The sequence below is a fragment of the Sphingomonas vulcanisoli genome, from assembly GCF_011761305.1.
GTDB classification, from domain to species: Bacteria; Pseudomonadota; Alphaproteobacteria; order Sphingomonadales; family Sphingomonadaceae; genus Sphingomonas_I; species Sphingomonas_I vulcanisoli.
In genome coordinates, this window is the sequence record NZ_JAAOZC010000001.1 from 736,796 (window position 1) to 792,423 (window position 55,628).

At 64.0% G+C, this 55,628-nt stretch carries 61 protein-coding genes (2 of these 61 running past the window's edge); 15 read left to right on the forward strand and 46 right to left on the reverse strand.

Annotated features, from left to right (window positions below; genetic code table 11):
- The 19 genes from FHS31_RS03505 to FHS31_RS03595 form a co-directional block, all read right to left on the reverse strand.
- Nucleotides 1–540: the start of an NADH-quinone oxidoreductase subunit M gene (locus FHS31_RS03505; RefSeq protein ID WP_167071917.1), read on the reverse strand. 999 nt of this gene lie to the left of the window's left edge; the window shows 540 of its 1,539 coding nt (coding positions 1–540); the start codon lies at nt 538–540; its stop codon lies off the left edge, out of view.
- Nucleotide 541: 1 nt separating this feature from the next.
- Nucleotides 542–2,620, reverse strand: a complete 2,079-nt coding sequence (nuoL, locus tag FHS31_RS03510; RefSeq protein ID WP_167071918.1) for an NADH-quinone oxidoreductase subunit L — start codon at nt 2,618–2,620, stop codon at nt 542–544.
- A 417-nt stretch (nt 2,621–3,037) separates the two neighbouring features.
- The gene (nuoK, locus tag FHS31_RS03515) at nt 3,038–3,343 is read right to left on the reverse strand and encodes an NADH-quinone oxidoreductase subunit NuoK (RefSeq protein WP_167071919.1); all 306 of its coding nucleotides are present in this window, start codon (nt 3,341–3,343) and stop codon (nt 3,038–3,040) included.
- A 109-nt stretch (nt 3,344–3,452) separates the two neighbouring features.
- The gene (locus FHS31_RS03520; protein WP_167071920.1) at nt 3,453–4,061 is read right to left on the reverse strand and encodes an NADH-quinone oxidoreductase subunit J; all 609 of its coding nucleotides are present in this window, start codon (nt 4,059–4,061) and stop codon (nt 3,453–3,455) included.
- A 9-nt stretch (nt 4,062–4,070) separates the two neighbouring features.
- Nucleotides 4,071–4,556, reverse strand: a complete 486-nt coding sequence (gene nuoI / locus FHS31_RS03525; protein WP_167071921.1) for an NADH-quinone oxidoreductase subunit NuoI — start codon at nt 4,554–4,556, stop codon at nt 4,071–4,073.
- Nucleotides 4,553–5,602, reverse strand: coding sequence for an NADH-quinone oxidoreductase subunit NuoH (nuoH, locus tag FHS31_RS03530; protein WP_167071922.1), 1,050 nt, complete (start codon nt 5,600–5,602; stop codon nt 4,553–4,555). The genes nuoI and nuoH overlap by 4 nt, the downstream gene beginning before the upstream one ends.
- 148 nt (nt 5,603–5,750) lie before the next feature.
- Nucleotides 5,751–7,754: an NADH-quinone oxidoreductase subunit NuoG gene (gene nuoG, locus FHS31_RS03535; protein WP_167071923.1), complete on the reverse strand. Its 2,004-nt coding sequence runs from the start codon at nt 7,752–7,754 to the stop codon at nt 5,751–5,753.
- A gap of 4 nt (nt 7,755–7,758) precedes the next feature.
- Nucleotides 7,759–9,063, reverse strand: coding sequence for an NADH-quinone oxidoreductase subunit NuoF (nuoF, locus tag FHS31_RS03540; RefSeq protein WP_167071924.1), 1,305 nt, complete (start codon nt 9,061–9,063; stop codon nt 7,759–7,761).
- Nucleotides 9,064–9,256: 193 nt separating this feature from the next.
- On the reverse strand, nt 9,257–9,895 hold the full coding sequence (locus tag FHS31_RS03545) for a complex I 24 kDa subunit family protein (RefSeq protein ID WP_167071925.1): 639 nt from the start codon (nt 9,893–9,895) through the stop codon (nt 9,257–9,259).
- Nucleotides 9,895–10,122, reverse strand: a complete 228-nt coding sequence (locus FHS31_RS03550; protein ID WP_167071926.1) for a hypothetical protein — start codon at nt 10,120–10,122, stop codon at nt 9,895–9,897. The genes FHS31_RS03545 and FHS31_RS03550 overlap by 1 nt, the downstream gene beginning before the upstream one ends.
- A complete protein-coding gene (locus tag FHS31_RS03555) occupies nt 10,119–11,348 on the reverse strand; it encodes an NADH-quinone oxidoreductase subunit D (RefSeq protein WP_243843213.1) in 1,230 nt (409 codons plus the stop codon). Before FHS31_RS03555 ends, FHS31_RS03550 begins: the two co-directional genes overlap by 4 nt.
- Before the next feature lie 169 nt (nt 11,349–11,517).
- Nucleotides 11,518–12,177, reverse strand: coding sequence for an NADH-quinone oxidoreductase subunit C (locus tag FHS31_RS03560; protein WP_167071927.1), 660 nt, complete (start codon nt 12,175–12,177; stop codon nt 11,518–11,520).
- A gap of 100 nt (nt 12,178–12,277) precedes the next feature.
- Nucleotides 12,278–12,829, reverse strand: a complete 552-nt coding sequence (locus FHS31_RS03565; protein ID WP_167071928.1) for a NuoB/complex I 20 kDa subunit family protein — start codon at nt 12,827–12,829, stop codon at nt 12,278–12,280.
- Nucleotides 12,820–13,197, reverse strand: a complete 378-nt coding sequence (gene ndhC, locus FHS31_RS03570; RefSeq protein ID WP_167071929.1) for an NADH-quinone oxidoreductase subunit A — start codon at nt 13,195–13,197, stop codon at nt 12,820–12,822. Before ndhC ends, FHS31_RS03565 begins: the two co-directional genes overlap by 10 nt.
- Nucleotides 13,198–13,348: 151 nt before the next feature.
- Nucleotides 13,349–14,164: an inositol monophosphatase family protein gene (locus FHS31_RS03575; RefSeq protein ID WP_167071930.1), complete on the reverse strand. Its 816-nt coding sequence runs from the start codon at nt 14,162–14,164 to the stop codon at nt 13,349–13,351.
- A 228-nt stretch (nt 14,165–14,392) separates the two neighbouring features.
- Nucleotides 14,393–14,956, reverse strand: a complete 564-nt coding sequence (gene efp, locus FHS31_RS03580) for an elongation factor P (protein WP_167071931.1) — start codon at nt 14,954–14,956, stop codon at nt 14,393–14,395.
- Between the two features lie 55 nt (nt 14,957–15,011).
- On the reverse strand, nt 15,012–15,629 hold the full coding sequence (locus tag FHS31_RS03585) for a hypothetical protein (protein ID WP_167071932.1): 618 nt from the start codon (nt 15,627–15,629) through the stop codon (nt 15,012–15,014).
- 40 nt (nt 15,630–15,669) lie between these two features.
- Complete coding sequence (locus tag FHS31_RS03590; RefSeq protein WP_167071933.1) at nt 15,670–16,266, reverse strand: M23 family metallopeptidase; 597 nt, start codon at nt 16,264–16,266, stop codon at nt 15,670–15,672.
- Nucleotides 16,263–17,198 (reverse strand): L,D-transpeptidase family protein, encoded by a 936-nt coding sequence (locus tag FHS31_RS03595; RefSeq protein ID WP_341786277.1) that lies wholly within the window; start codon nt 17,196–17,198, stop codon nt 16,263–16,265. The genes FHS31_RS03590 and FHS31_RS03595 overlap by 4 nt, the downstream gene beginning before the upstream one ends.
- A gap of 142 nt (nt 17,199–17,340) precedes the next feature.
- On the opposite strand from FHS31_RS03595, the gene FHS31_RS03600 reads away from it, so the two are divergent.
- Together FHS31_RS03600 and FHS31_RS03605 are read left to right on the forward strand one after the other, a co-directional pair.
- Nucleotides 17,341–17,901: a YcbK family protein gene (locus tag FHS31_RS03600; RefSeq protein ID WP_208408501.1), complete on the forward strand. Its 561-nt coding sequence runs from the start codon at nt 17,341–17,343 to the stop codon at nt 17,899–17,901.
- 62 nt (nt 17,902–17,963) lie between these two features.
- Nucleotides 17,964–18,329, forward strand: a complete 366-nt coding sequence (locus FHS31_RS03605) for a hypothetical protein (protein WP_167071934.1) — start codon at nt 17,964–17,966, stop codon at nt 18,327–18,329.
- A gap of 100 nt (nt 18,330–18,429) precedes the next feature.
- Here the strand turns inward: FHS31_RS03605 and thiE are convergent, their stop codons facing one another.
- Genes thiE through FHS31_RS03620 form a run of 3 tightly spaced genes read right to left on the reverse strand, consistent with a single transcriptional unit; the run spans nt 18,430 to nt 20,064 of the window.
- The gene (thiE, locus tag FHS31_RS03610; protein ID WP_167071935.1) at nt 18,430–19,119 is read right to left on the reverse strand and encodes a thiamine phosphate synthase; all 690 of its coding nucleotides are present in this window, start codon (nt 19,117–19,119) and stop codon (nt 18,430–18,432) included.
- Nucleotides 19,116–19,463 (reverse strand): DUF2834 domain-containing protein, encoded by a 348-nt coding sequence (locus FHS31_RS03615; protein ID WP_167071936.1) that lies wholly within the window; start codon nt 19,461–19,463, stop codon nt 19,116–19,118. The genes thiE and FHS31_RS03615 overlap by 4 nt, the downstream gene beginning before the upstream one ends.
- 13 nt (nt 19,464–19,476) lie before the next feature.
- On the reverse strand, nt 19,477–20,064 hold the full coding sequence (locus tag FHS31_RS03620; RefSeq protein ID WP_167071937.1) for a hypothetical protein: 588 nt from the start codon (nt 20,062–20,064) through the stop codon (nt 19,477–19,479).
- 355 nt (nt 20,065–20,419) lie between these two features.
- On the opposite strand from FHS31_RS03620, the gene FHS31_RS03625 reads away from it, so the two are divergent.
- Entirely contained in the window at nt 20,420–20,848 is a 429-nt protein-coding gene (locus tag FHS31_RS03625; RefSeq protein WP_167071938.1) for a DUF4112 domain-containing protein, read from the forward strand.
- 161 nt (nt 20,849–21,009) lie between these two features.
- Here the strand turns inward: FHS31_RS03625 and FHS31_RS03630 are convergent, their stop codons facing one another.
- The 13 genes from FHS31_RS03630 to FHS31_RS03690 form a co-directional block, all read right to left on the reverse strand.
- Entirely contained in the window at nt 21,010–21,822 is an 813-nt protein-coding gene (locus FHS31_RS03630; RefSeq protein WP_243843268.1) for a ribonuclease T2 family protein, read from the reverse strand.
- Between the two features lie 76 nt (nt 21,823–21,898).
- Complete coding sequence (nadC, locus tag FHS31_RS03635) at nt 21,899–22,747, reverse strand: carboxylating nicotinate-nucleotide diphosphorylase (RefSeq protein WP_167071940.1); 849 nt, start codon at nt 22,745–22,747, stop codon at nt 21,899–21,901.
- Nucleotides 22,748–22,750: 3 nt separating this feature from the next.
- Nucleotides 22,751–23,272: a DUF1993 domain-containing protein gene (locus FHS31_RS03640; protein ID WP_167071941.1), complete on the reverse strand. Its 522-nt coding sequence runs from the start codon at nt 23,270–23,272 to the stop codon at nt 22,751–22,753.
- A 19-nt stretch (nt 23,273–23,291) separates the two neighbouring features.
- Entirely contained in the window at nt 23,292–24,287 is a 996-nt protein-coding gene (nadA, locus tag FHS31_RS03645) for a quinolinate synthase NadA (RefSeq protein ID WP_167071942.1), read from the reverse strand.
- 79 nt (nt 24,288–24,366) lie between these two features.
- Nucleotides 24,367–24,570, reverse strand: coding sequence for a hypothetical protein (locus tag FHS31_RS16245; protein ID WP_208408502.1), 204 nt, complete (start codon nt 24,568–24,570; stop codon nt 24,367–24,369).
- Nucleotides 24,571–24,658: 88 nt separating this feature from the next.
- Nucleotides 24,659–24,880 carry a hypothetical protein gene (locus tag FHS31_RS03655; RefSeq protein ID WP_167071943.1) on the reverse strand — a complete coding sequence of 74 codons (222 nt, stop codon included), beginning with the start codon at nt 24,878–24,880 and terminating at the stop codon, nt 24,659–24,661.
- 18 nt (nt 24,881–24,898) lie between these two features.
- Entirely contained in the window at nt 24,899–25,090 is a 192-nt protein-coding gene (locus FHS31_RS03660; protein ID WP_167071944.1) for a helix-turn-helix transcriptional regulator, read from the reverse strand.
- The gene (locus FHS31_RS03665) at nt 25,087–25,485 is read right to left on the reverse strand and encodes a hypothetical protein (protein WP_167071945.1); all 399 of its coding nucleotides are present in this window, start codon (nt 25,483–25,485) and stop codon (nt 25,087–25,089) included. Before FHS31_RS03665 ends, FHS31_RS03660 begins: the two co-directional genes overlap by 4 nt.
- Before the next feature lie 2 nt (nt 25,486–25,487).
- Nucleotides 25,488–26,165 carry a VC0807 family protein gene (locus tag FHS31_RS03670; RefSeq protein WP_167071946.1) on the reverse strand — a complete coding sequence of 226 codons (678 nt, stop codon included), beginning with the start codon at nt 26,163–26,165 and terminating at the stop codon, nt 25,488–25,490.
- 157 nt (nt 26,166–26,322) lie between these two features.
- A complete protein-coding gene (locus FHS31_RS03675; protein ID WP_167071947.1) occupies nt 26,323–26,790 on the reverse strand; it encodes a GNAT family N-acetyltransferase in 468 nt (155 codons plus the stop codon).
- A gap of 100 nt (nt 26,791–26,890) precedes the next feature.
- Nucleotides 26,891–29,578, reverse strand: coding sequence for a pyruvate, phosphate dikinase (gene ppdK, locus FHS31_RS03680; protein WP_167071948.1), 2,688 nt, complete (start codon nt 29,576–29,578; stop codon nt 26,891–26,893).
- Nucleotides 29,579–29,639: 61 nt separating this feature from the next.
- The gene (gene glyS / locus FHS31_RS03685; RefSeq protein ID WP_167071949.1) at nt 29,640–31,919 is read right to left on the reverse strand and encodes a glycine--tRNA ligase subunit beta; all 2,280 of its coding nucleotides are present in this window, start codon (nt 31,917–31,919) and stop codon (nt 29,640–29,642) included.
- 166 nt (nt 31,920–32,085) lie between these two features.
- Complete coding sequence (locus FHS31_RS03690) at nt 32,086–32,970, reverse strand: glycine--tRNA ligase subunit alpha (protein ID WP_167071950.1); 885 nt, start codon at nt 32,968–32,970, stop codon at nt 32,086–32,088.
- Nucleotides 32,971–33,171: 201 nt separating this feature from the next.
- Here FHS31_RS03690 and FHS31_RS03695 point away from each other — a divergent pair, with 201 nt between their 5' ends.
- The 3 genes from FHS31_RS03695 (at nt 33,172) to pth (ending at nt 35,581) form a co-directional block, all read left to right on the forward strand.
- Nucleotides 33,172–34,044, forward strand: coding sequence for a TraB/GumN family protein (locus FHS31_RS03695; RefSeq protein WP_167071951.1), 873 nt, complete (start codon nt 33,172–33,174; stop codon nt 34,042–34,044).
- Between the two features lie 199 nt (nt 34,045–34,243).
- Nucleotides 34,244–34,882, forward strand: a complete 639-nt coding sequence (locus tag FHS31_RS03700; protein ID WP_167071952.1) for a 50S ribosomal protein L25/general stress protein Ctc — start codon at nt 34,244–34,246, stop codon at nt 34,880–34,882.
- Nucleotides 34,883–35,014: 132 nt separating this feature from the next.
- Nucleotides 35,015–35,581, forward strand: a complete 567-nt coding sequence (pth, locus tag FHS31_RS03705) for an aminoacyl-tRNA hydrolase (protein WP_167071953.1) — start codon at nt 35,015–35,017, stop codon at nt 35,579–35,581.
- 204 nt (nt 35,582–35,785) lie between these two features.
- Here pth and FHS31_RS03710 read toward each other — a convergent pair whose 3' ends face one another.
- From FHS31_RS03710 to FHS31_RS03720, 3 genes are read right to left on the reverse strand one after another with little or no spacing between them, the layout of a single operon-like run.
- A complete protein-coding gene (locus FHS31_RS03710) occupies nt 35,786–35,992 on the reverse strand; it encodes a hypothetical protein (protein WP_167071954.1) in 207 nt (68 codons plus the stop codon).
- 58 nt (nt 35,993–36,050) lie between these two features.
- On the reverse strand, nt 36,051–36,983 hold the full coding sequence (locus tag FHS31_RS03715; protein ID WP_167071955.1) for a tyrosine-type recombinase/integrase: 933 nt from the start codon (nt 36,981–36,983) through the stop codon (nt 36,051–36,053).
- Complete coding sequence (locus tag FHS31_RS03720; protein ID WP_167071956.1) at nt 36,962–37,486, reverse strand: DUF484 domain-containing protein; 525 nt, start codon at nt 37,484–37,486, stop codon at nt 36,962–36,964. The genes FHS31_RS03715 and FHS31_RS03720 overlap by 22 nt, the downstream gene beginning before the upstream one ends.
- 89 nt (nt 37,487–37,575) lie before the next feature.
- Here FHS31_RS03720 and FHS31_RS03725 point away from each other — a divergent pair, with 89 nt between their 5' ends.
- The 4 genes from FHS31_RS03725 to FHS31_RS03740 all read left to right on the forward strand — a co-directional run bounded on the left by FHS31_RS03725 (nt 37,576) and on the right by FHS31_RS03740 (nt 41,565).
- On the forward strand, nt 37,576–38,355 hold the full coding sequence (locus FHS31_RS03725; RefSeq protein WP_167071957.1) for an acid phosphatase: 780 nt from the start codon (nt 37,576–37,578) through the stop codon (nt 38,353–38,355).
- A gap of 188 nt (nt 38,356–38,543) precedes the next feature.
- Nucleotides 38,544–39,830, forward strand: a complete 1,287-nt coding sequence (locus FHS31_RS03730) for an adenylosuccinate synthase (protein ID WP_167071958.1) — start codon at nt 38,544–38,546, stop codon at nt 39,828–39,830.
- Nucleotides 39,831–39,934: 104 nt separating this feature from the next.
- Nucleotides 39,935–41,146 (forward strand): FAD-dependent oxidoreductase, encoded by a 1,212-nt coding sequence (locus tag FHS31_RS03735; protein WP_208408503.1) that lies wholly within the window; start codon nt 39,935–39,937, stop codon nt 41,144–41,146.
- A gap of 2 nt (nt 41,147–41,148) precedes the next feature.
- Nucleotides 41,149–41,565, forward strand: coding sequence for a c-type cytochrome (locus FHS31_RS03740; protein ID WP_167071960.1), 417 nt, complete (start codon nt 41,149–41,151; stop codon nt 41,563–41,565).
- On the opposite strand, the gene phhA is transcribed toward FHS31_RS03740, so the two are convergent.
- Entirely contained in the window at nt 41,555–42,418 is an 864-nt protein-coding gene (phhA, locus tag FHS31_RS03745; RefSeq protein WP_167072061.1) for a phenylalanine 4-monooxygenase, read from the reverse strand. The two genes, FHS31_RS03740 and phhA, sit on opposite strands and share 11 nt — an antisense overlap.
- 247 nt (nt 42,419–42,665) lie before the next feature.
- On the opposite strand from phhA, the gene FHS31_RS03750 reads away from it, so the two are divergent.
- The 4 genes from FHS31_RS03750 (at nt 42,666) to FHS31_RS03765 (ending at nt 49,614) form a co-directional block, all read left to right on the forward strand.
- Nucleotides 42,666–43,217, forward strand: a complete 552-nt coding sequence (locus FHS31_RS03750) for a GNAT family N-acetyltransferase (RefSeq protein ID WP_341786278.1) — start codon at nt 42,666–42,668, stop codon at nt 43,215–43,217.
- Between the two features lie 240 nt (nt 43,218–43,457).
- Nucleotides 43,458–45,971: a TonB-dependent receptor plug domain-containing protein gene (locus tag FHS31_RS03755; protein ID WP_243843214.1), complete on the forward strand. Its 2,514-nt coding sequence runs from the start codon at nt 43,458–43,460 to the stop codon at nt 45,969–45,971.
- Nucleotides 45,972–46,231: 260 nt separating this feature from the next.
- Nucleotides 46,232–48,949, forward strand: coding sequence for a TonB-dependent receptor plug domain-containing protein (locus FHS31_RS03760; RefSeq protein ID WP_167071963.1), 2,718 nt, complete (start codon nt 46,232–46,234; stop codon nt 48,947–48,949).
- Between the two features lie 155 nt (nt 48,950–49,104).
- Nucleotides 49,105–49,614: a Rid family hydrolase gene (locus FHS31_RS03765; RefSeq protein WP_167071964.1), complete on the forward strand. Its 510-nt coding sequence runs from the start codon at nt 49,105–49,107 to the stop codon at nt 49,612–49,614.
- A 36-nt stretch (nt 49,615–49,650) separates the two neighbouring features.
- Here the strand turns inward: FHS31_RS03765 and FHS31_RS03770 are convergent, their stop codons facing one another.
- The 5 genes from FHS31_RS03770 to FHS31_RS03790 all read right to left on the reverse strand — a co-directional run bounded on the left by FHS31_RS03770 (nt 49,651) and on the right by FHS31_RS03790 (nt 54,135).
- Nucleotides 49,651–49,809 (reverse strand): hypothetical protein, encoded by a 159-nt coding sequence (locus FHS31_RS03770; RefSeq protein ID WP_167071965.1) that lies wholly within the window; start codon nt 49,807–49,809, stop codon nt 49,651–49,653.
- Between the two features lie 109 nt (nt 49,810–49,918).
- The gene (murA, locus tag FHS31_RS03775; protein WP_167071966.1) at nt 49,919–51,205 is read right to left on the reverse strand and encodes a UDP-N-acetylglucosamine 1-carboxyvinyltransferase; all 1,287 of its coding nucleotides are present in this window, start codon (nt 51,203–51,205) and stop codon (nt 49,919–49,921) included.
- A 71-nt stretch (nt 51,206–51,276) separates the two neighbouring features.
- Entirely contained in the window at nt 51,277–52,593 is a 1,317-nt protein-coding gene (locus tag FHS31_RS03780; protein WP_167071967.1) for an alginate export family protein, read from the reverse strand.
- 152 nt (nt 52,594–52,745) lie between these two features.
- Nucleotides 52,746–53,075 carry an ATP-dependent Clp protease adapter ClpS gene (clpS, locus tag FHS31_RS03785; RefSeq protein WP_167072062.1) on the reverse strand — a complete coding sequence of 110 codons (330 nt, stop codon included), beginning with the start codon at nt 53,073–53,075 and terminating at the stop codon, nt 52,746–52,748.
- 190 nt (nt 53,076–53,265) lie between these two features.
- Nucleotides 53,266–54,135, reverse strand: coding sequence for a phasin family protein (locus tag FHS31_RS03790; protein ID WP_243843271.1), 870 nt, complete (start codon nt 54,133–54,135; stop codon nt 53,266–53,268).
- Here FHS31_RS03790 and FHS31_RS16345 point away from each other — a divergent pair.
- Complete coding sequence (locus FHS31_RS16345; RefSeq protein ID WP_167071968.1) at nt 54,031–54,252, forward strand: DUF5818 domain-containing protein; 222 nt, start codon at nt 54,031–54,033, stop codon at nt 54,250–54,252. The genes FHS31_RS03790 and FHS31_RS16345 overlap by 105 nt on opposite strands.
- Before the next feature lie 11 nt (nt 54,253–54,263).
- Here FHS31_RS16345 and FHS31_RS03800 read toward each other — a convergent pair whose 3' ends face one another.
- Together FHS31_RS03800 and glmU are read right to left on the reverse strand one after the other, a co-directional pair.
- Nucleotides 54,264–54,728 carry an NUDIX domain-containing protein gene (locus FHS31_RS03800; protein ID WP_167071969.1) on the reverse strand — a complete coding sequence of 155 codons (465 nt, stop codon included), beginning with the start codon at nt 54,726–54,728 and terminating at the stop codon, nt 54,264–54,266.
- Between the two features lie 6 nt (nt 54,729–54,734).
- On the reverse strand, nt 54,735–55,628 hold the 3' portion of the coding sequence (gene glmU, locus FHS31_RS03805) for a bifunctional UDP-N-acetylglucosamine diphosphorylase/glucosamine-1-phosphate N-acetyltransferase GlmU (RefSeq protein WP_167071970.1). The gene runs 450 nt beyond the window's last position; only the last 894 of its 1,344 coding nucleotides appear in the window; the start codon falls outside the window, past its right edge; its stop codon occupies nt 54,735–54,737.

Consider the following 55,628-nt stretch of genomic DNA (forward strand, 5'->3'; position numbering starts at 1 on the left):
CAGCATCGCGATCAGCATCACGATCGAGCCGAGCAAAGTGTAGAGGAAGAATTTGTAGCTGGCGTAGATGCGCTCGGCGCCGCCCCAGATGCCGATGATCAAATACATCGGGATCAGGCCGGCTTCGAAGAAGATGTAGAACAGGAACAGATCCTGCGCCTCGAACACGCCGAGCATCAGCGTTTCCATGAACAGGAACGCCGCCATATATTCGGGCACGCGCTTCTCGATCGCCTGCCAACTGGCGAGGATGCAGATCGGCATCAGGAACACCGAAAGCTCGATCAGCATCAGCGCGATACCATCGATGCCCAGGCTCCAGCCGAAGCTGCCGAACAGGCCGATATGCTCCTGAAACTGCCACTGCGGGCCACCGATCTGATAGCCGGCCCACAGCACGATGCCGATCGCGAAGTTGACCAGCGTGGCGATCAGCGCAACCCAGCGCGCCGCTTTGGCATCGGCGAACAGGCAGGCAATCGCGCCCAGCATCGGCACGAGCAAGGTCAGCGTAAGAATGGGAAATCCGAGCTGGTTCATATCAGATCGCCATCGCCCAGGTCGCGGCGGCGACAAGGCCGAGCAGCATCACCAGCGCATAGGTATAGACATAGCCCGACTGCAGCTTGCGGCTGGCAACCGATCCCATCTGCACCAGCGCGGCCATGCCGTTTGGCCCGAAGCGATCGATCGTGCCTTGATCCCCGCGCTTCCGCAGGAAGCGACCGAGCGCGAAGGCGGGACGGACAAAGATAAGGTCGTACAATTCGTCAAAATACCATTTGTGCAGCAGGAACTGGTAGAGACCGTTGAAGGTCGCGACGAAGCGGCGCGGCACGCTGGTATCCAGGATGTAGGCCCATAGCGCGATCACGAAGCCGGTGATCATCACGATCGAGGCCGAGAGCTTCACCCACATCGGCACATGCTCGACCGCTTCCATGAATTCATGATCGAAGGCGAGGCTGTGGTGCCAGAAAGCGCTGCCACCGGCGCCGATGAACGGCGTTGCGAAGATGAAACCCGCAAAGATTGCGCCGATCGTAAGCACGATCAGCGGGATCAGCATCGTCAGCGGGCTTTCGTGCGGATGATAGCCGAGCGTGCCATGCTTGACCTCATCGACACCGTGCGCATCGTGCGAAGGCTCCGAGCCTGCACCTTCGGCGGCAACATCATGGTGGTCATGCGCGTGATCGTCGTGCCCGTGGCCGTGCGCATCATGCACCGCATGCTGAATATGCTCCGAGCCCGCCCAGCGCGGTTTGCCGAAGAAGGTCAAGAAGATCAGCCGCCACGAATAGAAGCTGGTCAGCAGTGCCGCCGTCACACCCACCGCGAAGGCGATACCGCCCGCCGTCGTGCCGCGCGCATAGGCCGCCTCAATGATCGCATCCTTTGAATAGAAGCCCGCGAAGCCGAACAGATCCTCGATGCCGACACCGGTGATCGCCAGCGTGCCCGCCATCATCGCCCAGAAGGTCAGCGGGATGGATTTCCGCAAGCCTCCATAGAAGCGCATGTCCTGTTCGTGGTGCATCGCATGGATCACCGATCCGGCACCAAGGAACAGCAGGGCCTTGAAGAAAGCGTGCGTGAACAGGTGGAACATCGCGGCGCCATAGGCACCCACGCCCGCTGCGAAGAACATGTAGCCGAGCTGTGAGCAGGTTGAATAAGCGATCACGCGCTTGATGTCGGTCTGCACGGTGCCGACCGTCGCGGCGAACAGGCAGGTCGCGGCGCCCACGTACGTAACTACGGTCAGCGCGGTCGGACTCACCTGGAACATCGGCGAAAGGCGGCAGACCATGAAGACGCCCGCCGTCACCATCGTCGCGGCGTGGATCAGTGCGGAGACGGGCGTCGGGCCCTCCATCGCGTCCGGCAGCCAGGTGTGCAGGCCGAGCTGCGCAGACTTGCCCATCGCGCCGATGAACAGCAGCAGGCAGAGCAAGGTCATCGTATCGACGCGGCCGCCGAGGAAGCCGATCGTGCTCCCCGCCATGCCCGGGGCTGCGGCGAGGATCGCGGGGATCGAGACGGTGTGGAACACCAAAAAGGTGCCGAAGATGCCGAGCGAGAAGCCGAAATCGCCGACGCGGTTGACGACGAACGCCTTGATCGCCGCCGCCTGCGCGCTGGGCTTCTCATACCAGAAACCGATCAGCAGATAGGAAGCCAGGCCGACGCCTTCCCAGCCAAAGAACATCTGAATGAGGTTGTCGCTGGTGACGAGCATCAGCATCGCGAAGGTGAACAGCGAAAGGTAGCTGAAGAAGCGCGGCTGCGAGGGATCCTCGGCCATATAGCCCCAGCTATACAGGTGGACGAGCGCCGAGACGCTGGTGATCACTACCAGCATCACCGCCGTCAGCGCATCGACACGTAGCGCCCAATCGACCTGCAGATCGCCCGAGGTAATGAAGCTCAGCACCTTGATGACATGCGCTTCGCTGTCCCCGGTCAGGAAGCCGACGAAGATCGGCCACGCCAGCGCGCACGATGCGAACAGGCAGGCGGTCGTCACCAGCTTCGCCGGCACATTGCCGATCGCGCGATTGCCCAACCCCGCGATGGCGGCGGCAAGCAACGGCAGGAAAACGAGAAGCGTGATCACCTAAAGCCCTCTCCCTTGAGGGAGAGGGTTGGGTGAGGGTGAACCGCCGTCGATAGGGTCAGCTCGGGCTTCGCCCTCGCCGCCCCCCCCCCCCCCCCCCCCCCCCCCGCCGGGGGGGGGGGGGGGGGGGGGGGGGGGCAGACCAGCAAAGAGGGGGGAGCCCCCCCCCCCCCCCCACGCGAAAAAACACACCCCCCCCCCCCGCCCCCGCGCGGGCTCCCCCCCCCCGCCGGGGGGGGGGCCCCACCCCCCGCTTTAAACCCCCCCCCCCCAACCCCCCCCCCCCCCCCCCCGGGGGGGTGGGGGTGGGGGGGGGGCCCACCGCCGTCGATAGGGTCAGCTCGGGCTTCGCCCTCGCCCCCTCACCCCAACCCTCTCCCCAGCGGGGAGAGGGAGTGTAGGTCGCTTGCAGCACCATCACCCCTTCATCCGATTGACGTCATCCACGGCGATCGTGCCGCGGCTGCGGAAATAGATCACCAGGATCGCGAGCCCGATCGCCGCCTCGCCCGCCGCCACGGTCAACACGAACATCGCGAACACCTGTCCCACCAGATCATGCAGATAGGCGGAGAAAGCGACGAGATTGATGTTCACGCTGAGCAGGATCAGCTCGATCGCCATCAGGATGATGATCAGATTCTTACGATTGAGGAAGATGCCGAACACCCCCGTGCCGAACAGGATCGCCGAGACGGTCAGATAATGCGTAAGCCCGATCACAGGGTCCGGCCTTTTCCGTTTGTGTCGAGCGAAGTCGAGACACGTTTGTCCTCGCCGCCCGTGACACGTCCCTCGACGTCGCTCGGGACGAACGGGTTAGGAAGGCCAATCACAGCTCGACTCCCTGGCCGACGGGCGGCTGCGTGTTGCGCGTCGCATCCTGCGGGCGGCGCATATTCTGGTGCGAGACGTTCTGGCTGCGCACATCGCCGCGCTTGCGATGCGTCAGCACGATCGCCCCGATCAGGGCAACGAGCAGCACCAGCCCCGCGCCCTCAAAGATGTAGAGGTAGCGCGTGTAGATCAGGATGCCGAGCGCCTGGATATTGGGGACGGTCTCAGGCGTGGGCGCGGTGCCGGAAAGCGAAAGGCCGCCCGCATTCCAAGCGCTTTCGGCAAAGATGATCTCCGCCGCCAGCAGCGCAACCAAGGCGATGCCGAGCGGCAAATAGCGCGCAAAGCCCGTGCGCAATTCAGCAAAATCGATGTCGAGCATCATCACGACGAACAGGAACAACACCGCGACCGCGCCAACATAGACGATCACCAGCAGCATCGCGATGAACTCGGCACCGACCAGCACCATCAGCCCCGCCGCGTTGAAAAAGGCGAGGATCAACCACAGCACGCTGTGTACCGGATTGCGCGCGGTGACGCACAGCACGCCGGACACGCACGTGACGATCGCGAACAAGTAGAAAGCGAGAATCTGGACCACCGGGCGCGCCTATCGATACGGCGCATCGGCGGCAAGATTGGCCGCGATCGCCCGCTCCCAGCGATCGCCGTTCGCGATCAGCTTGGCTTTGTCGTAGATCAATTCCTCGCGCGTCTCGGTCGAATATTCGAAGTTCGGCCCCTCGACGATCGCATCCACCGGGCACGCTTCCTGGCAGAAGCCGCAATAGATGCACTTGGTCATATCGATATCGTAGCGCGTCGTGCGGCGGCTGCCGTCGGCGCGCGGCTCGGCCTCGATCGTGATCGCCTGCGCGGGGCAGATCGCCTCGCACAGCTTGCACGCGATGCAGCGCTCCTCGCCGTTGGGATAACGGCGCAGCGCATGCTCGCCGCGAAAGCGTGGGCTCAGCGGGTTCTTCTCGAACGGATAATTGATCGTCGCCTTCGCCTTGAAGAAGTAGCGCAGCGTCTTGGCGTGCGCCTTGACGAACTCCCAGAGGGTGAACGATTTAACGTAATAAGCGAGGCTCATGGGTGCATCCCATAGCGAGTAAGCATCAGATAGCCCGATACGAGGAAGACCCAGATCAGCGACAGCGGCAGGAAGATCTTCCAGCCGAGCCGCATCAGCTGATCATAGCGATAGCGCGGCACCGTCGCCTTGACCCAGCTGAAGATGAAGAAGCAGAACAGAATCTTGGCGAACAGCCAGAGGATGCCCGGAATATAATAAAGCGGCGCCCAATCGACTGGCGGCAACCATCCGCCCCAGAACAACGTGGCGTTCAGCGCGCACATCAGCAGCACGTTGCCATATTCGCCCAGCCAGAAGAGCGCGAAGCTCATCGACGAATATTCGGTCTGATAGCCGGCGACGATTTCGCTCTCCGCCTCGGTCAGATCGAACGGCGCGCGCTGCGTCTCGGCCATCGAGGAGATCAGGAACACCACCGCCATCGGGAACAGCAAAGGATTGAGCGCGTAGAAGTTGATGAAGCCGAAGATATGCCCGCGCTGCGCCTCGACGATGGCGTTCAGGTTGAAGCTCCCCGTCCACAGCACGACCGTGACCAGCACGAAGCCGATCGAGACTTCGTAGCTCACCATCTGCGCGGCGGCGCGGATCGCGGAATAGAAGGGATATTTGGAGTTGGAAGCCCAGCCCGAAAGGATGATCCCGTAAACGCCGAGTGAGCTGACCGCGAGAATGTAGAGCAGGCCGACGTTGATGTTGGCCAGCACCGCTTTCGGCCCGAACGGGATCACCGCCCAGGCGGCGAGCGCCACCGTAAAGGTGATGATCGGCGCGATAAGGAACAGCCCGCGATTGGCCGCGGACGGGATGATCGTCTCCTGCAGGAAGACTTTGAGGCCATCCGCGAAGCTCTGCAGCAGCCCGAACGGGCCGACGACATTGGGCCCGCGCCGCAGCGCCATCGCCGCCCAGATCTTGCGATCGGCATAGATGATCATCGCCACCGCCAGCATCAGCGGCAGCGCGATCACCAGGATATCGATGATCGTCGCGACGAAATAGGCGCCGCCATAGGGCAGGACGCCGGTAAACCAGGAGATCATAGTATGATCCTCCCCGGCACGGGGAGGGGGACCGTGCGCAGCATGGTGGAGGGGGCGTGAGGTAAGGCGGAGCGCTCGTCGAGAGCCCCCTCCGTCAGGCCTGCAGCCTGCCACCTCCCCGTCCCGGGGAGGATCTTACAGCAGCCCATCACTCTGCCGCCTCCGCAAAGGCTTCGCCGTGGATCAGTTCGGCCGAACAGCGCTGCATCGTCTCGCTGGCGCGGGCAATGGCGTTGGTCAGGTAGAAGTCCTTCATCGGATAGCTGACCGGGCCGCTGGCGGCGGCATCCAGCTTCGGCGGCGCCCATTCGTAACCGGCGAGTTCACCGATACGCCCAAGCGCCGGCACCTCTTCGGCCATCTTCGCCCGCAGCCCATCAAGCGTATCGAACGGCAGCGTGTGGCCCAGCACTTCGGACAGCGCCCGGAAGATCGCCCAATCCTCGCGCGCGTCGCCCGGCGGGAAGACGGCGCGATCGCCGCGCTGGACGCGGCCCTCAAGGTTCACCCAGGTGCCGCTCTTCTCGGAATAGGCCGCGCCCGGCAGGATCACATCCGCCATCGCCGCGCCCTTGTCGCCATGATGGCCGACATAGACCTTGAAGCTGCCATCGAGCACGCCGGGCTGCACGTCCTCGGCGCCAAGCAGGAAGACGAGCTTCGGCGCCGCCTTGGCGACATCGGCCATGCCGTTCGGCTGCGCATAGCCAAGCATCAGCCCGCCCATCCGCGCGGCAGAGAAATGCAGCGCATTATAACCGTTCCAGCCATCCTGAATCAGGCCAAGCGTTTCGACCAGCGCCAGGCTGGCACCCTGCCCCTTGGTCATCGCGCCGCCGCCGATGATCAGCGCCGGCCGCGCCGCCTTGCCGAACGCCTCGGTCACCCCATCGGGCAGCTTAGCGAGCAAGCCAAGATCGTTGCCCAGCCATTCGACCGGATAGGTAAGATCGATCTCCTCGCCGATCCCGAACACCTTGGCGCCGCGCTTCACCGCCTTGCGGATGCGCGTGTTGACCAACGGCGCTTCCCAGCGGACGTTGGTGCCGATCAGCAGGATCGCGTCGGCGGTCTCGATGCCCGCGATCGTCGAATTGAAATTCACCGCCGCCAGGTTGGACGTATCGTAGCTCAAGCCATTGTCGCGGCCTTCGAGCACGCTCGATCCCATCGACCGCAGCAGCGCCTTAGCCGCGTATAGTGTCTCGCAATCGACCAGCGCACCGGACACCGCCGCGACCCTCGCGCCCGCATCCACCGCCTTGATCGCCGCGAACGCCTCGCCCCAGCTGGCAGGCACGAGCTTGCCATCCTTGCGGACATAAGGCTTGTCGAGCCGCTTGCGGACAAGGCCATCGACGGCATGGCGCGTCTTGTCCGACGCCCACTCCTCGTTCACGTCCTCGTTGACGCGCGGCAGCGCGCGCAGCACCTGACGGCCCCGGCTATCGAGCCGGATGTTGGTGCCGACCGCATCCATCACGTCGATCGCGAAAGTCTTCTTGAGCTCCCACGGCCGCGCCTCGAAGGCATAAGGCTTGGAGGTCAGCGCGCCGACCGGGCAAAGATCGACGACATTGCCCGAAAGTTCGCTCGTCACCGCCTTTTCCAGATAGGAGGTGATCTGCATATTCTCGCCGCGATACAGCGCGCCGATTTCCTCGACCCCCGCCACTTCCTCGGCGAAGCGCACGCAGCGGGTGCACTGGATGCAGCGGGTCATGACCGTCTTGACGATCGGGCCCATATATTTCTCGGTCACCGCCCGCTTGTTCTCGATGAAGCGGGTGTGGCCGCGCCCGTAAGCCAGGCTCTGGTCCTGCAGATCACACTCGCCGCCCTGATCACAGATCGGGCAATCGAGCGGATGATTGATCAGCAGGAATTCCATCATGCCTTCACGGGCATGTTTCACCATCGGCGTGTTGGTGAAGACCTCCTGCTTGTCGGCGGCGGGCAGCGCGCAACTCGCCTGAGGCTTGGGCGGCCCCGGCTTCACCTCGACAAGACACATCCGGCAATTGCCCGCAATGCTCAGCCGCTCATGATAACAAAAACGCGGAATCTCCTTCCCCGCGGCCTCGCAAGCCTGGAGCACGGTGGCGCCCTGCGGCACCTCCACTTCGATTCCATCGACGGTGAGTATGGGCATCTTGTTACTCCGCCGCGACGGCGAGAGGCTCGCCGCGACGTTCACTGATCCGCCGCTCGATCTCGGGGCGGAAATGTTTGATCAGGCCCTGGATCGGCCAGGCGGCGGCGTCGCCGAGCGCGCAGATCGAATGGCCTTCGACCTGCTTGGTGACCTGCTGCAGCAGATCGATCTCGTGCATCTCGGCCTCGCCGCTGCGCAGCCGCTCCATCACGCGCCACATCCAGCCGGTGCCTTCGCGGCACGGGGTGCACTGGCCGCAGCTCTCATGCTTGTAGAAATAGCTGATGCGGCTGATTGCGCGGACGATGTCGGTGGATTTGTCCATGACGATCACCGCCGCCGTGCCGAGGCCCGAGCCGACATCGCGCAGGCCATCGAAATCCATCGGCGCGTCCATGATCTGCGCGGCGGGCACCAGCGGCACCGAAGAGCCGCCGGGGATCACCGCGAGCAGATTGTCCCAGCCGCCGCGGATGCCGCCGGCGTGCTTCTCGATCAGTTCGCGGAAGCTGATCCCCATCGCCTCTTCGACGACGGTCGGCGTATTCACATGGCCGCTGATCTGGAAGAGCTTGGTGCCCTGGTTCTTTTCGCGGCCGATGCCGGCGAACCACGCCGCACCGCGCCGCAAAATCGTCGGCACTACGGCGATCGATTCGACATTGTTCACCGTCGTCGGGCAGCCATAAAGGCCGACGCCCGCCGGGAAAGGCGGCTTCAGGCGCGGCTGGCCCTTTTTCCCTTCGAGGCTCTCGATCTGCGCGGTTTCCTCGCCGCAAATATAGGCCCCGGCGCCACGGTGGACGAAGACATCGAAATCATAGCCCGACCCGGCGGCATTCTTGCCGAGGAAGCCCTTGGCGTAGGCCTGCTCCACCGCCGCGAAGAGATTCTCGGCCTCACGGATGAACTCGCCGCGGATGTAGATGTAGGCGGCGCGCGCGCGCATCGCGAAGCCCGCGATCAGCGCACCTTCCAGCAGCTTGTGCGGATCGTGGCGCAGGATCTCGCGGTCCTTGCACGAGCCGGGCTCTGATTCATCGGCGTTGATCAGCAGGAAGCTTGGCTTACCGGGCTTCTGCTCCTTGGGCATGAAGCTCCACTTCATGCCGGTCGGAAAGCCCGCGCCGCCGCGCCCGCGCAGGCCGCTGGCCTTGATATCCTCGATGATCTGGTCCTGCCCACGGACCATCAGATCCTTGGTATTGTCCCAGTCGCCGCGCTTCATCGCGCCTTCTACGCCCCAATCCTGGAAGCCGTAGATGTTGGTGAAGATGCGATCCTTGTCGTCGATCGAGGCAATCATGGGCGCGTTCCCTTTAGCCCTCTCCCCTTGTGGGAGAGGGTTGGGAGAGGGGTTCCCGCATTGGATAGGGCAGAGCTCGGCTGCACCATCGCACACCCCTCTCCCCAGCCTTTGCGGGCGAGTGTTCGTCCCCAGGACGAACACCAAAACGCCCGCAAACCCACAAGGGGAGAGGGAGATTTCTGCAGCGCACTCACGACGTAAATTCCTTAAGCACGGTCGGGCCGCCCATAGGCGCCGCGAGGAAGCGATCGACCTGCGGGCCGGGCTTGGGCGTTTCGCCCCGCGCCAGCGCCTCTAGGATCGCGGTCGTCGTCTCGAAGGTCAGGTCTTCGTAATTGTCGTCGTTGATCTGCACCATCGGCGCGTTGACGCAAGCACCCAGGCATTCGACCTCGGTCAGCGTGAACAGGCCGTCGGGCGTGGTCTGGCCCTTCTTGAGGCCCTTCTTGTAGCAGGCATCGAGCACGTCATCAGATCCGCGCAACATGCACGGCGTCGTCCCGCAGACCTGGACATGATAGCGGCCGACCGGCGCCATATTGTACATCGTATAGAAGCTGACGACCTCAAGCGCGCGGATGTAAGGCATCCCCACCGCCTTGGCGCAATATTCGATCACCGGCACGGGCAGCCAGCCTTGCGTATTGGTCTCGGCGCCAACCTGCCGCTGCGCGAGATCGAGCAGGGGCATGATCGCCGAATGCTCGCGGCCTTTGGGGTAACGCGCGAAGATTGTCTTAACCTGCTCGACATTCTCGGCCGACCATTCAAACGCGCCCCAGCGCGCACGGGTCTCGGCCTCGTCGGGGATGTGGGCTGCGTCAGACATTAGCGCGCCTCACTCAATTCAAGCCGGCGTTCAACGCGCTTCATTCTCTCATCCAAACGATCGAGTCGGGTGTTCACACCGGAGAGCGTTATGAACATGCCCCCGATATGCTCATCGACGGCAGTGGCTCGGGTCTTGAGTTCGCTGACATCCCCCTCAATGTTATCCAGCCGCTTGTCGATACGGCGGAGCATTTCAAGGATCAGATTTTCAACATTGTCGGTCACCGATCACACTCCCCGAACACGACATCGATCGCCGAAAGGATAGCGGTGGTGTCGGCCAGCATGTGGCCCTTCATCATGAAGTCCATCGCCTGTAGGTGGCTGAAGGCGGTCGGGCGGATCTTGCAGCGATAGGGCTTGTTGGTGCCGTCCGACACGAGGAACACGCCGAACTCGCCCTTGGGGCTTTCGGTCGCGACATAGACCTCGCCGGCGGGCACATGGAAGCCCTCGGTGTAGAGCTTGAAGTGATGGATCAGCGCCTCCATCGATTGCTTCATCTCGGCGCGCTTGGGGGGCACGACCTTACGATCGAGGCTGGCGATCGGCCCCTGGGGCATTTCGGCGAGGCACTGCTTGATGATCCGCATCGATTGGCGGACCTCCTCGACGCGCACCATGAAGCGATCGTAGCAATCGCCCTTGGTGCCGACCGGCACATCAAAATTCATACGATCATAGACATCATAGGGCTGCGACTTGCGGATATCCCACGGCACACCCGCGGCACGGATCATCGGGCCGGAAAAGCCCCAGGCGATCGCGTCATCGCGGCTGACCGTGCCGATATCGACGTTGCGCTGCTTGAAGATGCGATTGTCGGCAACGAGGCTGATCGCATCCTCGAACAGGCGCGGCATTCGTTCGTCGAGCCAGTCGCCGATGTCGGTCAGCAGCTTGAGCGGCACGTCCTGATGGACGCCGCCGGGGCGGAACCACGCCATATGCATCCGCGCGCCCGACGCCCGCTCAAAGAATCCGTAGCAATCCTCGCGCACCTCGAAGAGCCACAGGTTGGGCGTCATCGCGCCCACGTCCATCACGTGGGAGCCGAGGTTGAGCATGTGATTGCAGATGCGGCTTAGCTCGGCGAACAGCACGCGCAGATATTGCGCACGGATCGGCACCTCGATTCCCAGCAATTTCTCGATCGCCAGCACATAGCTGTGCTCCATGTTGAGCGGCGAACAATAATCGAGGCGATCGAAATAAGGCAGCGCCTGCAGATAGGTCTTATATTCGATCAGCTTCTCGGTGCCGCGGTGCAGCAGGCCGATATGCGGATCGACGCGCTCCACGATCTCACCGTCCAGCTCCATGACCAAGCGCAGCACGCCATGCGCGGCAGGATGCTGCGGGCCGAAGTTGATGGTGTAATTGTCGGCGCCGTGATCGCTATCGATCGCGGCGGCATCGGACGTGCCGACGGTGACGGTGCGGGTGGTCATAGGGGGCGAGCCTCTAAGCCCTCTCCCGTCTTCACGGGAGAGGGTTGGGTGAGGGTCTTTTTCTTTCTGAGAGCGAACGCCTTCAGAAGAAGACCCTCACCTCCCATCGCCTGGGGCGACCGGCCCCTCCTCTCCCGCGAAAGCGAGAGAGGGTTATGGCGGGCGGCGCTCATTTCTTCACCTCGTCCGCCTTCAGCGGCGTCGGCGCGCCTGGAGCCTGTGGCGCCTTCTCGTCGCCGGGCAGCACGTAATCGGCGCCTTCCCAAGGGCTGGTGAAATCGAACGTGCGGAAATCCTGCGCGAGCTGCACCGTCTCATAGACCACGCGCTTCTCGGTCTCCGAATAGCGCAGCTCGACGAAGCCGGTCAGCGGGAAATCCTTGCGCTGCGGATGGCCCGAGAAGCCATAATCGGTGAGGATGCGGCGCAGATCCGCGTTGCCCTCGAACAGCACGCCGTACATGTCGTACACCTCGCGCTCCAACCAGCCCGCGACCGGCCACAGCGATGTGACCGAAGGCACCGGCTGCACCTCATCGGTGGCGACATGGACGCGCAGGCGATGGTTCTTGGTCAGCGAGAGCAGGCAATATACGACTTCAAACCGCTCAGCCCGATCGGGATAATCGACGCCCGCGATCTCCATCAGCTGCTGATAATGGAGGTCGTCACGCAGGATGCGCAGCGCTTCGACCAGCGCCTCGCGCTTCACGTCAAGCCGGATTTCACCGACATGCTCGAAAGCAGCCGCAAGCCTTTCGCCAAGCGCGGCCTTGACGGTGTCAATCACGCCATCGTTGGCGGCGAACTTGGGGTGGGGACTACCCATCAAATAGAAATCCGTTCGTCCCGAGCGAAGTCGAGGGACGCGAGGCGAGCGAGACGTGTCTCGACTACGATCGACACAAACGGAAAGCAGTCAATAACGCTCACCGCTCGACCGTCCCGATCCGCCTGATCTTACGCTGCAATTGCATCACGCCATAGAGCAAAGCCTCGGCAGTCGGCGGGCAGCCCGGCACATAGATATCCACGGGCACGATGCGATCGCAGCCGCGCACCACCGAATAGCTGTAATGATAATAGCCGCCGCCATTGGCGCACGAGCCCATCGAAATGACGTATTTTGGCTCCGACATCTGATCGTAGACCTTACGCAGCGCCGGGGCCATCTTGTTGCAGAGCGTGCCCGCGACGATCATCACGTCCGACTGGCGCGGTGAGGCGCGCGGCGCGGCCCCGAAGCGTTCGAGATCATAACGCGGCATGTTGACGTGGATCATCTCCACCGCGCAGCAGGCAAGCCCGAAGGTCATCCACCAGAGCGATCCGGTACGCGCCCACTGAAACAGCTCTTCCGCGCTGGTGACAAGGAAGCCCTTGTCCTGCACTTCGGCGTTCAGGCCATTGAAGAAATCGGGATCGGGGAGCGTCGTTTCCTGCGGGTGCAGATCGAGGCTCTGCGGAAGCGTCACTCCCATTCCAGCGCCCCCTTCTTCCAGGCGTAGGCAAAGCCCACCGCCAGTTCGATCAGGAACACCATCATCGCCGCCCAGCCCGCGAAGCCGATACCGCCCAGCGCCACCGCCCAAGGATAGAGAAAGGCCGCCTCCAGATCGAAGATGATGAACAGGATTGCGACGAGATAGAAACGCACGTCGAACTGCGCACGGCTATCCTCGAATGCCGGGAAACCGCACTCATATTCGCTGAGCTTCTCCGGATTGGGCTTGGACGAGCCCGTGAACCGGGATGCCACCATCGGCAGCACCACGAACGCGGTCGACAGGATCACGGCGACGCCGAGGAACAGCAGGATCGGCAGATAGCCGGCGGCGACAGACGCCATGAACGAAATCTCCATCGCGAAATGGCCGGAAACAGGCCCTTCCGATCGGGCGCAGCACTAAGCTTGCCGCACCTGCGAAGCAAGGCCGTGAAGAGTGAGAATGACTCGCAAAAAGACGGCGTTAAGGGTGTTCTCTGCTCACGGGAGAGCGCTACTTCCGTAGCGCCTTGGCGACCAGCTTGTGCAGCTTTGAATGCAGCCCATCGTTGGCGGCGAGGAACTGGTTGCGCTCCATCGCCTGATCGCCGCCGCGATAATCGGTGACGAAGCCACCCGCTTCCTTCACCAGCAACAGCCCCGCCGCGACGTCCCAGGGCTTGAGATCGCTCTCCCAAAAGCCATCGAAGCGCCCCGCCGCGACCCAGGCGAGATCGAGTGCCGCCGATCCGAAGCGGCGGATGCCCGCCACCTCCGGGCCGATCGCGTTGAAGATCGTGGTCCATTCCTCGAAATCGCCATGGCCAAGGAAGGGCGCGCCGGTGGCGATCAGCGCCTCGGACAGATCGCGCCGCGCGGAGACGCGCAGGCGCTTGTCCTGCAGCCAGGCGCCCCTGCCCTTCTCGGCCCAGAAACTCTCGTCGGTCAGCGGCTGATAGACGAGGCCCTGCGTGAGTTCGCCCCGTCCGTTCGGGCGCGGCTCCTCGACCGCGATCGAGATCGCAAAGTGCGGGATGCCGTGGAGGAAGTTGGAGGTGCCGTCGATCGGATCGACGATCCAGCGCGGCTTGCTGGGATCGCCCGCAATCGCGCCGCTCTCCTCGCCGAGGAAACCCCAATCGGGACGCGCCTTCTTGAGTTCCTCGTAGAGCGTACGCTCGGCAGCCTCATCGGCCTGGCTGACGAAATCGGCCGGCCCTTTGCGGGACACTTGAAGCTGCTGCACCTCGTTGAAATCACGCCGCAGCTTCGGCGCTGCCTTGCGCGCAGCGCGGTCCATGACGGTGATCAGGCCTGAATGGGCAACCATAAGATACTAAAGCCCTCTCCCCTCTGGGGAGAGGGTTGGGAGAGGGGGAGTCCGCCTGAAGCGGAACGTGGGGCTTCCCCGTAGGGGGCGCGCCCCCCCCCCCCCCCCCCCCCCCGGGGGGGGGGGTGGGGGGGGGGCGCCCCCCAGTCCGCCTGAAGCGGAACGTGGGGCTTCCCCGTAGGCCCCTCTCCCCGGCCCTCTCCCCGCCAGCGGGGAGAGGGAGATATATCAATCCGCGCGTCGCACATATTCCGCAGTCGCGGTATCCACCACGATCCGCGTACCGCTGCCGATATGCGGCGGCACCATCACGCGCACACCATTGTCGAGGATCGCGGGCTTATAGCTGGAGGAAGCTGTCTGCCCCTTCACCACCGCATCGGCCTCCACGATCATCGCCTCGATCGTATCGGGCAGCTGCACCGATATCGGATCTTCGTCGTACAGCTCCATCACCACGTCCATGCCGTCCTGGAGGAAGGCCGCGGCGTCGCCGAGCAGATCGCGCTGCAGCGTCGTCTGCTCGTAGGTTTCCTTGTCCATGAAGGTCAGCGCATCGCCGTCGGCGAACAGGAACTGGAAATCCTTGGTATCCAGCCGCACGCGCTCCACCGTCTCGGCCGATCGGAAGCGGACATTGTTCTTGCGGCCGTCGCGCAAGTTCTTCATCTCGACCTGCATGTACGCGCCGCCCTTGCCGGGCTGGGTGTGCTGAATCTTGACGGCTTTCCAGATGCCGCCTTCATATTCGATGATGTTGCCGGGACGAATGTCCACGCCGCTGATCTTCATGGGTGATCTCGTATCTTGAAAGAGCGATGCCGCGAACGGCAAGGGCGGGCCTCTATCAGTGGTGACGAAGGTTCTCAAGCGCCGGAGAATTGAAGCAATTGCCAATTCTCGGCTTATCGTTAGCATCGGTCTGGTCGACAAACTCGATCCACTGCACTCCGAGAATCCCCTGGAAAACTTCTACGGTCAGGCATTCATCAACTACCAAACCCATTTGCGTCGCCGAACTTCGCTTGCCTTGCCACATCGTTCCGTCCTCAAATTGCATATCGAGATCGCCAGCCGATATACGGGTTACTTGAGCCCACTGCTGATCAACAAAATGTCCGCGTCCTTGGAAAACTGGGCTGAAAACCAAATTATTTCCAAGCGAAACTAGAAGTGCTGTTAGCAAAACAACGCCGCCTAGCCGAACTAGGCGTGGTGAAACGCGATGCCATAAGCTGACCCGTAGGGCGGCAAGGGCCAAGAACAGGGCCCAGTGGCTCATTTCCGGAAACTCCGGGAGCGTCAGTAGAGCTCGCCAGCCGTTAAATTTGGGCAAGAAAAAATCGGCGAGAAAGACGATCCAGCCGGTTCGCTCGACCAGTCGGATCCATCGCTCCGCCCGAACAGATCCTCCGACTGACAAGTGGCTTGGCGGCTCAAGACCAGAGCGGCCTAAAGCGATCAAAATAAAAGCTGCGATCCCCGTCGGAGGAGACGTCGATCCTTTATCGGGGGGGCGAGAAGATTGCATACGGATTGATGTTCGTTCCTTGCCACCAACGCTCGCCCGGCGCCATCTGTTTGATCTCGTAATGGAGGTGAGGCGCTTCGGGACTGGCGTCGCCGCTGGAGCCCACCGCGCCGATCAACTGCCCCTGGCCAATCTTCATGCCCTCCGCGAGGTTGGGCGCATAACTATCGAGATGGGCGTAATAGTCCACCCACGCCGGATCGCTGCGACGGACATAGACGGTGTGGCCGCCATCCTTGCTTTCGAATATCTTCTCGACCGTTCCCGCCGCCGCCGCGACCACGGGCGTGCCGCGCGGCGCCATGATGTCGATCGCGTGATGCGCGCGGGTTCCGTCGCCCCGCGCGTCGCCCCATGTGTCGGTAAGCTGGGCTGGCTGCACGCCGCTGACCGGGATGACGAGGCCACCCGCTGGTGTGGCAGCCGCCGGAGGTAGGGGCGACGGCGCCGATTGCTGGGCCGCCGCCGAAGGTTGCGCAGCCGGCGCTGCCCGCTCATATCGCACCAGCGCGAAGAAGCCGCCGATGATGATCGCGAAAACCGCGAGCAGCAGGCAGCCGAGCCGGCTCATTCCACGAAGTCCGCCGGCGTTCCGGGTTTCACCATCAGCGATAGCCGCGCCGCATCCCAGTTGGTCAGGCGGATGCAGCCGTGGCTTTCGGTCCGGCCGATCTTCTCAGGGTTCGGTGTGCCGTGAATGCCGTAGTGCGGCTTGTCGAGATCCATCCAGACGACACCGACCGGGCTGTTCGGCCCGCCCTTCATCGTCTCCTTGCTCTCACCTGGCTTGGCATCCCAGAACAGCGCCGGATTGAAGTGGTAGGTCGGCAGATAGCTCGTCCCCTGCACCTTCCAATGGCCGATCGGCAGCGGATCATGGGTGCTGCCCATCGTCGCCGGGAATTGCGCGAGCAGCTTGCCGTCCGCATCGAGCACGCGCAGCACGCCCTGCGATTTGCTCACCTCCAACTTGGCCGCCTTCGGCTGATCGGAGGAGACGTTGAGCAGCGCCAGCTCCGCGCGCCAATCGGGCTTGAACGATTCGGGATAAGCGGTCGCGGCGGGAAGCACGTTCGGCACCTTGATCTTGGCGCCCGCCACCAACTTAGTGCCCGGCGCATTGAGCGTGCGCAGCGTATCGGGCGTAGTATGAAAACGCTCGGCGAGCTGCTCCATCGCATCGGCATAGCCCATCGCCGGCAGCTTGGCCTGATCGGCGGGCTTGCTCGGCATCGGACCCACGAACGGTCCCGCGAAATCCTTCGCGGTCAGCGTGTAATCGACCGTCCCGGCAACGTCGGTAAGCGCCGCCTTGGTCGCACCGTCGGGCTGCCCGCTCTGCGGCAGATCATGCGCCGCCTGGAAGCCCTTGAGCGCCTTGCTTAGCGTCGCGCCGCTATGCCCATCGATCACTCCGGGCGAGAAACCCGAGCGATCCAGCGCCACCTGCACCTGCAGCGTTTCGGGAGACGGTGAGGCCTTGGGTGCGGCGGCGATCGCCACAACCGGACAAGCCGTTGCAATCGCAAGGCAAAGCGACGCAACCGAAGTGTTTTTCACCAATAATCTTCCCTATTTAGGTCGTGGGCAAAGACAGCAACGTCGCACGCGGCGTTTCTTTCCTTCGGTAGCGGGCTTAACATTGATGCTGGATTTTGAGATCGGCCGTCGTCGGCTGTTGGGCGGCGCTCTGGCTTTGGGAGCGGCCTCCACGTTCGGGGCCTCGGCCGCCTTCGCGGCGCTCCCCGAAAAGCGCATCGCGTTTCGTAACGTCCACACCAATGATACGGTCGATGCCCGCTTCTTCGGCGCCAACGGCTGGGACGCGCAAGGCCTCGCCGAGCTCAATCATGGCCTGCGCGACTGGCGCAACAATGAGCAGACCACCATGGATCCGGCGCTGATGCTGCTGCTCAGCAAGATCCGCGATGCGCTGGATGTCGATCCCCGCCAGAAAATCGAGCTGATCTCAGGTTATCGTTCGCCCCGGACCAATTCGGCCCTGCGCGAGCGCGGCGGCGAGCATACGGGCGTCGCCTCGAAGAGCCAGCACATGCTCGGCAAGGCCACCGACATCCATATGCAGGGCATCGCACTCGATCGTTTGCATGCCGTCGCGCTGGCGATGGGCGGCGGCGGCGTAGGCTATTATCCCAAGGACGGCTTCGTCCACGTCGATACCGGCCGCGTGCGCCACTGGGGCTGAGCCGGTAAGGCTTCGTTAGTCATAGCCGTTTACCATGATCGGGTTTCGTTCGGAGCCCGGCCATGACCATTGTTTCCAGCACCTCGACGCTCAAGACACTGATGGCGCTCTACGCGGACGAGAACAGCAGCTCGGGCGGCTCCGCCAAGCTGACCAAGGATCAGGTGACAACCATCGAGGGCATGCTGCAGGGCAACTCTTCCGGGGATTCGGACACGAGCAATTCGGTCGACACGCTCCTCGGCACCTCGACGACAAGTTCCAGCGATTTGAGCTCGATCCTCGATCAGATCAACGCCAAGGCCGCCGGCGGTAGCGGCAGCACCACGTCCAACGATACGGCCACCACGCCGCAACAGCAGGCAGCGACGCTGATGCAGAGCATCTACCAATCGCAGCAGAACAACCTGTTCACACTGATCGGCTGAACAGCCGGACGTCTACCGCTCCATCTCTCCACTTGTCCCGAGCGTAGTCGAGGGACGCCCCTCGCCATGTGTCTCGACTTCGCTCGACACAAACGGAGGTTCAGAGGTTTAGAGTCCTGGCAAAAGCCTCAACCGCCGCCCGCTCGCCCTCGGGCGCATTCCACACCGAACCGCACACCGCGATGAAATCGGCCCCCGCTTCGATCAACGGCCCCGCGTTGGCCGGGGTGATCCCCCCGATCGCCACGCAGGGCACCTCGAACAGCGTCGTCCACCAGCCGAGGATCGATGGTTCGGGATGGTGCTGCACCTCCTTGGTCGTCGTCGGATAGAAAGCGCCGAACGCGACATAATCGGCCCCCGCCTCCCCAGCTTCCATCGCAAGGTGGCGGCTGTCGTGGCAGGTGACGCCGATCTGCGCGTCCGGTCCCAACATGGCCCGCGCATCACGCGGATCGCCATCGTCCTGCCCAAGATGGACGCCGTCCGCGCCGAGCCGCTTGGCCAGGCCGACGCTGTCATTGACAATGAACGCCACGCCGCGATCGGCGCACAGCCGTTGCACGGGCTCGGCGAGTTTGGCGATGCTATGATCGTCCAGCCCCTTCAGCCGCAGCTGGAACGCCGCCACCGGCCCGGCATCCAAGGCACGCGCCAGGCGATCGGTGAAACCGAGATCGATCGCGGGCGGCGAGATAAGGTAGAGCTGGCAAGGCGGGCGCGATTGATGCTCGAAGCGGTCGGCGAAGCCGGGGTCGAGCTTCAGGGCATCGTCGTCATGGTCGATCATTCGCGCCGCATAGCCCGCTCGCGCAGCGTAAGGAACAGGGGAAGGCAGCAGGAGACCCCGATCGTCACAGTAGCAAGCGCCGCCCACCAGCGCCCGGGCACATTTGGCTCCGCATCAACAAGCACAAGCACGACGATCGCCGAGATGATAACATCAAGCCCGAAGAACGTGCTGATCCGGTTGACGAACAAGTGTTGGACGAGGGCGCGCGCATCGAGCCCGTTGGCGGCAACCCACGGCACGAACGCCGCGAGCGGCACAAAGGCGCCGATCACGGCAAGAGCGAGATAGGCCCAAAACAGCCCCGCACGGCGAGACAATTCCGCATCGCTCAGGACTGTCATCTCGCGAACGCCTTTACGACGGAGACGGAGACGCTTCGGACCCGGCATCGTCCGCATCCCGACGCCTGCGGCGCACGGTGCGCTTCGATGTGGTGGCGGCAACCTCCGCCACTTCTTGCGCCAAAGACGGCGCAGCGGTGGGCTCGGTGGGTTTGCGTTTCCGGCCAAGCAGCGATCGCCGGGCCTTCCGAGGTTCAGGACCGGCATCGGGCGCATCCATTGCCGGATCGAAAGGGGTCGCGGCCTCGATTCCATCGGGCTGCACGCGCCGGCCACGAAAAAACAAGAAACGGCGTTGCCCGCGTGGTGACGGCTCGCTGACGATCTTCGGATTGCGGCGGAAACGCCCGCGCTGAGGTTCCGACAGCACGGCATCCTGCTCTTCGATCGTATCGAAGTCCATCTCCAGCTCAGCCGCCTTCAGCGCCTTTTTTTGCGCCTTGGCTTCCTTGCGTTGGGCCGCTTTACTGCTGCGGGCGATCGCTTTGGCGAGGATCTCGTCGGGCGCCTCATCGCGATTTCTGCTTCGCCTTTTGCGCGACTTGTTGCGCATCGGCGTCTTAACGACCACCCACGTGCCGCCGCCATGCGCGCGCGCCATCGGAATCGCGCAACGGGTGCAGCGGGTGACCCATCCGTCCGCGGTAGCCCGCGCCTGGCCGCGCGATCGCGCGTGCCGGCCGAGCAAACATTTCAGCCCGCCCCAAAGGCCAACACCCGCCGTCATGCGCTGCACTCCATAAACCCTAGATAAAGCCAACGACGCTGCGCGCAACGACGGAGAGCCGATGCGCGACGGAATCTGCGAGCTATTTGGTCACTTGGGCGGGCGCCACGCCCTGATGCCTGTCGCGGGCCCATCGCCGCTTCAGAGGCGGGCAGAGGGATTGGCCGCTCGGGTAGGAGACGTCCCCCCGCCGCACGGAACTGCGCCTGCTGCCGTGCGCTGTTGGCGGATGGCACAAGGACCTTATGCAACCCGCTACAATTCGACGTCCGATCGCCTGCCCGGCCTCGGCCGCGATCCCGAGTCGGTTCGGCGGCGCGTCGAATTATTGGAACGGCTGCTAGAAAGGCTGTGGGTCGTACCTGGAATCAACCGTCCCGTCGGGCTCGACGTAGCGCTGGATATCGTGCCGGTCGTGGGGGATGTCATCGGCGCGGCGCTTGGCGCTTACATGGTCTGGGAAGCGCGTAATCTCGGCATGTCGGGCTGGGCGACGACGCGGATGCTCGGCAATGTCGCGATCGATACGGCGCTCGGCGCCATTCCCTGGGTGGGTGCCATCCCCGATTTCTTCTTCCGATCGAACACGCGCAATCTCAAGATCATCCGCGCCCACCTCGATCGCCATTATCCCGCAACGAGTTTGATCGAAGCGTAAGGTGGACACGTAGGATCGTATCCGCGTGATCCTCCCCGGCACGGGGAGGTGGCATCGCAGAGCGATGACGGAGGGGCTTCCAACTAGCGCTGCGCCCGGCGGTGAGCCCCCTCCACTATGCTGCGCATGGTCCTCCTCCCTTTGCAGGGGAGGATATACCCTTAGCTCTGACCGTTCCGATAGCGCGGACGGCTGTAGGTGTTGCGAGAACGCGCGCCGTCGTATGAAGAGCGATAGCGCGATCCATTCGCCGCCGCGCTCCGCCCGCCCCGCCAGATCAGCAGCTTGGCATCCTCGGGCTCGCGCTGCGGCTCCGCGCATGTCTTGCGAGCGAATTTGGTATCAAGGCAGAACCAGATTTCCTGGAGCCAGCCCGCTTTGTCCATCGTCAGCTTGAACATGTCGGGCTGCAGGCCGGGATTGGCCTCGGCGATCGCCCGCTTCACGCTCGCCACGGTCTGCGGTTTGTAGGAAAGCGCGCGCAAATCGGGAATATGGATCGCGCGATAGAGTTGTTCGGCGTGATCGAAATACCGCTCCGGCGTCATCCCCGCCATGCAGGTGCCATGCTTGGCCCATTCGTGCTGCATCTGCTGCGCCGAGGGTATGGCGCCGAGATGGCCGGCGATCGTCGCGGACGATAGCAGCGCGGCGGGCTTGCACCACTGCGGCCACTCTTTGCCTTCGCCATCCGGCCACAGGCCATGCAACGCCAGACCGCTCGTCCGCACCTCGGGCCGCGCACAATCGAGCGCCGCGATGCCGCGGATCGCCTGCTTGCAATGCTGCGGCACCCAGAAGGTGGCGAGCGTATAGCCACCGATCGGCACGGTGCGCGGCATGTCGCCGCCATGCGGGGTTTCGATATGCGGCGTACCGAGATCGGCGGCCATCGGGCGCACAGCCCCCTGAGCCATCGCCGCCGCTGGCAGGATCAGCCAGCCGAGCATCACGATCACCGCTCGTAAGAACATCCGCACCGGCCCACCTCTTGCGAATCAATCAAGAACATATCGTAACACAAGCGGAACATAATGTCAACGGATTTGCTCAGATCGGCGCAAAATCCAGCCCGATATCCGCCGCCGGTGCCGACTGCGTCAGCCGTCCGACCGAGACATGATCAACCCCGCTCTCCGCGATCGCGCGGATCGTCTCCAGCCGCACGCCGCCCGATGCCTCGCACGGCACCCGCCCGCCGACCTGGCGAACCGCTTCGGCCAGCATCGCCGGGCCCATATTATCAAGCAGCAGCCAGGTCGCGCCACCCCGCAACGCAGGCTCGATCTGATCAAGCGCGTCCACCTCGACGATAATCCGCGCGATCCCGGCGTCGCGTGCCCGCGCTGCCGCCTGCTCCACGCCGCCCGCCACCGCAACATGATTGTCCTTGATCATCGCCGCATCCCACAGACCCATGCGATGGTTGCGCCCACCCCCCATCCGCACCGCATATTTCTCGAGGAGGCGGAGCCCGGGGATGGTCTTGCGCGTATCCAGCAGGGTAGCGCCCGTACCCGCGATCGCATCGACATAAGCGGCGGTCAGCGTCGCGACTCCCGACAAATGCTGGACCGTGTTGAGTGCCGATCGCTCGGCCGTAAGCATCGCCCGCGCGAGCCCCTCGATCCGCAACAGTTCGGTGCCCGCCGCCACCCGCTCGCCATCCTCGACCAGGCGCTCCAGCACCGCTTGCGGATCGAGTGCGCGAAAGAAAGCCTCGGCGATGGCCAGACCGGCCACCGCGATCGCGTCCCGGCTGGCCATCACCCCCCGAAAGCGCGCCTCGGCGGGGATTACCGCCGCTGCGGTGACATCTCCCGTCTCGCCAATATCCTCCGCCAGCGTCGCATGCACGAAGCCTTCGAGATCGAACCCTTCACCGATCGGATGGAGCAAGGGTCAGGCCTTCACGCGCGGCCGGCCGATATAATCGCTTTTGCCGAGTGGCACGCCCTCGCCGCGCAGGATCGCATAGGCCGTCGTCGCGTGGAAAAAGAAGTTGGGCAGCGAGAAGCTCAGCAGGAAATTCTGCGCGGTATAAGGCACGCGCCGTTCGCCCGCGACGAACACCATGTCGCGATCGGCCAGCCCCTCCAGCGCGGAAGGCGGCAAAGCGGCGATCCTGTCGCGCGTCTCCTGCAGCTTCTCCTTGGCCTCGGCAAAACTCGTGGGGGTTGGCCCACGATCCGGCGAAAATGTCCCAGCTTCGATCCGCTCGACCGCGACGATCGAGTGGATCCAGATCGATTTGATCTGGAAATCCAGCGGCAGCATGTCCTCTGCCAGCCGGGTCTCGAGCATCGCCTGCTCGCTGATCCCTCGTTCGGCACAAAACGCAGCAGCCTTGTCGACGACGCCGATCAGCGCATCGATCATCTGCAGCCAGGACGGCACCAGGGCCTCGTACAACGAAAGCGTCATCTTTCCTCCCTCAATTGGCTTAGTCTGTCGTCCGCTGGCCGAGATCGCCCTGCCCCACACTGGCGCTCGCCATTTCCAGCATGCGATCGAGCGGTCGCTTGGCGGCCAGGCGGGTCTGCTCGTCCAGCTCGATGCGCGGGGTCAGGTCGCGCAGCGCGAGATACAGCTTCTCGATCGAATTCATCGCCATGTATGGGCACATATTGCAATTGCAATTGCCGTCCGCGCCCGGCGCCCCGATGAACAGCTTGTGCGGCGCGGCCTTCTGCATCTGGTGGATGATGTGCGGCTCGGTGGCGACGATGATCGTCTGCGCAGGGCTGGCGAGCGCGAAATCGAGGATCGCGCGCGTCGATCCGATCTCGTCGGCATGATCCAGGATGAAAGCCGGGCATTCGGGATGCGCGGCGACGGGCGCATCGGGATATTGCGCCTTGAGCTTGAGCAGTTCGGTTTCGCTAAACGCCTCGTGGACGATGCACGCGCCGGGCCATAGCAACATGTCGCGCCCGGTCTTGCGGTTAAAATAAGCGCCGAGATTCTTGTCCGGCGCGAAGATGATCTTCTGATCCATCGGCAGCTGCGCAAGGATCTTCTCGGCCGAAGAGCTGGTGACGATAATATCGGAGTGCGCCTTCACCGCCGCCGAGCAGTTGATGTAAGTGATCGCGATATGATCGGAATGCGCGGCGCGGAAGCGGGCGAACTGTTCGGGGGGGCAGCTGTCTTCCAGGCTGCAGCCCGCCGCCATATCGGGCAGGATCACGGTCTTATCGGGCGAGAGGATCTTTGCCACCTCGGCCATGAAGCGCACACCGCAGAAGGCGATCACGTCGGCCTGCGTCTCGGCGGCCTTGCGCGAAAGATCGAGGCTGTCACCGACGAAATCGGCGAGATCCTGGATCGCCGCTTCCTGATAATAATGGGCGAGGATGACCGCGTTACGCTCCTTGCGCAGGCGATCGATCTCGGCGTGCAGATCGAGCCCTTTGAGGCTCTGGGTGGGGGCGTTCATGCGCGGTGAGTTAGGATGCCCGCTCGCCTTTGGCTACTAATACGTCACCCCGGCTGCGCGCCGGGGTGACGAAGAAGGCTTACTTGCCCCGCAGCGTATTGATCAGCGCAACACCCAGCACGCCGGCCAGCGCCGCGCTCGCAAAGGGGCGCGCCTTGGCAAAGGCCTTCGCCTGATCGATCAGCGGCCCGCCGCCGTTCAGCGTCTGGCGCGCGGTATCGAGGATCGAGCCCGATGCGGCAGGGGTGGTCGTGGGAGCGGGTGCGGTGATGTCGGTGGCCATGGTGTTTCCTTCTGATGGCGCGGGGCAACGGCTCCCGCTTCGGATCAGTAACGATCAACCCGCGCGCCGGTGCCCTCGCCCGGCCGCATCAGCCGAGGAAAGTGTCCACCTCCTTCAGGAAAGCGTCCGGCTGATCGATCATGATGAAGTGCAAGCTATCGATCAGGATCACGTCCGGCCCATTCCCCACCGTGGTCACGCTGATGCGATCGGAGACCGGCGCAGCGACGGCGACGAAGGCATCATGGCACGCGGCGGGCGCGATCAGCGGCAGGCTGGCGATGGCGGCAAGGCGAAGCAGGAAGCGCATGGTAGCATCCACTCTCAATCAGTTTTCGGAAAAGATCGCCTCGATCGGCAGATTGAACAGACGGGCGATGCGGAAGGCGAGCGGCAGCGAAGGGTCGTACTTTCCCGTCTCGATCGCATTGACGCTCTGGCGGGAGACTTCGAGCCGCTCGGCGAGATCGCCTTGGCTCCAGTTCCGCTCGGCGCGGAGCACCTTGAGGCGGTTCTTCATCGGTCGAGCGCCTTGATGAGAAAACCGGCAATGCCGAAACCCGCAAACCAGAACACCGCAGCGAAATAGGTCGGGAGATGCGGCAGCAGTCCGGCGTCCTCGGGAAAGCCCCAAAAGGTCAGCGCAGAGAGCGAGAGGCCCGTCCCCCACAGGATCTGCCTGATCGTGCGGGCACGGAGATATTCGTCCCGCTCCTCGATCAGATAATAACCGAGTGCCGCGAACACGGCGACGATCGACAGCGCGGGCAGCAGCGCCAGCGCGAACTTCACCGCATCGGGAAGCGGCATGTGGCGGATCAGATATTCCTCGCCCATCAGCGTGCCCGCATAGGCAAGCGAGGCGGCGATGACCCGGCGCTGATAGCGGCGCTCGGCGGGATTGCGGGTGCGCATGTTCAGGCCTCCATCTGGATTTTTGGCATCAAAGCTTTGGCGCGCGGGCCGTTGAGGCCGTGACGGCGGGCGTAGAGCAAGCTCCAGCCGGTCAGCGCGCCCATCACCGCATAGCCCAGCAGCGGGTTGACGATCAGATACGCGGGGATCGGGATCACAAAGACGAGCACGGCGGACACCGCGACGTCCGCGATCAGCGCAAGCCCCCAAACGATCGTCATCAGCGCGAGGCGGCGGCGGAAGAGTGCGGGGCCGTAAGCCCGGACGAAATTGCTATGGTCCGATCCCGTCCGCTTCATCCCGGCCTTGGCGATTTCGTACAGCGCCGGTCGCCCGATCGCCGCGGAAATGACGAAGCCTAGGCCGACAATGCCGGTGACGAGCTTCTCGCGCAACTGCAGCATCCGTACCCCGCCGCCTCCGTAGAAAGCGAGCAGCGAGAGGACGATACCGGCGATGGCAAGCAGCGAGATCGCATCGATGCTGCGGCGGCGTGCGAATGCCAGCAGTGACGAGAGGATCGGCGGCACGGACGACAGCATCAGCGCATGCGCCTCGCCCATCGCGGGGGCGGCCCAGCCGTAAACAACGAACGGCAAAGCGACGTTGACAACAACATCAGCGCCGATGGCACGCAGCCTCGGCTTGGCGGTGGGGAAGGAGGAATGCGCGGTAGCCATAACAAGTGCCCTTGCCTCAGTGACAAGGGTCCTTGTCTATGATTCGCGCGACTATGTCAAGTCTCCTTATCACTCTGACAGCGTCACTTGTCCTGTAGCGGGCGATTACGCTTAAAGACTGCGGTCTCAGCAGCCCGCTCCACAGCAATGGCGATGGCTAGACGCTTGGCGCAATCGCCCGCGTCATGAACACGCTGTTCGGATCGGGACGATAATCGCCGAACGGCCCGCAGACCTCGAATCCCGCTGCCGCATAAAGCCCACGTGCTGGGATGAAATAGTCCCAGCTGCCCGTTTCCAGGCTCACCCGCCCATGGCCCGCCGCGCGCGCCCGTTCCACCAGATGCGCCAGCATCGCCCGCGCGTAGCCCTGCCCGCGAAACTCGGGCGAGCTGTACATCGATTTGAGTTCGCCGAGCTCCGGCTTCAGTGAGCGCAGCGCGCCGACGCCGGCGAGCGTGTCGCCCTCCCAGATCGTCCAGAGCTGGATATCCGGCGCCCGCAGCCCATCGACATCGAGCGCATGCGCCGATCCCCTGCCCGTCTCCGCGATCGCGCGCGTCTGATGCGCCGCGATCATCGCGCGCACGCGGGGATCATCGAGATCGCCGGGTGCGATACGCATCAAAGCAACCCGTTCGCCCTGAGCTTGTCGAAGGGCTGTTCTCCCTCCTCGTTGGGCAAAGAAGGACGATACTTCGACGAGCTCAGCATGAACGGGAGTTTTATTTGCTCAGAGCAGCCTGCGCCGCCGCAAGCCGTGCGATCGGTACGCGATAGGGGGAGGCAGAGACGTAATCGAGCCCGGTCTTCTCGCAGAAGGCGATCGAGGCGGGATCGCCGCCATGTTCGCCGCATATGCCGAGCTTGATGTCGGGCCGCGTCTTGCGGCCGCGCTCGGCAGCGATCTCGATCAGCTCGCCGACGCCCTCGATATCGAGGCTGACGAAGGGATCCTTGGCGTAGATCCCCTGCTCGACATAGACGCCGAGGAAGCGCGCGGCATCGTCGCGGCTGACGCCCAGCGCGGTCTGCGTGAGATCGTTGGTGCCGAACGAGAAGAACTCACCGACCTCGGCGATCTCGCCCGCCTTCAAGGCGGCGCGCGGCAGCTCGATCATCGTGCCGACGAGATATTCCAGAGTCGTGCCCGTTTCCTCGAAAACGGCCTTGGCCGCGGCATCGACCACGGCCTTCATCAGCTCCAGCTCGCGCCGCGTGGCGACGAGCGGGATCATCACTTCGGGGATCGGCGCCTCGCCCAGCTTGGTGGCGACCGCCACCGCCGCCTCGAAAATCGCACGCGCCTGCATCTCATAGATTTCGGGATAGGTGACACCCAGGCGGCAGCCGCGATGGCCGAGCATCGGATTGAACTCGTGCAGCTCGGCCGCACGGCGCTTGAGTTTATCGATATCGATCCCGGTAGCTGTCGCGACTTCGGCGAACTCGCTTTCCTCATGCGGCAGGAATTCGTGGAGCGGCGGATCGAGCAGGCGGATCGTCACCGGCAGGCCGGCCATGATCTCGAAAATCTCGGCGAAATCGCTGCGCTGTTCGGGGAGCAGCTTCTCGAGCGCCGCCTTCCGCCCCGTGACATCCTCGGCAAGGATCATCTGGCGGACGGCGGTTATGCGGCTGGCATCGAAGAACATATGTTCGGTACGGCACAGGCCGATGCCCTCGGCGCCGAACTGCCGCGCGGTGCGGCAATCGAGCGGCGTCTCGGCATTGGTGCGCACCTTGAGACGGCGGACTTCGTCGGCCCATTCCATCAGCACGCCGAAATCGCCCGCCAGCTCGGGCTGGACGGTGGCGACCTCTCCCATCATCACCTCGCCGGTGGCGCCGTCGATGGTGAGCAGATCGCCCTCCTTCACCTCGCGCCCCGCAACGCGGAACAGCTTGGCCTTGGCATCGATCGCCAGCGCGCCGACGCCCGAAACGCAGGGGCGCCCCATGCCGCGCGCCACCACGGCGGCGTGGCTGGTCATCCCGCCGCGCGCGGTGAGGATGCCCTTGGCGGCGTGCATGCCGTGAATGTCCTCGGGGCTGGTCTCGACGCGGACGAGGATCACGTCCTCCCCGGCGGCCTTGCGCTTCTCGGCGGTATCGGCGTCGAACACCGCCTTGCCCGATGCCGCACCCGGCGAGGCGGGCAGACCCTTGGCGATCACGTCGCGCGGCGCCTTGGGATCGAGCGTCGGGTGGAGTAATTGATCGAGCGCGGCAGGATCGACGCGGCCGATCGCTTCCTTGCGCGTAATCAGCCCCTCGTTCGCCATATCGACCGCGATCTTGAGCGCCGCCTTGGCGGTGCGTTTGCCGGAGCGCGTCTGGAGCATCCAGAGCTTGCCCTGCTGCACCGTAAACTCGATATCCTGCATATCGCGGTAATGCGTTTCGAGCAGATCGAACACGCGCGCGAGCTCGTCATAAACCTCCGGCATCGCCTCCTGCATCGAAGCGGCCTTGGCGCCCGCCCGCTCGCGTGCGGCGAGCGTCAGATATTGCGGCGTGCGAATGCCGGCGACGACATCCTCGCCCTGCGCATTGATCAGAAACTCGCCATAATAAGCGCGCTCGCCGGTCGAAGGATCGCGCGTGAAGGCGACGCCGGTGGCGCTGGTTTCGCCCATATTGCCGAACACCATTGCCTGGACGTTGACCGCGGTGCCCCAGCTGCCGGGAATATCGTTGAGGCGGCGATAGACCTTGGCGCGATCGGACTGCCACGATCCGAACACCGCGCCGACCGCGCCCCACAATTGATCGTGGACATCCTGCGGGAAAGGCTTGCCCCACTGCTGATCGACCAGCTTCTTATAGGCCGCGACCAGCGCGCGCAGATCGTCAGCGGTGAGTTCGGTATCGAGATGGACGCCCTTGTCCTCCTTGGCGATCTCCAGCGCTTCTTCGAAGCTACCGTGGTCGAGCTCCAGCACGACATCGGCGTACATCTGGATGAAACGGCGATAGCTATCCCACGCGAACCGCGCATCGCCCGAAGTGGCGGCGAGCCCCTCGACGGTCTTGTCATTGAGGCCGAGGTTGAGGACCGTATCCATCATCCCCGGCATCGAGATGCGCGCGCCGGAGCGCACCGAGACGAGCAGGGGATCGCCCTCGTCACCGAACATCTTGCCGGTGATGCCCTCGATATGCGCGATGCCGTCAGCGACCTCGGCCTTCAGGCTCTCGGGAAACTTGCCACCCTCGTCATAATAGCGCGTGCACATCGCGGTGGAGATGGTGAAGCCGGGGGGCACGGGCAGGCCGATCCCCGCCATGCCATCCAGGTTCGCGCCCTTGCCGCCGAGGAGGTTTTTGTCGCCGTTGCCGCCATCGGAGACGCCGCCGCCAAAGCGATACACGTAGCGCAGGGTGTCGTCGGTCTTCGGCAGGCTGGCCATCAAACTACTCCGGTTTCTTGGCGCCGCTGCTTAGGGTGCGCGGCCGTTGAAGACAAATAGACTAACCCTCGATCTTCGAGAAATCGGCGACCGTGTGACAGGCCGCACGGATCCGCGCGAGCAACGCAAGGCGGGCTATCCGCTTAGCGGGGTCGGCATCGTTGACCGTTACCTGATCGAAAAAAGCATCGATCGGCTGGCGGAGAGTAGCGAGCGCAGACATGGCATCCTCGAACCGTTCTTCGGCGACGGCGGCGGCCACCTTAACCTCTGCATCGTCGAGCGCCGAGGTCAGCGCCGCCTCGGCAGGCTCAGGCGCATAGCCCAGCTCGTCCCCCTTCCCTGGAACGGAGGGGCTGGGGGTGGGTCGAGAGGCGCGTGACCTGTCTTCCTCTGAGGCGTCACGCGGGTTGCAACCCACCCCCGACCCCTCCCTTCCAGGGAGGGGAGCATCAACCCCCTCCTTGCGCAGAATATTCGCCGCCCGCTTATACCCCGCCAGCAGATTGGCCCCGTCCTCGGTCCCGACGAACGCCTGCAGCGCCTTCACCCGCGCGAGCAGGCGAACGAAATCATCCTCCCCACCGAGCGCGAACACCGCGTCGATCAGATCGTGGCGAACACCGGCTTCGCGTTGTTGGACTTTGAGGCGGTCGATCGCAAATCGGACAAAGGTGTTGGCAGGGTGGACGAATGGACGATCGAACGGTGCATCGAACGCCGTCCCCAATCTAATCAGACCGATCCGCAAGTTATTGCTCAGAATAATAGCAATGATGCCTAACATCGCACGTCGAAGCGCAAACGGATCCTTTGATCCCGTTGGCATCTCCTCAACAGAAAAAAACTGAAGAATGCTATCCAGCTTATCCGCCAAGCTCACCGCCACCGTCACCGGCGCGGTCGGCACGTCGTCGCCCTGGCCCACGGGCTTGTAGTGATCGCGGATCGCGTCGGCGATTTGCGGGTCGAGACCCTCGGCGCGGGCGTAATAGCCGCCCATCACGCCCTGAAGCTCCGGAAATTCGCCGACCATGCCGGTGACGAGATCGGCCTTGCAGAGACGGGCGGCGGTTTCGGCGAGGGCGGCGAGGTGCGCGCCATCCCCCTCCCCGTTCGTCCCGAGCGAAGTCGAGGGACCCACCACAAGCTTAGAGGTCGAACGTGTCTCGACTTCGCTCGACACCAACGGGGGGGTGGCCCCGGAGGGACTCGAACCCCCGACAATCCCCTCCTCCACCAGCCAGCGCGCCAACTTAGCCACGCGCTCCACCTTGTCAGCAACGGTGCCGAGCTTTTCGTGGAAGACGATCTGAGAAAGCTTCTTCGCCTGCTCTTCGAGCGGCACCTTGAGATCCTGCTCCCAGAAAAAGCGCGCATCCGAAAGCCGCGCCGCCAGCACTTTGCGATTGCCCGCGACGATCGCCGCGCCACCATCATCCGCCTCGATATTGGCAGTGCAGAGGAAGGCGGGTGCAAGCTTGCCCCCGCCATCGGCCAGCACGAAATATTTCTGGTTGGTGCGCAGCGTCAGCTGGATGACCTCGCGCGGCACCTCCAGGAACGCGGGATCGAAGTCGCCGAGCAGGGGCACCGGCCACTCGGTCAGCCCCGCATTCTCGGCGACCAGCCCGGCATCCGGAATGACCTGCAGCCCCTTGGCCTCGACCATCGCCCGCGCGCCACCCTCGATGATCCCGCGCCGCTCGGCGGGATCGAGGATGACGTGGCAGGCGCGCAGCTTGGCGGCATAATCGGCGGCCGATCCGATGGTGATCGGACCCGGATGGTGGAAGCGGTGGCCGACCGTCGCCGCGCCGCTTTCCACGCCCTCGATCGCGAACGGCACCACCTCCTCGCCGAACAAGGCGACGATGCCCTGCAGCGGGCGGACCCAGCGCAGGCTGGAGGTGGATGCGGACGCCGCCCCCCAGCGCATCGCCTTGGGCCAGGGGAAGGCGCGGACGATCGCCGGGATCGCCTCGGCGAGCACCTCGGCGGTGGCGCGACCGGGCTTTTCGACAATGGCGAACAGCGTGCCGTCGCGCTCTTCGAGTTGCTCGCGGGTAAGCCCGGTCTTGCGGAGGAAGCCTTCCAGCGCCTGTGGCGGCGCGGAAGCCTTCGGGCCCTTGGTCTCCTCGCGCACGGCCTGCGTCGCATCGGGCAGGCCGCGCGCGATCAGCGCGAGGCGGCGGGGGGTGGCGTAGGTCTCGATCGCCGAGGCGGTAAGACCCGCCTTGCCGATCTCACCCCCAAACAGACGCGCGAGATCGGCCGAGGCCTTCTCCTGCATCCGCGCTGGGATTTCCTCGGAGCGCAGTTCGAGCAGGAAGTCGGTCATGCCGAAAGCTCGCCGCTAAAGCCCTCTCCCCTTGTGGGAGAGGGTTGGGAGAGGGGTGCGAGCGCCAGCGAGCTTATTCGCGCTCGGGGGCATCGAGCCCCCTCGCCCGAACCCCTCTCTCCAACTCTCTCCCACAAGGGGAGAGAGAGCAGGTTCCGCGCACCGCTCACGCCGCCCACCCGTTATGCTGCATCCACGCCTCGCACGCGCCCTTGGCCAGATCGCGCACCCGGCCGATATACGCCTGCCGCTCGGCAACGGAGATCACGCCCCGCGCCTGCAACGTATTGAAGATATGGCTCGCCTTGATCGCCTGCTCATAGGCCGGGATCGGCAGCTTGGCCTCGATCAGCGCGCGCGCCTCATCCGCGGCGAAACCGAAGCTTCTGAACAGCATATCGGTGTTCGCCGCCTCGAAATTATAGGCGCTCATCTGGCGCTCGTTTTCGAGGAAGACGTCGCCGTAGGTCATTGCCGGGCGATCGCCGACAGGATCGTTATAAGCCAGATCGAAGATGCTGTCCTTGTTCTGGACATACATCGCCAGCCGCTCCAGCCCATAGGTCAGCTCGCCCGAGACCGGCTTGCAGTCGAAGCCGCCCATCTGCTGGAAATAGGTATATTGCGAGACCTCCATGCCATCGCACCACACTTCCCAGCCGAGGCCCCAGGCGCCCAGCGTCGGGCTCTCCCAATCGTCCTCCACGAAGCGGATGTCGTGGGTGGAGAAATCGATGCCGATCGCGGCGAGGCTGCCGAGATAGAGCTCCTGCATGTTCTGCGGGCTGGGCTTGAGGATCACCTGATATTGGAAATAGGCGCCGAGCCGGTTGGGGTTCTCGCCATAGCGGCCGTCGGTCGGGCGGCGGCAGGGCTGGACGAAGGCGGCGTTCCACGGATCGGGGCCGAGCGCGCGCAGCGTTGTCGCGGTGTGGAAGGTGCCCGCGCCCATCTCCATGTCATAAGGCTGGAGGATCACGCAGCCCTGCTCGCTCCAATAGTCATGGAGCGTCAGGATCAGGCGCTGGAAACTAAGCGGCTTGCTGGCCAAAATTGCTCTCGCTGGATGATGGCGGGCGTTTGGCGCAGGGGCTTGCGGGGGTCAAGCGAAGCCCTTTACCCGTCACCCCGGACTTGTTCCGGGGTCCACCCCACCTTAGGCTCCAAGGCTTAAGGATGGTTGATGCCGGAACAAGTCCTGCATGACGAGGAAAAGTGGACTTGTTAACGGCCTGGCTCGATAGGCGGAACGATGAAGCATTTGCTGCTCCCCCTTGCCTTCCTTGCCGCCCCCCTCCTTGCCAAGGCGCCGACCGCGCCCAGGCCCGCGCTGTGGAAGATCGCCGATGCCGACACGACCATCTACCTGTTCGGCACGATCCACGTCCTGCCCAAGGGGCTGCAATGGCGCGATGCCGCGATCGACAAGGCGCTCGCCGATAGCCAGAGCCTGACACTGGAGACGGTGCTGGACGACGATCCCGGCCGCGTCGCCCGCGCGCTGACGACGATGGGAGTCGCCAAGCGCCTGCCGCCGCTTGCCGATCGCGTTCCCGAAGCCAAGAAGCAGGCGCTGGCCGCACTCGTCGCGCAGAGCGGTTTTCCGATCGAGACGCTCGATCGCATGAAGAGCTGGGCGGCGGCGATCGTGCTGACCGGCGCCTCGTTCAGCCAGATCGGGCTGGAGCCCGGCGGCGAAGGCGTCGAACCGCAGCTCTCCAAACTGTTCCGTGCGGCGGGCAAACCGATCGAGGGGTTCGAGACACCCGAACAGCAGCTCGGCTTCTTCGATGCCCTTTCCGAAACCGCGCAGCGCGCCTTCCTGGTCTCGGCGCTCGACGATCCCAAGAAAGCCCGCGCCGATTTCGATCAGATGCTGCGATCGTGGGCGAAGGGGGATGTCGCTGCCATCGCCCGCGCCTTTGCCGAAGAGCCGGAGTTCACGCCGCAATTGCGCGAATTGCTCGTCAAGCGCCGCGATAAGGCCTGGGCGGATGCGCTAGCCAAGCGGATGGAGAAGCCCGGCACGATGTTCGTCGCGGTCGGCGCGGGCCACCTTGCCGGCCCGGACTCGGTGCAGCGGATGCTGGCGGAGCGGAAGATCGTGGCGGTCCGCGTTCAATAAGCACTCCGTACTCCGGCGCAGGCCGGAGTGCTGGATGGTGAAGCGCAACGCTGGCCGCCAACGCTCCGCCTGCGCCGGAGCACAGAGCGGTTGCCGCAAGGTTGCCCTTCATCCTCTCTTCCGCTATGCGCCCGCCTCCCCGTCGACACCCCTGGAGGTTGGCGGGTTATATTCACTCAAAGCGAACTGGAGAAAGCATATGAGCGATACGCTCACGCTATCGGCCGAGACGCGCGATCGGGCTGGCAAGGGAGCCTCCCGCGCACTGCGTCGTGAAGGCCGCGTCCCCGCCGTTGTATACGGCAACAAGCAGGAAGCCCTCTCGATCACCGTCGAGGAAAAGGCGCTGATCAAGGCGCTCAGCACCGGTCACTTCATGAACAGCGTCGTGATGATCGACGGCGTTGGTGAAAATGTCCGCACCCTGCCCAAGGACGTCCAGTTCCATCCGGTCAACGATCGGCCCCTGCACGTCGATTTCCTGCGCATCGGCGAACATAGCAGCGTGCACGTCAACGTGCCCGTCGTCTTCGTCGATGAGGAAGCCAGCCCCGGCATCAAGCGCGGCGGCGTGCTCAACGTCGTCGTCCACGAGCTGGAGCTCGTTTGCGATGCCGCTGAAATCCCCGATCAGCTGACGATCAGCCTCAGCGGGCTCGAAGTCGGCGATTCGATCCATCTCGATGCGGTCACGCTGCCCGGCGGCGCCAAGGCGGCACATGCCGAGCGCGACAACACGATCGCCACGATCGTCGCCCCGAGCGCGCTCAAGTCCGAAGAGGGCGGCGAGTTCGGCACCGAGGGCACCACCCAGCCGGCGGCAGAGCCGGAGGCGTAAGCATCTTAGCCCTCTCCCCGTTGGGGAGAGGGTTGGGAGAGGGGGAGTCGGGGATAATCGGGCGCGGCGCGAGCCCCGCACGTCGCCCCCTCTCCCCTACCCTCTCCCCAAAGGGGAGAGGGAGGATAAGCGATGCAGCTCTGGGTCGGCCTCGGCAATCCGGGCGCAAGCTATGCGCTCCACCGGCACAATGTCGGCTTCATGGCCGTCGACGCGATTCACGATAGCTACACGTTCGAACCGTGGAAGAAGGGCTTCCAGGGCTGGGCGTCGCTCGGCCGCATCGGCACCGAGCGCATCCTGCTCCTCAAGCCCGCGACCTTCATGAATGAGAGCGGCCGCGCGGTGAGCGAGGCGCTGCGCTTCTACAAGCTCGAGCCGGGCGCGCTCACCGCCTTCCACGATGAACTCGATCTTGCGCCCTTCAAGGTCAAGGTGCGCACCGGCGGCGGATTGGCGGGCCATAACGGCCTGCGCTCGATCGATGCCCATATCGGTCCCGATTTCCGCCGCGTGCGGCTCGGCATCGGCCACCCCGGTCACAAGGATCGCGTCACCGGCCATGTCCTGGGGAATTATGCCAAGGCGGAGATGGACTCGCTCGCGGATATGCTCGGCGCGATCACGGCCGAGGCACCGCTGCTGGCTGCCGGCGACGATGCGCGGTTCATGAACGAGGTGGCGCTGCGGCTGGCATAAATCCTCCCCGCCAGGGGGAGGTGGCGCCGAAGGCGTCGGAGGGGGCGGACGCGGCGAACTCCCAAGGGCGCCGCCGCCCTCCCCCTCCGTCAGTCTATCGCCTGCCACCTCCCCTGGCAGGGGAGGATTTGAGAGCCCAAAATAGTTCGAGCGGCCTGCCTAAGCAGAACCGCCCGATCCCCGCCCCAAGGATATGATCGAAGACTAGCAAACCATCCGGTTGCCGACGCGCGTGCAGCTCAGCGACGCGAGCGTGATGCGGGTCTCTGTGGCCGGCGCCTTCACCTGGCTCGCCGCTTCCGGCGCGGGCTTCGCGACGGGGGCGGTATCGGCCAGCGCGGGAGCCTGCGTTGAGGCCAGAACACCCGCAACGATTGCGATGCGGAGCCAAAGAGAACGGTTCGTCTTCATGGCGAGCGTGATAGCACCACCCGCGCCAAACCCCGTGTCAACAAGTGTGACAGGCAAATTATGCTCTCGGGTGGGCGTTCCGATAGACGTCGAGCAGGTGTGCGGCATCGACGCCTGTGTACACTTGCGTCGAGGAGAGGCTGGCGTGGCCGAGCAGTTCCTGCAGCGCGCGCAGGTCCGCGCCACGCCCCAACAGATGCGTCGCAAAACTGTGGCGGAGCGCGTGCGGCGTCGTCCGATCGGGCAGCGAGAGACGGGCGCGGGCGGCGCGAACGGCGCGGCGGATGATGTCGGGCGCCAACGGCCCGCCCTTGGCGCCCCGGAACAGCGGCACATCGCGCGCGGTCGCCCACGGGCAGGTGGCGACATAGGCCTCGATCGCCGCGCGCACCTGCGGCAGCAGCGGCACGACCCGCGTCTTGGCGCGCTTGCCTGTGACGATCAGCGTTTCGCCCAGCGGCAGCGCCGCGCCGGTCAGCGCCACCGCTTCACCGATGCGCAGCCCGGCGCCGTAGAGCAGCAACAGCACGGCTTTGTCGCGCAGGCCGATCCAGGGTTTGGCGGCCTCTTCCTCGGCATCGTCGGCGATAGCGATGGCGTCATCGGGGGAGACCGGGCGCGGCGCCCCCCGCTTGACGCGCGGCCCGCGCAGGCGCGGCGCGCCCTCCCCGCCGCTTTTCTCTCCCACAAAAGCGAGGAAGCCGCGCAACGCAGAAAGCTCGCGCGCGGCGGAAGCATTGCCGATCCCCTCCTCGCGCCGCGTGGCGAGAAAGGCGCGCATCTCGGCAGCGTCAACGGCGGTAAGTGCCTTGCCGTCGATCGCGTCGGCGCGATGTTGGCCGAGAAAGCCGATCAGCCGCCGCGCGGTTGCCGCATAGGCTCGAATTGTATGTTCGGAGCGGCGGCGATCGCGGCGGAGGTGCGCCTCCCATTCGGCGGAAAGCGCCAAGGCGGGATGCGTGTCGAGGTTCAGGCTTCCAGAAGCGGCCACCGCGCGAGCATAGCCGAGGCGGCGCGCCCGAGGAAGCGCAGCAGCCGCGTCGCCGTCAAGGTCTCTTCGGCAATCGCGCCGCGATCGCCGAGCACCAGCAGCCCGCTGCCACCCGGTGCGGACAGACAGATCAGCGCTTCCGAGCGGATCGCGCCCGCCTGCGCCCCGAACAACGGGTGTCCGCGATCGACGGTGCGGAGGGAGACTTCCTCGGGTCGATCGGCCATCCGCGCAATCAGCTTCGCCTCGATCGACCGCTGCGCACCGCCCGCTGCGACGATCGCCCGGCCATGCCGCGCCCAGCCGAAAACGACCTGATCGACCGCCAACAGCCACGGCCAATCGCGCGTCACTATCGCCGCAAACTCTCCCGGTGTTTCGGCCGGCAAGGCCGCCAGCACCGCGTCATGGATCGAAGACGCCGCCTCGCTATGCCCGCGCGCGAAGGCGAGCAGATCGGCATCGAAAGCCGGAACGGCGGGGCGCGGGTCGCTACTCAGCATGATCGCCAGGATAAAGAATGGCAGGTTAAGGAAGGCTTCCCGCGCCACGCATTCGCGCTATCGTTCCCCAAACATCACAAGGGGTCTGCATGCGCCGCTTCGCCTTTCCGCTTATCGCCCTCGCCATCGGCACAGCGGCGCTGTCCCAGCACCAGACGCCTGCGGGCTATCTCGCACCGGGCAGCGTCGATCTTACGAAGGTGCTCGCGCCCGCGCCCGTTGAGGGCGACATACGCTACGAGACGGACCGCAAGGTCTTCCGTGCGATGAAGGCGATGGTCGGCTCCCCGCGCTGGCAGGCTGCTACCGCCGACGTCAAATATGACACGCGCAGTATGATGAAGGATTTCAGCTGCGCGACCGGCATCGACTTGACGCCCGAGGCGACGCCGCTCCTCTACCGACTGCTCGGCATGGCATCGGTTGACACCGGCCGCGCCAACGGCACCGCCAAGGACACTTGGAAGCGCCTGCGCCCGCTCTGGATCGACGATGGCGTAACGTGCGAAAGCAAGGAATCGCTCGGCAAGAGCTATGATTATCCCTCGGGCCACACAACCAAAGGCTGGACCCTCGGCCTGATCCTCGCCGGGCTGGTGCCGGGCCGCGCAACCCCGATCCTCACCCGCGCCCGCGCCTATGGCGAAAGCCGCATCGTCTGCCGGGTCCATAATATGAGCGCGGTCGAGGCGGGCCGCATCGGCGCCAGCGCGGTGATGGATGCGGTGGAGCAAACACCGGCGTATCAGGCGGACTTTGCGGCAGCCAAGGTGGAATTGGCGCATGCCAAGCCGGTGGCGGACAGTGGGACATGCGCTGCGGAAGCGGCGCTGCTGGGGCCCTCGGTGCTGGCCGGTCTCAAAGAGTAGCAACCAAAGCCCCTCCCCTTCAGCGGAGGGGTTGGGGTGGGGCCTATCCACCTGCACCGTTACGCACCATCTTCCCCGACGCCCCCACCCCCGTCCCCTCCCCTGAAGGGGAGGGGTGATAAGCTGTGGACCCGCCGCCCCCTGCCCTCTATGCGCGCCCCGTCTCCAAAATTTCGGGAAGCTACGAATTGGCAAACGTCACGGTCATCGGCGCGCAATGGGGCGATGAAGGCAAGGGCAAGATCGTCGATTGGCTGGCGAGCCGCGCCGATGTCGTCGTCCGCTTTCAGGGCGGGCATAACGCCGGCCATACGCTCGTCGTCGGCAACCAGGTCTATAAGCTGAGCCTGCTGCCCTCGGGCATCGTGCGCGGCACGCTGTCGGTGATCGGCAACGGCGTCGTGCTCGACCCCTGGCACTTCCGCGACGAGGTGGCGAAGCTGGAGGCGCAGGGCGTCAAGATCAGCCCGGAAACCCTGCAGATCGCCGAGACCTGCCCGCTGATCCTTCCCTTCCACCGCGATCTCGACGGCCTGCGCGAGGATGCCAGCGCTTTCAAGATCGGCACCACGCGGCGCGGCATCGGCCCGGCCTATGAGGATAAGGTCGGCCGCCGCGCGATCCGCGTCTGCGATCTGGCGCACCTCGACGATCTCGGCCCCCAGCTCGATCGACTCTGCGCGCACCATGATGCGCTGCGGGCAGGCTTCGGTATCGCCCCCGTCGATCGCGAAGGCTTGATGGACGAGCTGCGCGACATCGCCGGTTTCGTCCTGCCCTACGCCAAGCCGGTGTGGGTAACGCTCAACCAGGCCAAGGAACGCGGCGACCGCATCCTGTTCGAAGGCGCGCAGGGCACCTTGCTCGATGTCGATCACGGCACCTATCCCTTCGTCACCTCCTCCAACACGGTGGCGGGCACGGCGGCGAGCGGCTCCGGCCTCGGCCCGTCCGCACCGGGTTTCGTGCTCGGCATCGTCAAGGCCTACACCACCCGCGTCGGCGCCGGCCCCTTCCCCACCGAGCAGGAGAACGACATCGGCGAACGGCTTGGGGTCCGCGGGCATGAATTCGGCACCGTCACCGGGCGCAAACGCCGCTGCGGCTGGTTCGATGCCGTGCTGGTCCGGCAGGCGGTGGCGGTCTCGGGCCTCACCGGTATCGCGCTGACCAAACTCGACGTGCTCGACGGCTTCGACGAGTTGAAGATCTGCATCGGCTACACGCTCGGCGATCAACGCTTCGATTATCTGCCGCCCCATGCGCGCGATCAGGAGGCGGTAAGGCCGATCTACGAGACGATCGACGGATGGTCGGAATCGACGCAGGGCGCGCGCAGCTGGGCCGATCTGCCCGCGCAGGCTATCAAATATGTCCGCCGCATCGAGGAACTGATCGGCTGCCCGGTGGCGCTGGTCTCTACCAGCCCGGAGCGCGAGGACACCATTCTCGTGCGGGATCCCTTCCGCGACTGACCTATCGTTACAAGACCGTTGCAATTCCGGATAAGGCACCATAGCCTCGCTGCATTGCAGCAAAGGGGGCCGTGATGGGGCGTGGTAATCTTGCACGAAGGGAGATGCTTCGTGGCGGCCTCGCGCTCGGCGGCGCTTTGGGGCTTCAGGCTTGCGCACCGACCGCGACGAAGGTCGCCAGCGCCTCATCCCGCTTCGGGCGCCCGCCGCTGGTGCCGATGCGGCTGACGCCCGATCAGATCGTCGATATCAAATGCTGTATCCGCCCGTTCCGCGCCGCCGGGCCTAATCTTTCCACCGAGCAGATCGGCGATACTTTGGTGGTCCACAATTACGGGCACGGCGGCAGCGGCTGGTCGCTCTCGTGGGGGTCGGGCGAAGTCGCCGTGACCAAGGCGATGTCCGTACTGCCGAAGGAAATCGCGGTGGTCGGCTGCGGCATCATCGGGCTCACCGCCGCGGTGATGGCGCAGCGCGCGGGCCTCAAGGTGACGATCTACGCGCGCGAGACGATCCAGCGGACACGCTCCTTCCGCGCCAGCGGCTCCTACACGCCCGATAGCCGCGTCTGCCTGGCCGAGCCCGCGGGGCCCGGTTTCGGCGATCTATGGGAGCAGATGGCGCGTTTCTCGTGGAAGAGCTTCCGCACGATGCTGGGCGTCGCGGGGGATCCGGTCGTCTTCCACGATTCCTATGGTCTGTCCGATACGCCACCCCATCGCACCGAGCATCCCGCCGATCCCGCAATCACCGCCAGCTACGCGACCACGGGGCGCCCGCAGCAGCAGAGTGAGTTCGGCCATTATAGCGATCGGCTCAAGGATATCGTGCCGGGCAATATTCCGCTGTCGGCCGAGGAGAATCCGTTCGCCGCACCCTATGCGACGCGGACCAGCCAGATGCATTTTAACTTCGCCAGCTACGGCCAGATCCTGCTTGCCGAATTCTTCGCGCGCGGTGGCCGCTTCGAACAGCGCGACTTCCACGCGCCCGCCGAACTGGCCGGGCTCAAGGAGAAAGTGGTGATCCACTCGACCGGCTATGCGGCGCGCGATCTCTGGCAGGATAAGACGATGATCCCCGTCCGCGGCCAGACCGGCTGGCTCGCGCCCCAACCGGACGCGGCCTACTCAATCCACTATAAGAACGGCCTTGCGATGTCGAAATCCGATGGCGTGTGCATCATGAATTTTGATACGGCGCTCGGCGAAATGCAGGGGGTGGGCAACAGCCTCGAAATTCCCGACCGGACCGAGACGGAGGCTGCGCTGGCCGCATTGGCGCCGCTATTCGCTTCTCCGGCAGCGAGGGCCTGATCATGCGCGCACCGCTCGTCATCACGATCGCTCTGATCGCGCTCGCTGCGCCCACTATGACGCGCGCGGATACGACGACGCAGGGCGTCTACACCGACGACCAGGCTGCCGAAGGCGCGAAGCTCTACGCCGGCCAATGCGCGATGTGTCACGGCAAGCGTCTGGAAGGCACGCTCGAAAATCCGGCGCTGAGCGGCGGGCGGTTCCTCGGCAACTGGAGCCACGGTTCGGTCGCCGCGCTGGCGGACTATATCCATCGCGCCATGCCGCAAATGGCGCCCGGCACGCTGACGCCCGAGAATAGCGCCAGGGTCGTCGCCTACCTTCTGCAGCAAAACGGCATGCCCGCCGGAAAGGCCGCCCTGCCCAGCGATCCGGCTGCGCTGGCAAAGATCCCGATCGGGCCGATCAAGCCTTAGCGAGGCTTCGGGCATAATCCTGCGTGCCGCGCGTGATCACCGCGTCGTCGGGAAGGATATCGGTGATCGCCAAATCGGGCGCCTCCGCCAACCGCGCATAAAGCGGCGCGAAATCGGTCTCCTGCGTCTGGCGGAGCAATTTTTCGAAGCTGTCGACCACGAAATAGGTCTGCTGATAATCGTCGATCCGATAGGGCGTGCGCATCACGCGCTCCAGATCGAAACCGATTCGATTGGGGCTGGGATCGTCGAGCGCGAACAGGCTCTCGCCACGCGAAGAGACGATACCCGCGCCGTAGAGCCGCAGACCGTCGGCAGTCTTCAACAGCCCGAATTCGACCGTGTACCAATAAAGCCGCGCCAGCTTGTCCAGCGCACCGAAATCTAAACTTCGCAGCCCGCCCTGGCCATAGGCTTGGATATAATCGGCGAAGACCGGGTGCGCGAGCATCGGGACATGGCCGAAGACATCGTGGAAGATATCCGGCTCTTCGAGATAATCGAGCTGGTCAGGCTTGCGGATGAAGCGCCCCGCGACGAAGCGGCGATTGGCGAGATGATCGAAGAAGATCGCGTCCGGCACCAATCCCGGCACCGCCACCACCTGCCAGCCGGTCGCCGCGCCCAGCCGATCGTTGAGTTCCGCGAAATCGGGAATGCCGGGCTTGGAGAGGCGCAGGATATCGAGGCCGGCGAGAAATTCGGGCGCGACGCGGCCGGGGAGCAGCGCCGATTGCCGCGCGAACAACCGATCCCAGGTGGCATGGTCCTCGGCGGTGTAGCGCGCCCAATCCTGCGGAATGGTCCAATCCGGCGACGGCGGAAGGGTGGGTTCGGAGTCGGGCAGAGCCATGCGGCGGATATAGCGCAGATCGCCGAAATCGCCGCGCCATACGGCAAACTGCGTATGCTGCGCTGCCAAACAGGGCTTGCGCGACCTCGCCATTTCGGTTTTGTTACGCATTCACGACGGCCCATAGGCCGCGTTAACTCGCAGGGACGGAACCCGCGCCGAAATCAGTCGGCGGGCACGGGTGGTTGATGATGTCGCGATTTCGCGTTGCAATGCCGATCAAGACGGCTGCCGGATGCCGGTTTTGGTGAGGTCTGTCCTGACCGTTCCCATCCTGCGCCCCGCCACGCGCGGCGAAATCGCGGCCCTTGAAGGCCTGATCCGTACCTCCGCGCGCGAACTTGGCCGCGGCTTCTACAGCGATGCCGAAACCGAAGCGGCGATCACCCATGTTTTCGGTGTCGACAGCGATCTCGTCGATGACGGCACCTATCTGATCGCCGAGGATGGCGCGGGGCGTCTGCTCGGCTGCGGCGGCTGGAGCCGGCGGCGCACCTTGTTCGGCGGCGATAATTTTGCCGGACGCGCATCGGGCCTGCTCGATCCCGCCGAGGATGCCGCCCGCATACGCGCCTTTTTTGTGGCGCCGCAGGCGGCGCGGATGGGCATCGCCAGCCGCCTGCTGGCCGAATGCGAGACTCGCGCCGCCGCCGCCGGCTTCACGCGCATGGCGCTGATGGCGACGCTGCCCGGCGTGCCCTTCTACGCGGCGCGCGGATACGTCGCCGGCGGCGAGATCCTGCAGCCCTGCGGCGAGATTGCGTTGCGGTTCGTGCCCATGGAGAAAGCGTTACAATAATATCACTAAAATCATCCATGTTCTCTGGAGGACGGGTAATCGTTGCTTATTGGTAAACAGCTTGAGAGATTAACCACGCAGATTTGATTCGAGACGCACAATATAATTCATGATAATTCCAGGTTTTTTGTTATCTTTTTGCTATTTTGCTATCAACAATTAGAACTATAAGTCGGATGAGGATGTCCCCGAAGTTTTTATAGGGGTTAGTGTATGAAGTCTGTTTCCATTGTTTCGCGCATGGCTCTGGCGATCGCGCTGATTGGCTCCGCCCAACCCAGCCTTGCGGAGGCTCCTGCCCCCGCCTCGACGACCGACTCCGCCGGCGTTGCTCCGCCCGAAAGCGAAATCATCGTTACAGGTACGCGCCTCACCGGCATCACCGCGGCCGAAAGCGCCGCGCCGATCAAGCTGGTCGGCGCCGAAGCGATCTCCCACGTCGGCCAGCCGAACCTAAACCAGGTGCTCACCCAGCTCGTCCCATCGTTCAACGCGGAAAGCTTCGGCGGCGACGCGGCCAACCTCACGCTGTCGGCGGCGCTGCGCGGGCTCAATCCCAACGAAACCCTCATCCTGGTCAACGGCAAGCGCCGCCACGGCACCGCCAATCTCCACGTTCTCGCGAGCCCGTTCCAGGGCGGCGCGGCGCCCGATCTCGATTTCGTCACCCCCGCCTCGATCGATCATATCGAGGTTCTCGAGGATGGCGCGTCGGCGCAATATGGTTCCGATGCGATCGCGGGCGTGATCAACATCATCCTGAAAAAGAAGGCCGGCGGCGAGCTTACCGGAACCGGCGGCACCTATTACAAGGGCGACGGCAAGACCTATTCGAGCAGCCTGAACTACGGCTTCACGACCGATCGCGGCTATCTGAACCTGACCGGCTTCTATCGCTATCACGGCTTCAGCCAGCGCGGCGGACAAGACATCCGCGTACTTGATCCGGTAACCAACACCGTACCGGCCACCGGCGCGCTCGCCAGCGATTATCAGGCGCTGAAGAATTATCCCAACGTCAACCCGATCCTGGGCGACAGCCGCTCACGCTTCGCGGTCGGCTCGTTCAATGCCGGCTTCGATGCGACCGACGGCTTGAGCTTCTATACGTTCGGCACGGTCGGCCATCGCCAGGCCGAATCTTACGAGAATATCCGCCTGCCCAACCGTCTGGTGCGCACCGCAGTGCTGGGCGTCGATCCGGGCACGGTCAGCAGCGCGGTCTACAATGCGACCGTCGCCGCCAATCCAAGCTACATCTTCTCGCGATCGGGCTTCCGTCCGCAGGAAGCGATCCGCGAGCTCGATTATCAGGCGACGGGAGGCGCCACCGGCAATGTCGGCGCGCTGCATTGGGATCTCAGCAGCACCTACGGCGCCGATCAGGACAAGGTGCATACGCTCAATTCCGCAAACCGCGATCTTTTCATCAACACCGGCACCACGCCGACCAATTTCTACGACGGCCGTTTCGAAGCGACCGAATGGACCAGCGATCTCGACCTCACCTACAAGCTGGATGGCATCGGCACGCTGGCGGCAGGCGCCGAATATCGCCGCAACAGCTATACGATCGGCGCGGGAGACCCTTCCTCTTATTATGGCACCGGCGCGCAATCCTTCCCGGGCTATTCGCCCAGCTCGGCGGGGGCGCATTATCGCCATAACGAAGCCGTGTACGGCGATTTCTCGCTGGGAGCGGTCGACAATCTGAAGCTAGATGCTGCGGTCCGTTACGAAGATTATTCGGACTTCGGCGGCAAGACGACCTGGAAGGTCACCGGCCGGTACGATTTCACGCCCGCGATCGCGATCCGCGGCACCGCCTCCACCGGCTTCCGCGCGCCGACGCTGGCCGAGGAATATTATACTCAGGTCAACGTCTCGCCGACCTCCGCCTTTGTGCAGATCGCGGCCAATTCGGCAGCGGCCAAGGTGCTCGGCATCCAGAATTTGAAGCCTGAGAAATCGACCAATTACAGCATCGGCACAGTGCTGCGGCCGGTATCCCACATCACTCTGACCGTCGACGCCTATCAGATTCGCATCCGCGATCGCATCGTCGGATCGGGCGAGGTCGATACGCAGAGCACGTCGTTCAACCCCGCCGATCTCGTCTGGCAGTCGATCATCCGCAGCGGCTACAATGTCGAAAGCCTGAACTCGATCGGTGTCGAAGCCTTCGTCAACGGCCCGACGACGCGGACGCGCGGTGTCGATGTGGTGGGCAGCTATGATGCCGATTTCGGCGGCGCGGGCCATGCGGTCTTCACGCTCTCGGGCGCGTACAACAAAACCAAGATCACCAAGCAGGGCGTAGTGCCGGCGACTCTGACCGCGTTCAATCCGAACCTCACCTTGTTCGACGCGCAGCTCACCTCCTTCCTCACCACCGCGCAGCCCAAATTGAAGCTGATCGGCGGCGTCAACTGGAAGATGGGGCCCTTCTCGGTCATCGCCCGCGAGACCTATTATGCGCGGACGCACGCAATCCTCAACGATGGCGGCGGCACCTATACACCGACGCATGTCTCCGCTGCGGGGATCACCGATCTCGAAGTGGATTATGATCTCACCAAGCGGATCACGGTCGCCGGCGGCGCGAACAATCTGTTCAACAAGAAGCCCGGCACCGAACCCTATATCGGTGGTGAGACGGCGGGCGGGGGCGTGATCTACAACGCGCCACTCACCTACACGCCCTGGGGCATCAACGGCGGCTATTGGTACGCGCGCCTCACGGTGAAGCTCTGATGGCGACGGCGCTCTTCCCCGCGATCAATAGTCGGCCGTCCGCCGGCGCGGCACGATGCGCCCGCCCGTCCGAAAACCTAAATGGCTTCATTATGATCAATATTACGAACCGTTCCAGTTCGCTGAGGACGTTCACGATCGGCAACGTCTAAAGATTATCCCCCCAAATCAACAGGGAGAATTGGGGGATAGCGACCGGGCAAAAGGCCGGCGGTAGGAGAGGATGCCTCTGGAGGGCGTGAGCACCAAAGGGGGAGCATATGAAGACTGTATCATCCATTTCGCGCGGCGCGCTTGCGATCGCGCTCGCCATGTCCAGCGGGGCCGTCTGGGCCCAGTCGGCGCCCGTTCCCGCACCGGCCGATTCGATCGAGAACGGCGGTTCCGAAATCATCGTAACGGGTACGCGCACCACCGGCATGAAGGCATCGGACAGCCCGGCGCCCGTCACCATTCTCGGCAGTGACGCTCTCGGCCGCGTCGGCCAACCCGATCTCAACCAGGCACTCGCCCAGCAGATCCCGACGATCCAGGCGCAGGCGTTCGGCAATGACCAGACCGCCTTCCACCCCTCGATCAAGCTGCGCGGCCTGAACCCCAACCACACGTTGGTCTTGCTCGACGGCAAGCGCCGCCATGGCACCGCGAACGTCGTCGTGACCAACGCGATCTGGACGGGCGGCGCCGCGCCAGACATCGGCCTAATCCCAGGCGAGATGATCGATCACGTTGAAGTGCTGCAAGATGGCGCCGCCGCCCAATACGGCACGGACGCGATCGCCGGCGTCATCAACTTCATCCTGAAGAAGAATGATCATGGCGGCACGCTCAACCTGAACGCCGGCCAGTATGAAGAAGGCGACGGCAAGCAATATGATATCCAGGGCAACATCGGCCTGGCGCCGATCGAGGACATGTTCCTGTCGCTGACCGGCGAATATAAGTTCCACGGCTACAGCTTCCGCGGCGATGTCGATCCGCGCGTGGTCGATACGGGCCAGAACACCTCCGCCAACACCGGCAACAACGGCGGCCGCACGATCCTCGCGCGCTTCCCGGGTGTGACCGGCTTCAAGAATTATCCTTACGTGAACCAGATCTTCGGCGATGGGCAGATGAAGCTGACCAACGTGTTCTACAATTGGGGCTACACCGGCTTCAACAATGTGGAGCTTTATTCGTCGGGCAGCTATTCACGCCGCGTCGGTTCGACCTACCAGAACTATCGTCTGCCGAACGTCGTGTACGGCAAGGCATCCGCGGCCACGATCAACACCGCGACCCCCTGCCCCACAGGCACCTTCTGCGATATTCCCTTCCCGACGGGCTTCGCGCCGCAGGAGCAGCTGCGTGAAACCGATTATTCGGCTTCAGGCGGCGCCAAATTCACCTTCGGCAACACCACGGTTGACGCCAGTCTGACCTATGGCCGTGACTTCGACGGCATCTACGTTCTGCACTCAGCCAACGCCGCGCTCTATTATGACTCGTCGACGCTGACGACCAAGGGCTACAGCCCGAGCGACTTCCACGACGGCGATTTTACCAACAGCCAGCTCACCGGCAATCTCGATCTCACGCACAAGTTCGACCTCGGCCTATCCGAGCCGGTCACGCTGGCGGGTGGTCTGGAATGGCGGCGGGAGGAATATGCGCTGAAAGCCGGCGATCCTTCGTCTTATTATACCGGCACGGGCTTCCTTGGCGGCGGTGTGCAGTCCTTCTTCGGTTACGCCCCGGCAAACGCCAGCGACAATACGCGCCGCAACCTGTCGGAATATCTCGACGTGACCGTGAAGCCCGTTGAGCAATGGCTGGTCGATGGCGCCATCCGTCACGAACATTACAGCGACTTCGGCAGCACCACGATCTACAAGCTGACCAGCCGCTTCGACATCAACGACAAGATCGCTATCCGCGGTACGGTGTCGACCGGCTTCCGCGCACCGACGTTGGCCGAGGGCTTCTACTCGGGCATCAACGTCAGCGTCGCATCGCTGTCGGGCATCTTCGCACCGAACTCGGCGGGTGCCAGCGCGCTCGGCATCGGTGGTCTGAAGCCGGAGAAGTCGACCAACTTCAGCCTCGGTCTGGTGCTGAAGCCGGTTTCGCGCCTGACCATGACGGTCGATGGCTACATGATCAAAATCCGCGATCGCATCGTGCAGTCGTCGGGTTTCACTGGCTATTCGAACAATTGTAAGTACCTGCCCGGTGGTTACACGACGGGCGCAGCCGCCCAGGCCGCCTATACCGCCTTCGTGGCGGGCGGCGGCGCCTGTACCGGCATAATCTCGCCGTCGGTGCTGACCGCGTTGGCCAACAACGGCGTGCCTATCCAATCGGTGATCACTGCGATCAACGGCGGCGCTTCAGGCAGCCTTGCGATCAACAGCTTCGTCAACGGCATCAACACCAAGACCAGCGGTATCGATTTCCTCGCCACCTACTGGACGCCGCTGCCGGGGAAGTTCGGCCGCGTCGATTGGTCGCTGGCGTTGAACTACAACAAGACGAAGGCGACCAAGGTCAACCCGCCGCCGGCGAATGTGAACCAGGCTCAGCCCGTGGTCGATAAATACGCGCTCTCCAACCTCATCAACACGACGCCGAAGTTCCGTGCCACCTTCGGGGCCTTGTGGACGATGGGCCGGTTCGAGGTGAACCTCCGCGAGAGCTATTATGGCAACAGCGGCTTCCTCACGACCTTCCCGACCAACGGCAACCAGGACGTCTTCATCAACACCGGCACGGCGTTCATCACCGATCTCGAAGTGGGTGTGAAGCTGTTCAAGGGGATCAAGATCTCCGCGGGCGCCAACAACATCTTCAATAAGTACCCGAACAAATACCCGGCGGATTTCCGCGCTGCGCAATATGCGACCAGCTCGACCGCCTACATCACGAAGTATCCGGTCACCTCGCCTTATGGCGTGATGGGCGGCTATTATTACGGACGTATCGGCGTGAAGTTCTGATCGCCGTCTTCTGAAAGCGGGATTGCCCGGCGGCCATGATGCCGTCGGGCTTTCCTTTTGTACCGCGGCCGAACCGCATGTTGAGTGTGGGTACGGCTTCTGTCAGCGTGTAACTGGGTCCGCCAAAGGCGGTGCCGCCAAAAGGGAGTGAAACGATGCGCCTTCGTCACCTTATCCTGTCCGCGGGTCTCGCCGCGCTTGCGGCCACGGGCGCGCAGGCACAGGTCATGAAGTTCAAGAATCCTGCCGGGGCAAGTCCTTCGCCGATCCTGCAAGGCGCCGAAATCAAGGCCGGCACTGATATCTTCTATCTCTCGGGCCAGCTCGCCTCGCCGCTGCCCGCCTCGGCTTCAAAGAAGCCGAGCGAGATGACGATGGACGATTTCGGCGACATGAAGACGCAGACGATCTCGGTGCTGACCAAGATCAAGAAAGCGCTGGAAGAGCATGGCTATACGCTCAACGATGTCGTCAAATCGCTGGTCATCATGGCGCCGGGCAAGGACGGCAAGCTCGACTTCGCGGGCATGAACGAAGGCTGGAAGATGTTCTTCAACACGGCCGAAACGCCCTCGACCACGGCACGCTCGGCCTTCCAGGCCGGTGCGCTCGCCGGCCCCAATTACCTCGTCGAGATCGAAGTGATCGCCGCCAAGAAGAAGTAAGCAATTCGCCCGGGCGCCCGATCGGTGCCCGGGCGATCACCAGAGGCCGAGCAGAGCACCGACCTCTGCCGCCACGGTTAACACGGCGATTGTCACCAGCACCCAGGTAACGCGCTCGTCGTTAGGACGCTCCCGAATTGCCCAATCTGCCGGGCGGCGGCGCAATATCCGCCCGTCATTCCCCTCTCTCGTCACGACCTCTTCTCCCGAGTCGATGGGGAGTAGCATCGCACGAAACAGGGATTTCGCTAATCCTCCGATGTTCGGGGCCGTTCCGGCTTGCGTGCCTTGGTCAGGTGCTCCTTCAACCGTCACCATCCCGTTCGATATCCGCCCCGACTGCGGACAATTTATCTTCCAGCCGCTCATAGCCGCGATCGAGGTGATAGATGCGCAGCACCTGCGTCTCGCCCTCGGCGGCCAGCCCGGCGAGTACCAGGCTCATCGAGGCGCGCAGATCGGTGGCCATCACCGGCGCGCCGACCAGCCCCTTGACGCCGCGGACCATCGCGGTGCGGCCATGAACCTCGATATCGGCGCCCATCCGTGTGAGTTCGGGCACGTGCATGTAGCGATTTTCGAAGATCGTCTCGGTCAGCACGCTGGTGCCCTCGGCCAGCGCCAGCATCGCCATGAATTGCGCCTGCATATCGGTCGGAAAAGCGGGATAAGGCGCGGTGGAAAGCGACAGGGCGCGCAGCGGGCCGTTGGTGCGGACGCGCAGCCCCTCCTCCTCCTCTATCACCTCGAGCCCGGCGCCGATGAGGCCCGAGAGGATCGCGCCCATATCCTCGGCGCGCGCGCCTTCCAGCAACAGATCGCCGCCGGTGATCCCGGCCGCGCAGGCATAGCTGCCCGCTTCGATGCGGTCCGGCATCACGCGATAATCGGCGCCGTGCAGCGCGGGCTTGCCCTGCACCAGCAACCGATCGGTGCCGATCCCCTCGATCTCCGCGCCCATCGCGACCAGGCAGCGGCAGAGATCGGCGATCTCCGGCTCGCGCGCGGCATTCTCGATCACGCTCTCGCCTTTGGCGAGCACGGCGGCCATCAGCACATTCTCGGTGGCGCCGACCGATACGATCGGAAAGGTCACGCGGCCCCCGGTCAGCCCGCCGGAGGGCGCGATCGCCTTCACATAGCCCGCGGCGAGATCGATCCGCGCGCCGAGCGCTTCCAGGGCCTTCAGGTGCAGGTCGATCGGGCGATTGCCGATCGCGCAGCCGCCGGGCATCGATACGCTCGCTTCCCCCGCCCGTGCCAGCAAGGGCCCGAGCACCAGGATCGAAGCGCGCATCTTGCGGACGATGTCATAGGGCGCCAGCGTCGAGGCGATCTCGCCGGCATGCAGCGTCATCGCGCGATCGTTGCTGATCGTCTGCCGCGCACCGGCGATGGTCGTCGATACCCCGAGCCCGTTGAGCAGGTGGCCGAAGCTATCGACATCGGCCAGCCGGGGCAGGTTCGATAGCGTCAGCATGCCATCGGTGAGCAAGGCACAGGGCAGCAGGGCCAGCGCCGCATTCTTGGCGCCCGAGATCGGCACCGTGCCCGAAAGGCGACGGCCGCCGCGAATGATGATGCGATCCATCAGCAGCCTTTAAGCGAGCGTTTCGCGCGCGTCATCTGGTGAGTGAGGTCCAAGAACGGCAGCGCCAATTGCTAGAGGGAGGCGGTCAGATTGAAGGCGCCATAAGCAGTCGTGCCGCGAGTATTGGTGTTGGGGGCATCCTTGAGGAACCTGCCGCGCACGAGCAAAACGCCGTCAAGTTCCAGGCGAAGAAACGCCGGGACGACCCACCAGCGAAGCCGGGCGTCAAATTGGTGACCGGCAAAGGCACCCGCGCGTCCGGTGGCGTCCCGAACCGAGGTCGTCGAAAAGCTGTCGGTGCGCTCCGCCAGCCATAGCGCGTGATAGGTGGCAAAGGCATCCCATCGCGGCGAGGGTGCAATCTCGATCCTTCCTCCCGGCGTTGCGACATTCGCGCGGCCAACCGCATTGTAGAGGCCGGCCGGGGCAAGGTCGGCACGCCGCATGCCGAATAGGGTATCAAAGCGCCCGTATGAGCCGCCGGCCCGATCACCGCTGGCATAATCATATTGGACCGACACCCGCGCCTTGAGCGATCCCGCCAGGGTGTAGCCGGTCGATGCGTGGAGGAACCATGCCGATACAGGCAGAGTCGCCGCTCCCGGCGCCGTGGATGCGCTGATCGAGCCGGATTGGTAGAAGCCTTCGATCTCGGCATCCCATGTCCTGCTGGCAGGCTCCCTGATCAGCCGCCCGCCGTAGGTGTCCAGCGAACGATCGCGTGTCGGGCGGCCGGCCAGATCATGCTCGCCCAAATGGTAATAGCTCGCCTCGATAGTCGCCGGTCCAAAAGCCTTGGACTTCGCAATAGTGCCGCCCCAGAGCACCAGATCAAAGCCCTCATGATCGAAAGCCACCGCATTGCTTTGCAGCGCGTCGGTATCGTCGGGCCGCCGCTGTTGCGGAAGCACGTAAATGATAGTCGCCGTAATGCCGCCGGGTGCCGACGTGTCGGCACGAAAGCCGGTATAGCCGCTCGTCGTGTTGCGATACTCGTCCGCGGCGACAAGGCGGCGCGATCCGATATTCAGGACGAATCGTCCGGCCTGAAAGGCGGCTTTCGCCTTCCCCACGGATCCCCTCCATCCGACATAGGCCTGTACCAGTTCAAGCGCATTCACCTCGCCCGTGGTGACAGGCGTCCGCGCATCTTCGCCATAGACACGGCTATCCCAAAGCTCGCCCGCTATCGTGAAGGCGCCAGCCTGATATTTTGCCAGCAGGTTGGTTCGCAGATTGATGAGATCATCACTGCGCCCATAACCTGCGCGGGGCTGGTTCGAGATCGCCTCATAGCGAAGGCGCATCGTTCCGGAGAGATCGAAGCCGTCGTCGGCGTGCACGAGCGACGGGCTGGCGCAGATCGCAATGCCGACAAGCCATTTCATCCTCATCCGCATTGCCCCCCGGTTTGCGTCACGGCGTATCGTCGCTAACGGGGCTCAGATCGAGGAAGATTGCGTTGCCATGCGCTTATGGCCGCTTTGCGTGTCGGCGTACGCAGGCGGTGCCCGCAAAACACGCGCCGCGCCGGATAAAGCTACGCCTTCTCCATCGTGCATTGCAGCGGGTGCTGGTTTTGTTTGGCGAAATCCATCACCTGCGTGACCTTGGTCTCGGCGACTTCATAGGTGAAGATGCCGCAGACGCCGACGCCCTTCTGGTGGACGTGCAACATCACCCGGGTCGCATCCTCGATGCTCATGCGGAAGAAGCGCTGCAGGCAGAGTACGACGAATTCCATCGGCGTGTAATCGTCGTTGAGCATCAGCACCTTATAGGGTGACGGCTGCTTGGTCCGCGTGCGCGTGCGGGTGGCGACGCCGGTGCCGGCGTCATCCACATCGCCGTCTTCACGGCGGCCTGCCATCATGACCTTCAACGAAGGGGCATCAATCATCGATCGGGAATCTCGGCCTCAAAGCGCATTCAAAGGATAAGGAAGCGGGGCCGGAATCGCAAGGTTCAGCGGGGCCGCAAACGTCGAAAGGCGGCTGCCCCGAAAGACAGCCGCCCAACGATCCGGCGCACTATGGCACGCCGCCCCCCGATAAACTGATTTAGAGCGTAACGGTCTTGATCTTCTCGGCCGCCACTGCGTAGCGGCTGGAGAGCGGCTGCACGACTTCGCCCGCCAGCTTCAGCATCGATTCGCTGACCTTGGTAGCCTCCGCCACGGCGCTTTCCAGCGACGTCTTGGCGAAATCGCTGTGCAGCTGGAAATATTCGGTGGGCGAACGCACCTGGGTCAGGCTCTTTAGCACAGCCATGGCGTTCTCGAAGCTCTTCTTGCTGTATTCGGCAACTTCCTGGCCCAGCGTCTCGCCACCCTTGGCAGCGATCTTGGCGGAAGCGACAACCGCTTCGGCATTGCCCTTGGCGAGATCGACGATCTCTTCACCCATTTTGGTGCTCTTCTCGAATGCGGTCTTGATGCGATCGTTCATGTCGCCGAACATCGCCTGAGCTTTTTCAACGGTGGGAATTTCGATCGTCGCCATCTTTTCAACTTCCTCTGTGAGCGCGGGCGCAGCCGCAGCTTCCGTTACGTCGCTAAGAACGGCCGGCGACGACACAGCCTCGATGATTTCAGCCGCTTCTGCAGCGGGAACAATCGCCGCCGTTTCGACAGCGGGCGCGGAAACTTTAGCGGTTTTCCGGGGTTTGCTCATTGGCTGTTCGATCTTTACCGACACACAAACCTCCTTGCTGCGTCGCACAATACCAAAACGGCGGACCGTTCGCAAATTATTTTTGTGCGCTGCAGCATTCGCGGAACTTCGCCGTTTTTTCGCATTCGCGGCACAATCTGGTAGCGCCGCTATATGACAATCGGCGATCGGATCGATGAAACCGGGCTGCTGCTGCGCGATGGCGGCGGTTTCCAGCTCCGCCGCGATTCTGGCGGGCGATACGAACTGCTCCTTCAGCGCATGCCGATTGATGAGGTGCAAAAGCAGGTGCGCGTTATCGGGCGCTACGCGGGCGACGATCAGATCGAGGTGGAGGGAATCCAGCTTGTCGGGCGCGGCGCCCAACCCGAATAGCCGGCTCCCGCTCACGGTTCGGACCCAAGCGCCTCCAACGCATCCAGCAACGGCAACTGACTGGTCAGCATCCGCTCGCGTGCTTGCGGAATCGTCATCCACCGCGCCTCGTCGACTTCGGGGAAGCTCTTTAGCGTGCCGCTGCGGGGCGGCCATTCCAGATCGAACATGTTGCTGCGAATCGCGGCGGCATCCAGATCCTGCTCCACAGCGAAGGCCACGACGATCTTGCCGCCGGCCTGCCGCACGTCGGCAAGCGGAACGAGCGGCGCGCGGATCTCGACGCCCAATTCCTCGGCCGCCTCACGCCGCGCCGCATCTTCGGCACTCTCGTCCGGCTCGATCATGCCTTTGGGGATTTGCCAGGCGCCGATGTCCCTGCTCCGCCAGTAAGGGCCACCGGGATGGACGAGCAGCACGCGCAATCCATCGCCGTCGCGGCGATACAGCAGGACGCCGGCGCTGCGTTTCGGCACCAGGCCTCAGCTTTTCTTATGCCGCGCCCGGAAGCGCGCCGCCCAGCCCGGTTTCTCTTCTTGAGCACCGCGCGCCACCACCAGTGCATCGGGCGCGACATCGCGCACCACCACCGATCCTGCCGCGACGATGGCGCCGTCGCCGATCGTCACCGGCGCCACCAGCGCACTGTTCGATCCGATGAAGGCGCGCGCACCGATCCGGGTGAGATATTTGCCGAACCCATCATAATTGCAGGTGATCGTGCCCGCGCCGATGTTGGTGCCGGGACCGATCTCGGCATCGCCGATGTAAGTGAGGTGATTGGCCTTGGCGCCCTCCCCCAGCTTCGCTTTCTTGATCTCGACGAAATTGCCGACATGTGCGTTCGCCCCCACCTCGGCCCCCGGCCTCAGTCGCGCGTAGGGGCCAATGATCGCACCGCTCGCCACGGTGGCGCCCTCGATATGGCTGAAGGCGTGGATGGTGACGCCGTCGGCGATCACCACGCCCGGACCGAACACGACATTCTGGCCGATCGTCACGTCTCGCCCGATCCGCGTATCGGCGGCGAACCACACCGTATCCGGCGCGAGCAATGTCGCGCCATCCGCCATCGCCGCCGCGCGCCGCTGGCGCTGCCATCCGGCCTCGACCTCGGCCAGTTCGGCGCGGCTGTTGACACCCGCGACCTCCGCCGGATCGGTCTCAATGACCGCCGACGCCTTGCCCTCCTCGGCGGCGAGCATGACGATGTCGGGCAGATAATATTCGCCGGCGGCATTGGCGTTGCCGACACGCTCGAGCAGCGGCCAAAGATCAGCGGCCCGCGCCGCCATCAGCCCCGAGTTGCAAAGATCGATCGCGCGCTCCTGCGGGGTCGCGTCCTTAAATTCGACCATCTTCACGATCCGATCGCC

Bases quoted from the DNA above. Each gene is read 5' to 3' on its own strand.
- nuoI (WP_167071921.1), bottom strand. From the start codon at position 4,556: ATGAGCCTCGCTTATTACGTTAAATCGTTCACCCTCTGGGAGTTCGTC.
- nuoH (WP_167071922.1), bottom strand. From the start codon at position 5,602: ATGATCTCCTGGTTTACCGGCGTCCTGCCCTATGGCGGCGCCTATTTC.
- nuoG (WP_167071923.1), bottom strand. From the start codon at position 7,754: ATGCCCATACTCACCGTCGATGGAATCGAAGTGGAGGTGCCGCAGGGC.
- nuoF (WP_167071924.1), bottom strand. From the start codon at position 9,063: ATGATTGCCTCGATCGACGACAAGGATCGCATCTTCACCAACATCTAC.
- FHS31_RS03545 (WP_167071925.1), bottom strand. From the start codon at position 9,895: ATGTCTGACGCAGCCCACATCCCCGACGAGGCCGAGACCCGTGCGCGC.
- FHS31_RS03555 (WP_243843213.1), bottom strand. From the start codon at position 11,348: ATGACCACCCGCACCGTCACCGTCGGCACGTCCGATGCCGCCGCGATC.
- FHS31_RS03560 (WP_167071927.1), bottom strand. From the start codon at position 12,177: ATGGGTAGTCCCCACCCCAAGTTCGCCGCCAACGATGGCGTGATTGAC.
- FHS31_RS03565 (WP_167071928.1), bottom strand. From the start codon at position 12,829: ATGGGAGTGACGCTTCCGCAGAGCCTCGATCTGCACCCGCAGGAAACG.
- ndhC (WP_167071929.1), bottom strand. From the start codon at position 13,197: ATGGCGTCTGTCGCCGCCGGCTATCTGCCGATCCTGCTGTTCCTCGGC.
- FHS31_RS03575 (WP_167071930.1), bottom strand. From the start codon at position 14,164: ATGGTTGCCCATTCAGGCCTGATCACCGTCATGGACCGCGCTGCGCGC.
- efp (WP_167071931.1), bottom strand. From the start codon at position 14,956: ATGAAGATCAGCGGCGTGGACATTCGTCCCGGCAACATCATCGAATAT.
- FHS31_RS03590 (WP_167071933.1), bottom strand. From the start codon at position 16,266: ATGAGCCGGCTCGGCTGCCTGCTGCTCGCGGTTTTCGCGATCATCATC.
- FHS31_RS03600 (WP_208408501.1), top strand. From the start codon at position 17,341: ATGCTGGATTTTGAGATCGGCCGTCGTCGGCTGTTGGGCGGCGCTCTG.
- FHS31_RS03605 (WP_167071934.1), top strand. From the start codon at position 17,964: ATGACCATTGTTTCCAGCACCTCGACGCTCAAGACACTGATGGCGCTC.
- thiE (WP_167071935.1), bottom strand. From the start codon at position 19,119: ATGATCGACCATGACGACGATGCCCTGAAGCTCGACCCCGGCTTCGCC.
- FHS31_RS03615 (WP_167071936.1), bottom strand. From the start codon at position 19,463: ATGACAGTCCTGAGCGATGCGGAATTGTCTCGCCGTGCGGGGCTGTTT.
- FHS31_RS03620 (WP_167071937.1), bottom strand. From the start codon at position 20,064: ATGGCGCGCGCGCATGGCGGCGGCACGTGGGTGGTCGTTAAGACGCCG.
- FHS31_RS03625 (WP_167071938.1), top strand. From the start codon at position 20,420: ATGGCACAAGGACCTTATGCAACCCGCTACAATTCGACGTCCGATCGC.
- FHS31_RS03630 (WP_243843268.1), bottom strand. From the start codon at position 21,822: ATGTTCTTACGAGCGGTGATCGTGATGCTCGGCTGGCTGATCCTGCCA.
- FHS31_RS03640 (WP_167071941.1), bottom strand. From the start codon at position 23,272: ATGACGCTTTCGTTGTACGAGGCCCTGGTGCCGTCCTGGCTGCAGATG.
- nadA (WP_167071942.1), bottom strand. From the start codon at position 24,287: ATGAACGCCCCCACCCAGAGCCTCAAAGGGCTCGATCTGCACGCCGAG.
- FHS31_RS16245 (WP_208408502.1), bottom strand. From the start codon at position 24,570: ATGGCCACCGACATCACCGCACCCGCTCCCACGACCACCCCTGCCGCA.
- FHS31_RS03655 (WP_167071943.1), bottom strand. From the start codon at position 24,880: ATGCGCTTCCTGCTTCGCCTTGCCGCCATCGCCAGCCTGCCGCTGATC.
- FHS31_RS03660 (WP_167071944.1), bottom strand. From the start codon at position 25,090: ATGAAGAACCGCCTCAAGGTGCTCCGCGCCGAGCGGAACTGGAGCCAA.
- FHS31_RS03665 (WP_167071945.1), bottom strand. From the start codon at position 25,485: ATGCGCACCCGCAATCCCGCCGAGCGCCGCTATCAGCGCCGGGTCATC.
- FHS31_RS03670 (WP_167071946.1), bottom strand. From the start codon at position 26,165: ATGGCTACCGCGCATTCCTCCTTCCCCACCGCCAAGCCGAGGCTGCGT.
- FHS31_RS03675 (WP_167071947.1), bottom strand. From the start codon at position 26,790: ATGCGTATCGCACCCGGCGATCTCGATGATCCCCGCGTGCGCGCGATG.
- ppdK (WP_167071948.1), bottom strand. From the start codon at position 29,578: ATGGCCAGCCTGCCGAAGACCGACGACACCCTGCGCTACGTGTATCGC.
- glyS (WP_167071949.1), bottom strand. From the start codon at position 31,919: ATGACCGACTTCCTGCTCGAACTGCGCTCCGAGGAAATCCCAGCGCGG.
- FHS31_RS03695 (WP_167071951.1), top strand. From the start codon at position 33,172: ATGAAGCATTTGCTGCTCCCCCTTGCCTTCCTTGCCGCCCCCCTCCTT.
- FHS31_RS03700 (WP_167071952.1), top strand. From the start codon at position 34,244: ATGAGCGATACGCTCACGCTATCGGCCGAGACGCGCGATCGGGCTGGC.
- pth (WP_167071953.1), top strand. From the start codon at position 35,015: ATGCAGCTCTGGGTCGGCCTCGGCAATCCGGGCGCAAGCTATGCGCTC.
- FHS31_RS03710 (WP_167071954.1), bottom strand. From the start codon at position 35,992: ATGAAGACGAACCGTTCTCTTTGGCTCCGCATCGCAATCGTTGCGGGT.
- FHS31_RS03720 (WP_167071956.1), bottom strand. From the start codon at position 37,486: ATGCTGAGTAGCGACCCGCGCCCCGCCGTTCCGGCTTTCGATGCCGAT.
- FHS31_RS03725 (WP_167071957.1), top strand. From the start codon at position 37,576: ATGCGCCGCTTCGCCTTTCCGCTTATCGCCCTCGCCATCGGCACAGCG.
- FHS31_RS03735 (WP_208408503.1), top strand. From the start codon at position 39,935: ATGCTTCGTGGCGGCCTCGCGCTCGGCGGCGCTTTGGGGCTTCAGGCT.
- FHS31_RS03740 (WP_167071960.1), top strand. From the start codon at position 41,149: ATGCGCGCACCGCTCGTCATCACGATCGCTCTGATCGCGCTCGCTGCG.
- phhA (WP_167072061.1), bottom strand. From the start codon at position 42,418: ATGGCTCTGCCCGACTCCGAACCCACCCTTCCGCCGTCGCCGGATTGG.
- FHS31_RS03755 (WP_243843214.1), top strand. From the start codon at position 43,458: ATGGCTCTGGCGATCGCGCTGATTGGCTCCGCCCAACCCAGCCTTGCG.
- FHS31_RS03760 (WP_167071963.1), top strand. From the start codon at position 46,232: ATGAAGACTGTATCATCCATTTCGCGCGGCGCGCTTGCGATCGCGCTC.
- FHS31_RS03765 (WP_167071964.1), top strand. From the start codon at position 49,105: ATGCGCCTTCGTCACCTTATCCTGTCCGCGGGTCTCGCCGCGCTTGCG.
- murA (WP_167071966.1), bottom strand. From the start codon at position 51,205: ATGGATCGCATCATCATTCGCGGCGGCCGTCGCCTTTCGGGCACGGTG.
- FHS31_RS03780 (WP_167071967.1), bottom strand. From the start codon at position 52,593: ATGAAATGGCTTGTCGGCATTGCGATCTGCGCCAGCCCGTCGCTCGTG.
- clpS (WP_167072062.1), bottom strand. From the start codon at position 53,075: ATGGCAGGCCGCCGTGAAGACGGCGATGTGGATGACGCCGGCACCGGC.
- FHS31_RS16345 (WP_167071968.1), top strand. From the start codon at position 54,031: ATGACAATCGGCGATCGGATCGATGAAACCGGGCTGCTGCTGCGCGAT.